A 57,671-nucleotide genomic window follows, 5' to 3' on the forward strand; every position below is an offset into this window, starting at 1 on the left:
TTCGCGCGGAAAGGTCCCCGTCACCTTTCCGTACTCCGCGCTCGTCCCCACTGCCGAGAGAAGCGCGCTCTCGCACCTCCCCCCCATTCGCAGCGACGGCAGTGATGCTGCGCCGCATCAATTTCTGTATCAGTGCCCGCCGCTGGGTTGTCGCTCGCGTCAACGAGCCCTTGGCGCGGCTCCTCCTTTTTCCGTCCCCAAATTTCCATGCGCTAGGAATAACCCTAGATGCGCTCTTTTTGCCGCTCGGTTGCTTGTACCTTTAGTGAACAAAGTGATATTGTAAAAAACAAATGTGCACTGAACGTCGCGGCGATCCAGGTTGCAGACGCGGGTTAAGGGCACATGCCTGCGCAAGCGCGCGTCACTACCCAGGAGACATCGTCGATGCTCAACATCATTCCCAGCGGCCTGGCGGCCGACCTCAAAGCCCGCGCCCAATCGGGCAGACCTATCCGAATCGGCTTGATCGGCTCCGGCGAAATGGGCACGGACATCGTGACCCAGGTCCGGCAAATGGAAGGTCTCGAGATCGGCGCGATCGCGGACCTCCGTGTCGACGCCGCATGCGAAGCGGTTCGAGTCGCCAATCAGGCGGACGACGGCTATCGCGTCGTCGAGACTGGCTCGGGGATTTCGCAGGCGATCGAGGCCGGATCGATCGCCATCACGCAAGACTCGAATGCGATCTGTACCAACGATCAAATCGACGTGGTTATCGATGCGACCGGCAAACCGGCGGTGGGCGCGCAGATCGGGCTGCTTGCCATGGAGCATGGCAAGCATCTCGTGATGATGAACGTCGAAGCCGATGTGACCATCGGCGCATACCTGCGTCGTGAAGCGGAGCGGCTGGGCGTGGTGTACACGCTCGGCGCCGGCGACGAGCCGAGCTCGACGATCGAGTTGATCGATTTCGTCAGCGCGCTCGGTTATCCGATCGTCGCCGCGGGTAAGGGCAAGAACAACCCGCTGAATATCGACGCGACACCGGACGACTACATGGCGGAAGCCAAGGCGCGCAACATGAATCCGCGCATGCTGGTGGAGTTTGTCGACGGTTCGAAGACCGCGGTCGAAATGGCGGCGATCGGAAATGCGACCGGGCTGATTCCGGATGTGGCAGGCATGCACGGTCCCGCGGCCACGCTCGACCAACTGCATGAGGTGCTTTGTCCGGTGGCGGACGGCGGGATCCTCACCCAAAAGGGCGTAGTCGATTACACCATCGGAAAGGGCGTCGCGCCCGGGGTGTTCGTCGTTGCCGAACTTGCACATCCTCGCCTGCGCGAGCGCATGGCAGACCTCAAGCTCGGCAAGGGGCCGTATTACACGTTCTATCGCCCGTATCACCTGACGAGCCTCGAAGTACCGCTCAGCTGCGCGCGCGCTGTCCTGTACGGCAAAGCCGACATGCGGCCGCTCCCCGTTCCGGTGGTCGAGGTTTGCGCGGTGGCGAAGCGAGACCTGAAAGTCGGTGACCGCCTCGACGCGATCGGCGAATTCACGTACCGCGCGTGGGCCATCGCGGCGGACGACGCGCTTGCGGAGCGCGCGGTTCCATGCGGCTTGCTGGAAGGCGGCATCGTCACCCAAGCAATCCGAAAGGGCGAATTGCTGACGTACCAGAACGCCGCGGTCGACGCGAACGCACCGATTGTCAAACTGCGCCAGCGTCAGGACGAGATGGTCCGTGGCGCGCGTGCCGCCGCTTGAGGAGAGGATGATGGGATTCGTTGCAGAGAAGATCGAAGGAATGCCCGAAGTCTATCGGCACGTCTCCGCGCAAGCGTTGCGTGACGCGCTGAAAAAGATGCAACTCGTGCGTCGATTCGAGGAGAGTGCGGAACAGGCGTACATGCGCGGCCTGATTCACGGCACGATGCACCTGTCCATCGGGCAGGAAGCCTCCGCGATCGCGATGACGATGCTCCTCACCGATGAGGACTACATCACGTCGACGCATCGGGGACACGGCCACTGTATCGGCAAAGGTGCGGATCCGAAACGCATGTTCGCCGAATTCTTCGGTAAGGAGACGGGGTATTGCCGGGGGCGGGGCGGTTCGATGCACATCGCGGATGTGAGCCGCGGAAATCTCGGCGCCAACGGTATCGTGGGCGGGGGCTTGCCTATCGCGGTCGGCGCGGCGCTGTCGATCAAGAAGCGGCGCAAGGACTCGGTTGTCGTGTGTTTTTTCGGCGATGGAGCGAACAATGAAGGTGCGTTCCATGAATCGCTGAATTTCGCCGCGATCTGGAAGCTGCCGGTGATTTTCGTCTGTGAAAATAACCGGTACGGCATGTCGATGTCGGTCGAACGTTCGACGGCCGTCAGTCGGATCTCGCAGCGCGCGGCTGCGTATGACATGCCCGGCGTAACTGTCGACGGCAACAGCTTCGGCGACGTGCTGACGGCGGCTGAAGGCGCGATCGAGCGTGCGCGAAAAGGCGAGGGGCCGACACTCATCGAGTGCGAGACATACCGCATTCGCGGCCACTCCAAGAGCGACCGGAACCGCTATCGCACCCGCGAAGAGATCGAGTCCTGGGGCGCAAGGGATCCCATTGCGAAATTCGAGCGGCAGTTGGTGGAGCTTGGACTGATCGACGCCGCAGCGGTGCAAGCAATCCACGCGGAAGTCGAGGAAGAAATCAAGGCGGGGCTGGACTACGCGCAGAACAGCCCGGCACCGGACATCGCCGAGTTGACGCGCTATGTATATACGGAGAACGGGGGGAATGACCATGAGTGACCAGCGCGAACTGACTTATGCTCAGGCGATTCATGAGGCAATGGGCATCGCAATGGAGCGAGACGAGCGCGTGTTCCTGATGGGCGAGGATATCGGAGTCTACGGCGGTGCGTTCCAGGTGACCGGTGACCTGTTTCAGCGCTTTGGTGCGGAACGTGTCATGGACACGCCCATCGCGGAGCTGGCAGGCGCCGGCATTGCGGTCGGCGCGGCCATGACCGGCTGCCGGCCGATCTACGAATTCCAGTTTTCGGACTTCGCAACGCTTGCGATGGAACAAATCGTGAACCAGGCCGCGAAGATGCGTTACATGCTGGGCGGAGAAGTCTCGGTGCCGGTTGTTATGCGCTTTCCGGCCGGTTCGGGGACAGGTGCTGCAGCCCAGCACAGCCAGAGCCTCGAGGCTTGGTTCGCGCACGTTCCTGGGTTGAAGGTGGTGCAACCCAGTACGCCCCATGACGCGAAGGGATTACTGCTTGCTGCGCTCGAGGATCCCGATCCGGTGATGATCTTCGAACACAAGCTCCTGTACAAGAGCAAGGGCATCGTGCCGGAGGGATACTATGTCGAGCCGATCGGCAAGGCCGTCGTTCGCCGCGAGGGGCGGGATGTCACGATCGTCGCGACTTCGATCATGACCGTGCGTTCGCTGGAAGCGGCAGACGCGCTGCAGCAGGAAGGCATCGACGTGGAAGTGATCGATCTGCGCAGCATCCGGCCAATCGACCGCGAGGCGATCATCGCCAGCGTACGCAAGACTTCGCGTCTGGTATGTGTGTACGAAGGTGTTCAGCAACTGGGCATAGGCGCCGAGATCGCGTCGATCGTATGCGAAAGCGACGCCTTCGATTATCTGGACGCACCGATCGTCCGGCTGGGCGGCTCGGATTGTCCGCTGCCTTACAACCCGCAGCTCGAGAAGGCTGCCGTGCCGCAGGTGCCCGACATCGTCGAGGCGGTTCGGCATATTGTCGGTCGGAGGGGCTGAGATGGCGACCGAAGTGATCCTTCCCCGCGTCGACATGGACATGACCGAGGGCACGATTACCGCCTGGTATGTCAAGGATGGCGACACGATCAGGCAGGGCGAGCCGATCTTCGACATCGAGACCAGCAAGGCCACGATGGAAGTGGAGGCCCCGGCGAGTGGCACGGTCCGGCAGATTACCGCCAGCGTCGGCGATACGGTCCCCGTCGGAACCGTGATCGCATGGATCTATGCCAATGGCGAGACCGTCATCGAGCAGGACGCCGGCACAACCGCATCAGGCGTTGCCGAGCTTGACGCCGAGGCTGCACCCTCGGTCCATCGTCGCGCGGACGTCGCAGCCGCGGCATCGTCGGGCCATATCGGCGATAGCCGGATTCGTGCAACGCCCGCCGCTCGTCGGGCTGCTCGCGAAAGCGAAATCGACCTGGGCAGCCTGCAAGGATCCGGTCCGCATGGCCGGATCGTCGAGAATGACGTGCGCGCCGTCGCCGTCGGCAACGGTGGTTCACGTGAAGTGCCGGCCGGCGCGAGCCGGCAAGGCGCGCTCAATCGGGTCTGGCTGCAGCGCGGCGGTCCGGCGACGCTGGTGCTTCTGCATGGATTCGGGGCCGAGGCGAACAGCTGGCGCCCGTTCTTCAATGCATTGCGCGACGCCGGCCTTGCCAAGAATCTCGGTGTCCTGTCGATCGATTTGCCCGGACATGGAAAATCGCCGGCTGACGCTGCCGCATCACTGGAGAAAATCGTCGACGCGATCGGCGCTACGCTGGCGGCCGAAGATGTCGCAAACTGCCATCTCGTCGGGCATTCTTTCGGCGCGGCTGTCGCGATCGCATTGAGCGCGTCGCGCCAGGTGCGTGTGTCGTCGTTGACGCTGGCCGCACCGGCCGGGCTGGGTACCGAATGCAACGGTGCGTTCTTGCGCGGGCTGACGCAAGCTGCTGATCGAACCAGTCTTACGCCATGGCTGCGGGAATTGGTCGCGCGTCCCGGTGTGATCGACGAAGCGTTCATCGCGACGGCGGAGCAGCAATTGTCGAGTGAGGCAAAACGTGTGACGCTTGCGTCAATCGCGGAGACGTTCTTTCCGGGCGGCCGGCAGAAGATCGATCTGCGAGAAGCCATCGCGTCGCTGACGATGCCTGTTCGCGTCGTCTGGGGGGCGTCGGATAAGATCATTCCGATTACGCACGCGAACGGCCTGCCTGGCCGGATTGCGCAGCACCGCTTCGCAGACGTCGGTCATTTGCCGCACGTCGAAGCGCTGGCTGATGTGGTCGGTATCGTCGGCGAGCAACTGTCACGGTAGGCGGAGCCATTCATGAACCTGGAGCTTGACGGCAAGATCGCGCTGGTTACGGGGCTATCGTCCCCCGTCGGCGACGAGGTGGTCCGTGCGTTGCGTACCGCCGGCGCAACGGTGCTTACGCAGCGGGCACGCGTTCTCGAACTGGTGGGTGAAACGGGAGACGGTCAAGCCAATGTCGACAGTACGCCGGCGGAAATCTTCACGGCGCGACGTGCGGTTGAACTGGTTGAACGGACCGTGCTTGAATTCGGGAGACTCGATATCGTCGTCCATAACGGCTGCGCGCGCCTGGATGCGGGAAACGATCTCGAGATTCACGAACGAGAGATCGATCACGCGTACGCCGAGTGCGTCAAGGCTGCGTTTTACATCGCCCATGCCGCAGCTTTGCAGTATCGGCGAGTCAAGCGAGGCGTGATCGTCAATATCGCGCCAACTGCCGAAGCGGATTCCTGGTGCGTGCCGTGGCAGAGCGCCTGTGCCGCGGCGCTCTGTCAGCTGTCCCAAGCAATGGGGCAACGATTGAAAGGTGACGGGATCCGTGTCAATGCCGTCTGTCCAACGGTACCCTCATATGACGAGTTTCGCCGCGCCTCACATGGTGTGACGCTGCAGCCGACCCCGCTGCCGTCGATCCCGAGGCGAGATGACGGCATGTCCGCCGCAGTGCGTGCCGCTCTATTCCTGGCTTCGGAGGCGTCACACTACATTTCGGGTCTCGTGTTCCCGATTGAGGTCAATTCGGGTTTTTGTTAGAAGAATCGTTGCTGCGGGCTTCGTGTCGCGTTTTCCCGTATTTACCTGAAAATGAACAATTGTATTATTGCGATAAACATTTGTTCAAAATGGCGGCGCGAAATAACCGCCGGATTCGTCTCGTTTGTTAAAGCAGTTCGTGCGAGGCAGGAGACATGCAATGGAACTCGTTCGGTTCGGTTTACTGGCATTGGCTGTTACGTGGGCGCTGCAGCTCATCGCCGGGTGGGCCCATATGCGCTACTACCGGGACACGCTCAGAAAGACTGCGCGAACGTGGGGCGACGGCTTTCTCGGCGTGGGGACGTTCAAGCCGCGGATCGGGCGCGGCGCAGTTGCGATCGTCGTCATCGGTGACGATTGCATTGTCAGACAAGTATTGGCCATGTCTGGACTGACGGTGTTCGCTCGTTTCGAGGCGCTTTCCGGATTCAATGGCGGGTCGATCGGCGAGTTTCAACACAATTTGGAGTCCTTGGCGCTTGCACCTCGTCTTAGGCACGCGCTTCACAACGCACTCGACATGGCTTGCAGAACCGCGAACGCTAACCGTCCTATCGGTGTCGTGATTGAGTAGACGAACACCGTACGGCACGCAGGTCGCAGCACTGTTTTGATTGACGCATCTGTCGCACATCACAACTTCATCAGGAGACAACCATGAATCCGCTGGATTTTCTTACTCATGCCGCCGAGGCATTTATCGGTGTATTCAACGCAGGCGGAAAGACGTTCGTCGGCTTTGTTACAGGTATTTTGCCGACACTGATCGTGCTGCTCACCGCGGTCTACACGATCATCGCGCTGGTGGGCGAGCAGCGGATTCAGGGATTGGCTCGTTTCCTTTCGAAGAACATCGTGACGCGATATTCGCTGTTGCCGTTGCTCGCGATGTTCTTTCTGACCAATCCGATGGCCTACACGTTCGGCGTCTTCCTTGAAGAGCGTCACAAACCCGCGTTCTACGATTCCGCAGTGTCCTTGTGTCACCCGATTACGGGCTTGTTTCCGCACTGCAATCCGGGCGAGCTTTTCGTCTGGCTTGGTGTGGCAGCAGGTATCACGAAGCTCGCTGAAACCCATGCCGCACCGTTTTCATTGCCGAAACTCGCGCTCTTCTACCTGGGCGTCGGCCTTTTCGTCAATCTCCTGAAAGGGGTGCTGACCGAAGCGATCACCCGCATGATCGCGAAGCGCGAAGGTCTGACGCTCTGAACTCGACACGATAAAACACGAGAAATCATCTGGAGGAGAAGGAAATGGATGCGCGTACGTACAAGGCGGTTGAGGTTCGAAAGGGGGCCAACGGCTGGGGCGGTCCACTCGTCATCGCACCGACGGTGGAGCGCAACAAGATCGTAGCCGTGACCGGGGGAGATATTCCGAAGGTGGCACAGCGGTTGGCCGATCTGACCGGAGCAACGGTTGTGGACGGCTTTCGCAATCCGCCGCTCGAATCGGAAATCGCGGCTGTCGTCATCGATTGTGGGGGAACCGCACGGTGCGGCGTATATCCGCGAAAGCGCATCCCGACCATCAATCTGAGTCCGGTCGGGCAGTCGGGCCCGCTTGCGCAGTTCATTACCGAGGATATCTACGTGTCCGGCGTCGAATTGAACAGCTTGCGGTCCGTCGACGACGACGCGTCGAACGTCGACGCGCATCGCGCCGCCTTGACGAACGGCGACACATCACCCGCCGCAACGCCGTCGCCGGCGCAACCGCGAACCGGGGCAAGCCACGGCGGCTTCGTTGGGATGATCACGTCGGTTGGCCGCGGCATGGGCGGCGTCGTGAATGTGCTGTTCACGAGTGGGCGCAAGTCGATCGATACTGTCATTCGCAACGTGCTGCCTTTCATGGCGTTCGTGACGATGCTGATCGGCGTGATCAATTCGACCGGGGTGGGGACCGGGCTCGCTCATCTGCTTTCGCCGCTGGCCGGTAATATTGTCGGGCTCGTGATCCTGTCGGCGATCTGCGGTCTTCCGTTCCTGTCGCCCGTACTCGGACCGGGTGCCGTGATCGCGCAGGTCATCGGCGCGGCAATCATCGGGCCGGCCATCGGCAATGGCACGATTCCGCCGCATATGGCGCTGCCGGCGCTGTTCGCGTATGACACCCAGGTCGGTTGTGATTTCGTGCCAGTCGGGATGGCACTCGGCGAAGCGAAACCGGAGACGATTCGCGTCGGCGTGCCGGCCGTACTGATCAGTCGACAGATCATGGGGCCGATCTCGGTGTTGATCGCCTGGGTGGTCAGTTTTGCTCTATAAAAACATCTTGAGGTCACGCATGCATTACTACAAGACAATCATTTCCAGTATCGGCGAAGAGGTGGAGTCCCTTCTCGAAGGTGGCGTGCTGATTTTGTATTCGGATGGAGCGCCTCCCGAACTGGCAGAGGTATCGGTCCTTCACCGCGTAGAGCAGGCGCACAGCCACGCGCCGCGTATCGGTTCCGTGCTGCGCATCGGCGAAATTTCCGCGGTCGTGACCGCCGTGGGACCGACGGCCTGGAACAAGGTGAGCGAACTGGGCCATGTCGTCATCACGTTCAATGGAGCCCATTCGGCAGAGCGCCCCGGCGAGATCTGCGCATCGACGGTCGATTGTGAACGGCTCTTCAAGAGCATGCAGAAAGGGACCGTCATCGAGATCGTTGACGCCTGAATCGCGCCGACGTCAATCGTCGTCACCCACGGAATACGAAAAGGCATCGTCATGTTGGAAACTCAGGTTGTTGTCAAGGTACACGAGGGTCTGCACGCACGCCCCGCGACTCAATTCGCCAAGCTTGCGAAGGAGTTCAATAGCGCGCTGAAAATCGGGAGAGGTGATGCATGGGCGGACGCGAAGAGCGCTGTGAAGCTCATGTTGCTAGGTGTGAAGCAGGACGAGCAGATACTTCTCCGAGCGGACGGCGAAGATGAATGCGAGGCGCTCGACAGGTTGACGCAATTTCTGTCGAATGTCAGCGCAATCGTGCAGGGCGCCACCGCGCCGGACGGCCATCAAGGGTCCGACGGCTCAGCGACGGCTCCGCGAGCGTTCGAGCACACGGGCGCGGCGCGATCCGCTGACGATGCCGATTCTTCGGGCGCATTGATAGGTGTTCCGGCGAGTGAAGGCCTGGCGTTCGGCAGTGCGCTCGCGTATGTTCGTGACGAGCTCGTGGTCGATCGCCAGTTCGTGTCGGAACACGAGGTAACAGACGAGGCCGCGCGATTCACCGCGACGCTCGAGTCCACTTTGGCTGCGATGCTCGAGCCGGGCGACGGGACGATGGGAAACGAGATCATCGAGGCGATCGCCGATGTCGCAAGGAGCGACGACTATGCGGGCACGATTCGCGAGCTCATCGCAACGCGGTGGAGCGCGGCGGCGGCTACGCTGAAATGCGGGCAGGATCTGGCGTTCGCGTTCGAATCGATGACGGACGAGTATCTTCGCAGCCGCGCCGACGACATTCGCGGCCTGACACGCGAGATCGTGGCCGTGCTTCTTGGCAAGCAGCAGAAGTCGCTGCGGGAACTGGACGTACCGAGCATTATCCTTGCCGAAGAACTGTCCGCGCCGGATCTCGCGCGCGCGAACCTCGCCAATATCCTCGGAATCGTCTGCACATCCGGCAGCGCGACGTCTCATGTTGCGATCATCGCACGCTCGCATGGCATTCCGGCAGTTCTGGGTCTGCCGATCGACAAGGACAGACTGCGATCGGTCGCACGTGTATCGATTGACGGTACGACCGGGGAGGTCTGGCTCGACTATTCCGACGCGCATGAAAAGGAACTGTCGCGCCGTATCGACGCGCAGCGCGAACAGCAATCGGCGCTCCTTGCTTACCGGGACGTCGAGCCCTCCACGCGCGACGGACGCAAGATACTGATCGCCGCGAACATGGGTTCTCTGTCGGAACTCGACTCGGCCCTGCAAGCCGGCGCGATGGGCGTGGGACTATTCCGTACCGAGCTTTTGTTCATGGACCATCAGCGCGTGCCTACGGAGGACGAGCAATACGAAGTTTATGCCACGCTCGCACAGCGCTTTCACCCGTGGCCTGTCATCATTCGGACGCTCGATGCTGGCGGCGACAAGCCGCTGCCGGGCATTCGCTTCCCGAAGGAGGAGAATCCATTTCTGGGGTGGCGAGGCATCCGGATGTGTCTCGACTGCCCCGAAGTGTTCGAGCCGCAACTGCGGGCGCTACTGCGTGCCGCTGCCCACGGAAACATCTGCGTGATGCTGCCAATGGTCGACGATGTCGACGAGGTTCGCCGCACGAAGGCGATCATCGAGCGCATCGCTGTGGAACTGACCGAAGCGGGGGTGCCGTTTGCGGTTCCGAAGCTCGGCATCATGATCGAGACGCCGGCTGCGGTTCTCACTGCCGATTTACTGGCGCAGGAGGTCGAGTTCTTCTCGATCGGTACCAACGACCTTACGCAATACATCATGGCCGTCGATCGCATGAATCCCAGCCTTGCCTCGCTCTACAAGACCGAGCACCCGGCTGTCATTCAGGCGATCAAGATGGTATGCGACGCGGCGAAGCGGGCGCACATCAGTGTCGGCGTGTGTGGGGAAGCTGCGTCTCGGCCAAACATGATTCCGGTGCTCGTGAACCTCGGAGTCGACGAACTCAGTATGAGTCCCAACTCGGTACTGCGCGCAAAGAAACTCGTGACGGAAATCTGATTTCCGATCGGGAAACGACAGGGGCGTGGCATCGACGATCCACAAGATTCGTATTTGCCACTGCTTCGCGGGGCCGGCTTGATACACGGAGGGGCGGGCGACCTGTCTCGCCGCGCAGGTATCCGGTCTTGTCGGGCTATTTCACTATGCCTCCCGAGCTGCTTACCGGCCGACGCGGCGCGATTCGAGGAGGCGATTTTGCCGGATGGAACTGCCGTCCGGTCTTCTCGAACACGCGCAGCCTTCACACCCGAAAGCCGTTCGAGCTTTCCCCAAAATTGCCTGGTTTCCTTCCACGGCTCGTCCAGTCGGGCGTCTGCATCAAGAACGCGTGATGAACCGCGAGGTGAAACGTCAGGCCGCACCCACCTGCAGCGAGGCTGCTCGTCGCGCTGAATCGGTTTTCCAGCGTCCGGCGCGTGCGGTCTCACCCCAGCTGCGTTTCACCCAGGCATACCGGGCGATGTCCGCGTGATCCCTGATCATCATTTGCCTTGTATTACCTGCCGGACGGTTGCCATCGCTACAGCCCTGTCTGACAGCGGGTGACGGCATGCGCAACAGATTCGCGGCGATTGCGACGAACGGCGTGGCCAAGTTTCGGACGCAGGGCAGGCCTACTGTCGCACTGATAAATTTTGGCGATCAGTGCAAATCGCGAATCGCAATTGGACCGCTTCAATTTGGAGGTGGACGATCGTTTCACTTGTCGTGAACAAAAAGCTTCTTGAAGCGAAATCGTGAGACAAATGTAGCGAAATAAACCGACAAATACCAGTCGTTGCTGCATTTCCAGGTGTTTTCGTACGGCGAAGATTCACATAATGACGGAGGTGGGACGGAGATGGAGATGAACATGCAAGAGATTCGCATAAGCGAATCTGCACCCAAAAAGTTGTCCGGAAACATGGGGCCGATCGGCCTGGCGCTGATGGTGCTCGCGTTCTCGGCACCTTTGACAACGGTATCCGGTTACATCCCGTTCGCGCTGATGTTCGGAGGCGTCAGCAGTCCGATCCTGTTCGTCGTCGTCACGATCGTTCTGCTGTTCTTTTCCGTCGGCTACGTGACGCTCAACAACATCGTCAAGCGCCCGGGCGACTTCTACGCATTCGTCAGTTTCGGCATCGGGAAGTCGACAGGCCTCGGCTCGGGCATCCTCGCGGCGGTGTCGTATTTTCTGCTGCTCGCCGGGGTGACGTCGTTCTTCGGCGTGTCCTGTTCCGATCTCCTTCATGAAACGACCGGCGCCGTGCTCCCGTGGTACATCCCGACGATCGCATGCTGGATGGCGTGCGGGATCCTCAGCTACCTGCATGTCGAGTTGTCGGCGAAGGTGCTGACGTGGATCATGCTGCTCGAGATCGCGGTATGTCTCATCTTCTCGTTCTTCGTGCTGGCGAAGGGCGGGGCGGCAGACATCTCGGCAACCGCGCCGTTTGCGCCGAGCCAGTTGTCGAAGAGCGCGAGCGTGCCGTTCTCGGTACTGTTCATCGTCGGTTTCTTCATGGGATTCGAGGCGACCGCGCTGTTCCGGGATGAAGTCCGGATGCCCGACCGGACGATTCCGGTAGCCACGTATGGTGCGGTCATCTTCATCGGCGTCGTCTATACCATTTGTGCGTATGCGCTGATCATGGCCTATGGGTCGCATGTCCAGGACATCGCTACCAAGACCCCTGCCGCAATGTTTCCCGACGCATTCTCGAAGTTCGTCAGCGGCCGTCTCCATGTCGTGATCTCGCTGCTGGTGCTGACGTCGGCGTTCGCATCGGCGCTGTCCACGCAGAACGTGCTGGCCCGCTACATGCACAACCTCGGCACCGACGGCGCGCTGCCGCGATTCCTCGGCAAGGTTCATCCGAAGCACGAGTCGCCCTATCTCGCGTCGATCACGGTGTCGGTGATGGTGCTCTGTGTGCTGATCCCCTTCATCGCGATGGGCGCCAAGCCCGATCTGCTGTACGGGCAACTCTCCGGAGTTGGTACGTCGGGGATCGTCGTTCTGATGGCCATCGTCAGCATCTCGTCGCTGGTATGGTACGGCCGGAGCGGCAGACACCAGGGCGTCAGCTTCTTCAAGTCGGCGGTCGCGCCCGCCATTTCCTCGGTGTTCTTCATCGCGCTCGTCGTGCTGATCGCGCAGCACTTCGATGTTCTGGCAGGTGGCGATCCGGGGCAGTACGTGTGGATGTTCTACTGCCTGATTGGTGTGCTGCTCGTCGGCATCGCACTGGCACAATACTTCAAGTACCTGCGCCCGGAAATTTTCGAAAGACTCGGCCGCAGCCACAAGGACTGAATCGTTGAGCGACCGGGGCGGACACGTTCAGCCTCATCCCGGGTCGTTTCTCCTTTGATCCCGAGCACTTTCGGGATCTTTTTTTATTTTCCGGCTCGTTGCATCAGATGCGCCCGGCTGCCAGTCACGGCCGGTGCGGACACGTCACGACCGGATCATCCGTTCATCCAGAAGATGTCCGAGTTGTCGGACACATCCCAAACCATGGTCGTCGAGACTGCAAGCGAAAGCAACAAGCGGGCTGCAACACGCGCATCATTCTTTCTCGCCGGAATCAGCGTCGCGACGTGGGCGCCGCTGGTGCCGTATGCGAAGGCGCGGCTTGACGTCGACGAAGCGAAATTCGGCTTCCTGCTGCTGTTCCTGGGAATCGGCGCCGTCGGATGCATGCCGCTCTGTCAGCGCGCGGTTGAGCGATTCGGTTGCCGCAAGGTCATCGGCGCGGGCGCCGCGATGATCTGCGCATCGCTTCCGCTCCTGGCGACGCTGTCCGGCATGCCCGCGATGGCGATCACGCTGTTGATCTTCGGCGCCGGCCTGGGATTCGTCGACGTCGCGATGAACATCCAGGCCACGCTCATCGAGCGGCAAAGCGGCGAGCAACTCATGTCCGGCTTCCACGGCCTGTTCAGCGTCGGCGGAATCGCGGGCTCGCTGGTCGGCGGATCGCTGCTGTCGGCCGGCGCGAATCCGCTTGGGGTAGCGGGTGCGATGGTCGCCGTCATCGCCGTGCTCATGTTTCGTTACGCGCGATACCTGGAGTCGGCGGGGCCCGGCGAGCGCACGGCGTCGGCGTTGATCTTGCCGCAGGGGATCGTGGTCATGATGGGCGCCATTGCGATCGGATGCTTTCTCGTCGAAGGCGCGATGCTCGACTGGAGCGCGCTGTTCCTGACATCGGTGAAGAATTATGCGCAGGACCGCGCGGGCTTCGGATACACCGCGTTCGCGATGACGATGGCGATCGGTCGACTCTTCGGCGACATGTTGATTACCCGATTCGGTTCGCGCGCAATGATTGTATCGGGCGGGAGCCTCGGCGCGGTCGGGATGTGCATCGCGATCGTTTCGCCATCGGGCACGGGCGCGATCGTCGGGTTTGCTGTATGCGGGGCCGGGTGCGCGAACATCGTACCCATCCTGTTTGCCGCTGCCGGGCGGCAAACGGCCATGGATCCATCCGCCGCGATTTCATCGATCACGACATTGGGCTATGGCGGCAATCTGGTCGGACCGGCGATTGTCGGCTTCTTCGCGCATGCGATCGGTCTGCATCTAGCATTTGCGTTGCTCGCCGGGTTGCTGCTGCTCGCCGCGTTCGGCGGCCGGAAGATCGAGTCGTGACGTATGCGCGCCGCGAATGAGTCGCGGCACGCGATCGAACGTCAGGCATGCGTTGTCGATTGATTACGAATTTCGATCAGCGAGCATTTTTGTTCTTCATTGGATTGAATCGGTCCAGGTTGATGTAATGCGCTGACGTCTTTCATCGTGAGCGAATGCCATGACCGATCTCTCATCCGGCGATTTCTCGGTCGCCGACATCGAAGCCGCCTCCGTGCGCATCCTGCCGTTCGTCGTGCGAACGCCTCTGCTCGAGAGCGAGGCGCTCAACCGTGCGGCGGGCGCCCGTGTACTCGTCAAGGCGGAAAGCCTTCAGAAGACGGGGTCCTTCAAGTTCCGGGGCGCATGCAATCGCGTGCTGCAAATTCCGGCAGCCCTGCGGCCGCGCGGCGTTGTCGCCTTCTCGTCGGGAAATCACGCGCTGGCGATCTCGGCGGTTTGCGCGCGGTTCGGCATGCCGGTCACGATCATCATGCCGGCGGACGCACCAAAGGCAAAAATCGAAGGCGCGCGGGCCTACGGTGCGACCGTGCGTCTCTATGACCGACAAACGGACGACCGGGAAGCAATCGGCCGGGATATCGCGGAGCGCACCGGCGCGGTGACCGTTCCCCCCTACGACGATCGTCAGGTGATGGCCGGCCAGGGCACCGTCGGTCTCGAGATCGTGCAGCAGACGCAAGCCATCTCCGTGGTCCCGGATGTGGTGCTTGCGGCAGCCAGCGGCGGCGGGCTGGTCGCCGGGGTCGCGACAGCGATCAACGCGTACTGCCGGCAAGCGCGCATCTACGCTGTCGAGCCGAAGGGGTTCGACGATCACGCACGATCGCTGGCGAAGGGCGAGCAGGTCGCCAATGCCGCGGGCACCAGATCCATCTGTGATTCGCTGCAGGTGGCGTCTCCCGGCAAGCTGACGTTTCCGGTCAACAAGCGGCTGCTGGCCGGGAGTCTCGTCGTCGACGATGACGAGGTGCGTCGGGCGATGCGAGCGGCGTTCGAGACGCTGAAGCTCGTCGTGGAACCCGGTGGCGCGGTGCCGCTCGCGGCGGTCCTTGCCGGCAAGCTCGACGTAGCCGGAAAGACCGTCGTGCTGGTGCTGAGCGGCGGTAACGTGGACCACGACGTGTTCGTCAGTGCGCTGGTTTGATCATCCCGCACGTCTACCCAGAGCGCATTCCTGCCAGGAGGCAATTGCCATGCTGCAGCCAGACAGCAAACAGTATCAACGCGTCGCGCACACGATCGACGCATTCATGACGCTCGACTACACGGGCGTCGGACTGATCGGCAACATCTACGCGGCGCTGCAGAAGCGGCAACCCGGCTTCGCATGCATGGGCGCGGCCGAACGAATCGTCGAGGCGGTAAGGCGACAAGGGGGGCCGGTGCTCATCGCCACGGGATTCCCGGAGGGCGGTGGTGCGCCTGAAACCGATGGACCGGTGGGCGCCGCGCTGATGGCACGCGCATTCTTCCTGGGCCTGGGGGTGCCGACCGTCATCGTGATCGACGAGGACTGGGAGGAGATGATGGTGCAGACCTGCCGAGGCGCGGGGCTGGCGCCGATGCCGTTCCCGGACAATGGCGTGGTCAAAGGAATCGAGTACCTGCGGCCCGTCTACATCCGGACCGTCCCCAAGGACAAGGAAGACAGTCATCGCGTGTCGGACGACCTGCTCGAGCGCACCCGGCCCAGCGTGATGATTTCGATTGAGCGCCCCGGTTGCAATGCGCTGGGGCTCTACCACGGCTTGGGCGGTCGTCCGCTCGACGGGCTCGTCGCCGATCTCGACTACCTGTTTTATCAGGGCAAGGCACGCGGCATCCTGCATATCGGCGTGGGCGACGGCGGGAACGAACTCGGCATGGGTGTCATTGCGGCCGATCTGCCCGCGTTTTCGCCGAAGGCTGCGTCGACCGGCGTTGCGGGGCGTGGCGGCGTGGCGGCGGTCAATGCGGCCGATCACCTGGTCGTCGCGAACGTATCGAACTGGGGCGCGACGGGCATCATCGCGGCGCTTTCGGCGCTGCTGGAGAACCCTGTCGTGTTTCACGATCCCGAACTCGAGATCCGCTGCATCGAATGCTGTGTCAATTCGGGAGGCGTGGACGGCATGTTCATGGCGCCCGAGCCTGCCGTGGACGGCATCAGTGCGCTCGAATGGGAGGGATTGCTTCGTACACTTCGCGCAAGTGTTCGACGCACGCTTGGGGACTCGATCAACTGGCAGGGCGAACGCGGCGACTGGAGGCAACTGAAATGACGGAGAAAACCACGATCGATGCGCGCCTCGCCGAACTGGGCCTCGAACTGCCGCCGGCGAGCGTGCCGCGCGGCAGTTATCTGCCCGCAGTGCGGTCGGGGAACTACCTTCAGATAGCCGGGCAGGGCCCGCGTCTGGGCGGTGAGCTGCTGTATGCGGGAAAGGTCGGCACCGACCTCAGCGTGGAAGACGGGCAGCGTGCCGCTCGGCTCTGTGCACTGAATATCCTGAGCCACATCGGGCGCATGCTGGGCGGCGATTTTTCACGCGTCGTCCGCATCGTTCGCGTGGCCGGCGTCGTGCAGTGCGATGCCGACTTTACCGAGCATGCGCAGGTGCTGAATGGCGCTTCCGATCTGTTCTACGCCGTGCTGGGCGAAGCGGGGCGGCATGCCCGCATCGCGACCGGCGCCAATTCCCTGCCGTCCGGCATGGCGGTGGAGGTGGAGGCGACCGTCGAAGTCGCTTGATGCCCGCATGCGCGGATTGCCGGGCGCGACGGAATCACCGCGGCACGAAACCTGAAGGAATCGATGATCAATCTGAGAAGCCTGGAAACCTTCTACTGGGTCGCAACGCTCAACAGCTTTCACAAGGCGGCGACCAAGCTGCACACGACGCAGTCCGCGGTGTCGCACCGGATTTCCGGCCTGGAGGACGATCTGGGCGTGCTGCTGTTCGAGCGCGCGGCGCGTACCATCCGATTGACGCCGCGTGGCCGGACGCTGCTGGAGTACGCAGAACGGTTCCTCGCGCTCGAGTCCGAACTGATCGCGGCGATCGCGAGCCCTCGGACGCTGTGCGGCGTGGTTCGGCTGGGTGTCGCCGAAACGATCGTCCATATGTGGCTCACCGAGTTCATCGAGCGTGCGCATCGCGAACATCCGGGGATCGTCATCGACATCGTGGTCGACATCACGCCGGCGCTTCGCGACGCGCTCAAGTCCGGCGAGATCGACATGGCGTTTCTGCTGGCCGGGCCTGTGGCGGATCCCGATTTCGTCGAAGTGCCGCTGTGCCGATATCCGGTCGACTTCCTCGTTTCCCCCTCTCTCGATGTCGGCGACAGCCCGTTGACGCCGGACACCCTGGCGCGCTTCCCGATCATCACGCTGCCGAAGCGGACCCATCCGTACGTCACGCTGAGGGACGCCGTTGCGACGCGGGACAAGCCTTCTCCGCGCATCTTCTCGAACGGGTCGCTGTCGACGGTCGTGAAGATGGCGATCGACAGGATCGGCATCGCCGTGATGCCGGGTGCGGTCGCGCGGCGCGAAATCGAGACGGGGGTACTCGTCGTCAAGGAATCGACGCTCGCGCTGGACGATTTCGTATTCAGCGCGGCGTACGCACGCGGGCTCGACGTACGCATCCACGAAATCCTGACCGGATTGGCCCACGACGCGGCCGCGTCGACGCGTCGCTAGACGCATGTTCCGACGTGCGACAGCGCGTCGCGATTAATGGGGTTGTATCAACGCGCAACCCGTTGCCTGACGAGGTTTGGAGATTTTTATCATCCTTTGGGTGGACGAGGGATGCACGCGTCATTTCTAGAATGAAATCAATTGCCGGCACACGCGATATCACCGTCCGGCTTGACGCGATGCGCACGTTGTGCGCCTTTCGACAGGGCTTCAGGGAAGCGCGGCATGGCGATCATATCGACCGACAAACAGGCTGTTGACCACCGGTTTTCGCAAGAGCGCCGGACAGGAGGGCGCAAATGACCGATGCGAGCGAGAAGCGGGTGGCCTCGACAAACCCGGCGGTGCGCTACGACGCATCGGAAAAGCAGAAGGCGTACGCGAAGACGGCGCGCATTCCGATCAAGATCGTCCCGATCGAGCCGCTTAGCAAGCCACGATGGATCCGCGCCAAAGTCGCGACGCCCAACACGCGCTTTTTCGAGATCGAGACGATCCTGCGCGAGCACAACCTTCACACGGTGTGCGAGGAAGCGAGCTGCCCGAACATCGGCGAATGCTTCGGCAAGGGCACCGCGACGTTTATGATCATGGGCGACAAGTGCACGCGCCGCTGCCCGTTCTGCGACGTGGGCCACGGCCGTCCCGATCCGCTCGACGCGAACGAACCGAAGAACCTCGCGCGCACGATTGCCGCGCTCAAGCTCAAGTACGTGGTGATCACGAGCGTGGACCGCGACGACCTGCGCGACGGCGGCGCGGCCCACTTCGTCGAGTGCATCCGCGAAGTGCGCGAGCAGTCGCCGGAAACGCGCATCGAGATCCTGACGCCGGACTTCCGCGGCCGTCTCGACCGCGCGATCTCGATCCTGAACGCGGTACCGCCCGACGTGATGAACCACAACCTCGAAACGGTGCCGCGCCTGTACAAGGAAGCGCGCCCGGGTTCGGACTACGCGCACTCGCTGAAGCTGCTGAAGGACTTCAAGGCGCAGCATCCGGACGTCGCGACGAAGTCGGGCCTGATGGTCGGCCTCGGCGAAACCGAAGAGGAAATCCTGCAGGTGATGCGCGACCTGCGCGCGCACGACGTCGACATGCTGACGATCGGCCAGTACCTGCAGCCGTCGGAGCACCACCTGCCGGTGCGAGCGTACGTGCATCCGGATACGTTCAAGATGTACGAGGAAGAGGCGTACAAGATGGGCTTCACGCACGCGGCCGTCGGCGCGATGGTGCGGTCGAGCTATCACGCCGATTTGCAGGCGCATGGGGCCGGCGTTGCGTGAGGGGCGAAGCCGGTGCGCGTGATAAAGCGCGGTTATCGAAAAACATCGCCAACGGCAATTGGACCCGATCAATTTGGCGGCCGACGATGACCACGATACGAACCGGACTGAGTACCGTACCGGCCCGAAACCGATGAAGGGTGCCCGGACACATGAACGATCGCGGCGCGATGCAGCGATCGTTCGATCATGCTGACGATATGTTGGAGGCGTAAGGAGATGGAGATGGATATGAAACTGAATGTGGAAGACGTGCAGATAGAAACGTCTCCGCAGAAGAGGCTGTCGGGCAGCATGGGCGCCGTCGGCCTGGCGCTCACCGTGCTGGCGTTCTCGGCGCCGTTGACGACCGTGTCGGGTTATATCCCGTTCGCGCTGATGTTCGGCGGAGTCGGCAGCCCCGTGATATTCGTACTGACGACGCTGGTATTGCTGCTGTTTTCCGTCGGCTATGTGACGCTCAACAATATCGTGAAGCGCCCGGGCGACTTCTATGCGTTCATCAGCTATGGCATCGGAAAGTCGACCGGCCTCGGCTCCGGCATACTCGCGGCGGTTTCGTACTTCCTACTCCTCGCCGGAGTCACGTCGTTCTTCGGCGTCTCGTGCTCGGATCTCGTGCACGACATGACCGGCATGGCGATTCCGTGGTACTGGCCGACGCTCGCGTGCTGGCTGGTGGTCTCGATGCTGGGATATCTTCATGTCGAGCTGTCCGCGAAGGTGCTGACGTGGGTGATGATTCTCGAGATCGTCGTCTGTCTGGTATTTTCGTTCGGTGTGCTGGCAAAAGGCGGCGTGCCGGGTGTTTCCGCATCCGCTCCGTTCATGCCGAGCCAACTGGCGAACAGTACCAACGTGCCGTTCTGCATGCTGTTCACCGTATCGTTCTTCATGGGATTCGAGGCAACTGCGTTGTTCCGCGACGAAGTGAAAATGCCGGACCGGACGATTCCGCGTGCGACGTATGGTGCGGTCATCTTTATTGGCGTGATTTACACGCTGTGTGCGTACGCAATGATCATGGCCTACGGACCGGAGGTTCAATCGATTGCGGCCAAGACGCCTGCGGCGATGTTCCCTGACGCCTTCGCGAAATTTGTGAGCCCCAGCCTGCACCTGATCGTTTCGGTGCTGGTGATGACGTCGGCGTTTGCGGCGAGTTTGTCCACGCAGAACGTGCTCTCGCGCTATATGCACAATCTGGGCACGGACGGTGCGCTGCCCCGTTTCCTCGGGAAGGTGCACGCGAAGCACGAGTCTCCGTATCTCGCTTCGATGACGGTCTCGGTCATGGTCCTGTGCGTGCTGTTGCCGTTCATTCTGATGGGCGCCAAGCCTGATCTGCTTTACGGGCAACTCTCCGGAGTCGGAACGTCGGGCATCATCATTCTGATGACCATTGTCAACGTCTCGTCGCTGGTCTGGTACGTTCGTCGAGGCAGGCAACAGGGCGTGAGCTTCGCCAAGTCGTTTCTGGCACCGGCGATTTCGTCAGTATTCTTCATCGCGCTGGTTTATCTCGTGGCCGCACACTTCGACGTGCTTGCGGGCGGTGACCCCGGTCAGTACGTGTGGATGTTCTACTGCCTGATCGGCGTGCAGGTCGCGGGCATGGCACTTGCCCAATACTTCAAGCACCGGCGCCCCGAGGTCTTCGAATGCCTGGGACGCAGCCAGAACGGTTGACGATGACGACAAGCCAGGACTCGCCGAGTCCTGGCTTTTTTTGCGCTTGCGCCAAGCAAGCGCGGCGTGGCGCCTAGCGCCCTTCGTAATGCGCGGCGACGTTTTGCGCGAGCCCGGCAACGATCGCACTCAGCGGCATGTCGACGCGGCGGACAAAACTGGCGGTGAACGGCATCACCGGCATCTCGTGGCCGGTGTCGATTCGGCGCAGCCGGCCGCTCGCCAGATGTTCGGCCACGACGTGGTGTGGAATCGCCGCGATGCCGATGCCGTCGAGCGTCATCCGGACGATCGACGACAGCGACGAGTTGCCGAAGATTCTCACGTGATGCAGATGCGACCGATCGAACATCTCCTTTAGCTGCATGTACGGACGTGTCGATCTCGAGAACGTGATGATCGGATGCCGCGCAAGATCGCTCAGCGTGAGGTGGGCCGTGTCGCATTCAAAATCCGACGAGACGATCCAGCTGATCGGATAGCTGCACAACGGCAGATTCTCCGCGTTGCTCGCGTTCACGGGGCCCATCAGGAGCGCGACGTCGATCGTGCCGTCGGCGAGCCCAGCGGTCAGGTTCGGCGTGGCGTCGACATTGACCTCGAGCGTGATCTCCGGGTATTCGATGCTGAGCCGCTTGAGCAGCGCGGACAGCCATGTGTGCACGATCGTGTCGGACGCGCCGAGCTGAACCGTCCCTCCCAGGGCCGTCCGGCCAGCAACTGCCTCGACCATTTCGGCGCTCAGCGAAATCATTTGTTCCGCGTAGACGAGCAGTTGCCTGCCCTTGATGGTCAGGAAGCAACCCCGCTTGTCTCGCTCGAACAGGCGTCCCTTCAGTTGCTGTTCGAGTTGCGCGATGCGCGCGGATACAGCGGGCTGTGTCGTGTGCAACCTTTCCGCGGCACGGTGAAATCCCCCTAGTTGGGCGACGGCGTAAAAGGTCTCCAGGTTTCGAAGATCGATCATGTGGCGAACTCCACCCGCGTGGGGAAAAGCGATTCGATCGCGCATATCCGAATGTCGACCGGCGATCGGACGAGGCGACGCATATCCCCGGTGCGGGGAAGGTTCGATCGATCATAGCGACGAAGGGTGGGGTGCTCAACATAGAACACCCGATTCCCGGGGAGAGCGGACGCGCTGCGATTTCTTTCTCCACCTTTAGGTGGACGAACCTCATCAGGCGCATCACTAGAATTTCAACAACGCTGAAACGAAAAGTGCAATCGTGGCGGTTGAAGCGAGCAGTCGATGATCGATCGCGATCGCACGGTTCGAGTGTCGACGTGAATTCATGATCGGGGTGCGGACTGGCGCTCACGCACTGATAAGAATCGGTGATCGCGCGAAATCGCCAATCACAATTGGACCGGACGAAATTGAACGGTGACGATTGAAATGGCATGTCGGCACTGCTGTCGCGATATTCGTGGGGCGAGCCGGATTTGCAACACGGTCGAGTGTGTCGCGTCGAAGCGCACAGCCACGCACACCATTTAAATTAAGGAGATTGGAATGTCCGCCTTGAAGTTTCCCAGTGAGCGGCTCGTGGACGCTTATCGCGCCATGCGAACGATTCGCCGCTTCGAGGAGCGCGTGATGGACGAGATGGCGACCGGCGACATTCCGGGCAACACCCATCTTTGTGCCGGGCAGGAGGCGAGCGCCGTCGGCGTGTGCCTGCACCTGACGGACAAGGACTACATTTCGTCGACCCATCGCGGGCATGGTCACAGCATTGCCAAGGGATGCGATATCGGCGCAATGATGGCCGAGCTGTTTGGGCGTGCGACGGGAACGTGCGGCGGCAAAGGCGGCTCGCAGCACATCGCCGATCTGCGCAAGGGGATGCTGGGCGCGAACGGCATCGTGGCCGGCGGCGCGCCGATCACGTGCGGCGCCGCGCTCACGGCGAAGTTGCTCGGCACCGGTGGCGTGGCGGTTGCGTTCGCGGGTGACGGTGCGATGAACGAAGGCGTGATGTCGGAGAGCTTCAACCTCGCGAAGATCTGGATGCTTCCGATCGTCTTCGTGATCGAGGACAACGGCTTCGGCGAAGCGACGGCAAATTCGTTCGTCTCGGCCGGCAGCTTCACCCGGCGCGCGCAGAGCTACGACATTCCCGCTGCGGAAGTCGACGGCACCGACTTGTTCGCGGTCTACGAGGCCGCCGGCCAGGCGATCGATCGTGCCCGCAATGGCGGCGGCCCGAGCCTGCTGCAGATTCACGTGCCGCGCTACTACGGTCACTACAGCGGAGACCCCGACAACTATCGCACGCCGGAAGAAAAGAAGGCCATGCGCCAGGAGCGCGATTGCGTCGCCAATTTCCGCAGGCAGGTGCAGGAAGGATCGCAAGTGGCCAGCGGCGAGCTGGACGCGGTCGATGCGCAGATCGAGACCGAGATCGACGCCGCCGTGAGTGCTGCGCGCGCAGCCCCGTTCCCGCCGCTTTCGGCACTGACCGCCGACGTTTACGTGAAGTATCTGTAAGGACCCACAGCAATGGCAAAGAAATCGTTCCGTCAAGCGCTGAATGACGCGCTGCACTCGGAGATGGCGCGTGATCCGCGCGTGATCATGATGGGTGAGGATCTGACCGGCGGCGCGGGCGCCAACGGCGTCAAGGATGCGTGGGGCGGTGCTTTCGGCGTGACGCGCGGGCTGCTCGACGCCTACGGCCCCGAGCGCATTCGCGATACGCCGATCAGCGAGGCCGCATTCGTTGGCGCGGCCGCCGGGGCGGCCCTCACGGGTTTGCGTCCGATCGCCGAACTGATGTTCGTCGACTTCGCCGGCGTATGTCTCGACCAGATCATGAATCAGATCGCGAAGTTCCGGTACATGTTCGGCGGCCGTGCCAAGACGCCGCTCGTGATTCGCGCGACGTACGGGGCCGGCACGCGCTCGGCCGCGCAGCACACGCAGGCGTTCTATCCGATCTTCACGCACATTCCCGGCCTCAAGGTCGTGATCCCGTCGAATCCGTACGACGCGAAAGGCCTGCTGCTCCAGGCGATCCGCGACGACGATCCGGTGATCTTCCTCGAAAACAAGATGCTGTACGACACCGTGGGCGAAGTGCCCGACGGCGCATACACGATTCCGTTCGGCGAGGCGCGGGTGGTGCGGGACGGGAAAGACGTGCTGATCGTTGCGCTCGGCCGCATGGTCGGCGTGGCGGAGACGGCCGCTCGCCTTCTCGCGGCGGACGGCGTGTCGGCATGCATCATCGATCCGCGCACGACGTCGCCGCTCGACGAGGACACGCTGCTCGAGTACACCGAGGACATCGGACGGGTCGTGATCGTCGATGAGGCGAATCCACGCTGCAGCGTCGCGACGGATATCTCCGCGCTGCTGGCCGACAAGTGCTTCGACTCGCTGAAGGGGCCGATCCGGCTCGTGACGGCGCCGCACACGCCGGTGCCGTATGCACCGAACCTGGAAGACGCGTACGTGCCGTCGCCGGAAGCCGTCGTGAATGCCGTCAAGTCGATTCTGAAGGGGTAATCAATCATGTCGTTCATTGAAGCCGTCACCATCCCCAAGTGGGGGATGACGATGACCGAAGGCACCGTGCTCGAATGGCACGCGAAGGAGGGAGACAAGGTCGAACGCGGCCAGGAACTCCTCGAGGTCGAGTCCACGAAGGTCAACAACGTGGTGGAGGCGACCGTGTCCGGGATCCTGCGGCGCATCGTCATCGACGAGGGCGAAATCGCGCCGGTCGGCGCGCTGATCGGCGTCATCGCCGATGAAGCGGCGACCGAGGAGGAAATCGACGCGCTCGTCGCAAGCTACGCGCATCGCCTGAATGCGGACGACGGCGAGGCGGGTGGTGTGGTCGCACCGAAGGCGGTCGCCGTGTCCGGCGGCAGCGTGAACGTGCTGGAGCTCGGCCCCGAAAGCAACGAAACCGTGTTGTTCATTCACGGCTTCGGCGGTGACCTGTCGACCTGGCTGTTCAACCAGGGCACGCTCGCCGAGCAGTTCCGGACGATCGCGGTGGACCTTCCCGGGCACGGCGCGTCGACGCCGATTACCGGTGGTGGCGTGATCAAAAAGATCACTATGGCGGTCGAGGAAGCGGCGAGCGCGATCACGTCCGGGAAACTGCACCTGGTCGGTCACTCGTTCGGCGGCGCGATCGCCGCGGCCTTCGCGGCCGCCAACCCGTCGCGTGTCGCATCGGTGACGCTCATCGCGCCAATCGGTCTGGGCAAGGAGATCAACCGCTCGTTCGTGACCGAATTCGTCGCCGCGGAGCGCCGCCGTCCGCTTCAGGCCGCGCTGGAGAAGCTGTTTGCCGATCCGTCGAAGATCACGAGCGAAATGGTCGAGGGCACGCTTCAGTTCAAGCGGCTGGAAGGCGTCCAGGAGGCGCTGTCCGCGATCGCCGACACCATTGCCGACGAAAACGGCCAGGTTCAGACGATCGGTGCGATGCTGGCTGGACTCACCTGCCCCGTGATGCTGCTCTGGGGCGAGCGCGACGCCATCATTCCGGTCGCGCAGGCCAACGACCTGCCGTCCACGGTGCAGTTGCGCGTGATTCCGGACGTCGGCCATATGCCGCAAATGGAGGCAGCGTCTGTTGTGAACGATGCGCTGCTGGAGAACATCCGTCGCGCCCGATAACCGCTCGTGCCGGGCGGCGGGACGCCGATTCGGCGATGTGAAGCGGTTATCGGCGCAGTGATCTTGAGGAAACAGTCATGTCAGGACGTTTGACAGGCAAGCGGGTACTTCTGACCGGCGGCGTTGCCAATATCGGTCTCGCCATTCTGGAGTCGTTCGTTGCCGAAGGTGCGACCGTATCGGTCGTCGATATCGATGAGGTCAAGGGCCGCGCGCTCGAATCCCGGTTCGGCGATAAGGTGCGTTTTTTTCGAACCGACATCTCGAGCGAAGACGAGATCAAGGCCGTCATCGAGAAGTCGTCGGAATGGATGCGCGGCATCGACACGTTGTGTCTGAATGCCGGCGTCCAGCTCTCCGGGCGGATCGAGCAGTTCAGCACCGAGAGCTGGGACAAGGTCTTCGGGATCAACGTGCGGGCCAACTTCATTTTCGCGCGCGAGTCGCTCCGTCACCTGAGAGCCGCGCAGAAGTCGTCGATCGTGATGATGTCGTCGCTCGCGGGCAAGCGCGGCGGCACCGGCCTCGCATGCTACTCGGCGTCCAAGGCGGCCATCATCGGTCTGACGACCACGCTTGCAATCGAGCTCGCGCCGGACGGCGTGCGTGTCAATGCCGTGTGTCCCGGCTGGATCGATACGCCGTTCAATCAACCGGTGATCGATTTCATGGGTGGCCGCGACAAGCAGGAGTCGGCGGTTCGGACGGCTATCCCCCTTGGCCGACAGGCGACGCCGGACGAGGTCGCGCCGCTGTTTGTCTACCTCGCATCGGACGAGTCGTCTTACGTCACCGCGCAGGCAATCAATGTCGATGGCGGCGCGTACAACTGACTGCCGTGCAGAATCGGGAAGAAACCAATGAGCAAGCAGATCACAAATGAAGCCGCACGGCGGGCGATCGAAGCGGGCGTCGCGAAGGCGAACGAACTGGCGCAGCGCTCGTCGTTGTCGATCGTGGATGCGGGCGGCCACCTTGTTGCGTTCACACGCGTGAACGACGCGGCGTTCGGCACGATCGAAATTGCGCACAACAAGGCGTATACCGCCGCAGCACTGCGGTTCCCTACCGATTACTGGATGAATTTCGTCCAGCCCGGAGCCGAGCTCTACGGGCTCGAGCGCGCGGCGTCCCGCCCGCTGGTCGTGTTCGGCGGCGGCCTGCCGGTGAAGCACGGCGACGAGGTCATCGGTGGGGTAGGCGTGTCGGGTGGTCCGGAGGAAGCGGACGTGGCGATTGCGCGTGCGATGGTTGCTGCGCTCGGCGAGAACTGAACATCTTCCTGCAAGGGTACTTTCAATGGAATCGACTGCAGGTACGCGGACGATGTCGGCCGACCAGGTTCGGCTGCTGATTCGCGACGGCAAGCTGCGTGCGCCGACGACGGGATACGCCGATGGCTTCATGCAGGCAAATCTGGCAATTCTGCCGAAGATGTACTCAGATGATTTTCGCGAGTTTTGCCGAATCAACCCCAAGAGCTGTCCGCTGGTGGGAGTCGGGCAGCCCGGCAACCCGGGGCTGGACGGACTGGGCGTGATCGACATTCGGACCGACGTGCCCCGCTACCGCGTGTACCGGAACGGGGTTCACACCGATACGGTCGACGATCTGGTCGATCTGTGGCGTGACGATCTCGTGACGTTTGCGCTCGGTTGCTCGTTCTCGTTCGAGAGCGCGATTCTGCAGGCGGGGATCGACATTCGCCACATCAGTGCGAACCGGAACGTACCGATGTACGTGACGAACATCCAGACGGCGGCCGCGGGGCCGTTTCATGGCCCGATGGTCGTGTCGATGCGCGCGTTCAAGCCCGCAGATGCAATCCAGGCAATCGTGCTGTCGGAACGGTTTCCGCTCGCGCACGGTGCACCGGTTCATATCGGTGACCCGGCGGTCATCGGGATTCGCGACGTAACCCGGCCGGAGTTCGGCGATCCGCCGGTGATCGAGGACGGTGACATCCTCGGTTTCTGGGCTTGTGGGGTCACGCCGCAGATGGCTCTTCAGGCGGCGAAGCCGGATTTTGCGATCACGCATGAACCGGGATACATGCTCGTCACCGATTTGCCGGCGCACACCGCGGCCGTATGAGCCAGGAGTCGTTGCAATGTTCGATGCAGAAATCGCCGCGAAGCTGCTCAATCGCGGAACGTCGCAGGCGTCGGACGAATGTGGCATGCAACACCTTGACGTGTTGCGCGAAGGGTTGCTCGATTTTTCTCACCGGATCGAGCGTCTGGCCGTGCAGGACGCCGGTTCCGAGGTTCCTCGCGAGATCGAATGGCTGATATTCCGCGACGGCTCCCGTGCGTTGCGCATTCGTGCCGATGATGCACATACGTGCTGGAGCGAATGGGTTTCGATTGCGAAATCCGGTACCGTCAAATCGATAAAGAGTACGAACAAATATATTGTGACGGAATGAAGCGGCAAGGCCGTCGAAGCTTGTCCGCAATGGAAATGACTGATTGGCGAGGAAGCTCGCCGGGAGAAGCCGATGTCCGAGCATGGAGTCCGACTGGAATGGACTGTCGATAAGCACCACGAGCGAGAAGGGACCTATAGCCGGGACCACCGCGCGATCATCAGCCCGACGGTGACGATCCCTGTCTCTGCGGCTCCCGATTATCTCGGGAACGAAAGCCTGGCCGACCCGGAGCAGTTGCTCGTCAACGCGCTCGCGAGCTGCCACATGCTGTACTTCCTTGCGCTCTGCGAGGGAAGCGGGTACGCGGTCGAATCGTACTCCGACAACGCAGTGGGGAAAGTCGAGAAAAGTGCTGACGGATTTCACTGGGTATCCGAGATCGTGCTTCGACCGCGCGTGACGTTCCGGTCCGAAAAGCAGCCGAACCTTGCGCAACTGGAGCGACTGCATCACCGCGCCCACAAGGGGTGCTTCATCGCCAATTCGATCAAGTCGAAAGTGGACATTGAACTCGGCTGAGTTCTGACAGGGAAGTGCCAGCAGCAAATCAACAACCGCAAACAGGAGAGTGAGATGAAGAAGGATGGTCTGGTCGTGGTCGCAACCGTCGTGGCTCGAGCCGGTAACGAAGACGTGCTGCGCGAAGCATTGAAGGAGCTGGTGCCGTATGCGAAGACGGAGCCGGGGTTCATTCAATACGATCTCCACGAATCGACCGAGACGCCGGGGCAGTTCGTTTTCTATGAAGTCTGGGAAGACGAAGCCGCCCTCGAAACCCATTCGAATACCGAGTTCGCGAAGGCGTTCGGCGCACGGGCGGGACAATGGATCGAATCCGTCTCGCTCAGCAAGTTCCGGAAAATCGCGTGAATCCCGCGCGAACACCCGAGCAGCATCGCGTGTTCGCGCACTGAAGGAATCCTGTAGGCAGCGTCATGTTAAGCATTGATTTGAACTGCGATCTCGGTGAGAGCTTCGGCGCGTGGAGCATGGGCGACGATGCGGCGATGCTCGACATCGTGACGAGCGCAAATGTTGCCTGCGGTTTTCACGCCGGCGATCCGGTGGGCATCTATACCGTGCTGCGTGAAGCGGCGCGGCGTGGTGTTGCCGTCGGTGCACACGTCGGCTATCGCGACCTGGTGGGCTTCGGGCGTCGCAACATGCAGCCGTCACGCGAAGAGTTGATGGGCGACGTGATCTACCAGATCGGCGCGCTTCAAGGGCTCGCGAAGGCGGCGGGCACGTCAATTCGCTACGTGAAGCCACACGGCGCGCTGTACAACACGATCGCGCGCGACACCTACCAGGCGGCGGCCGTCATCGACGCGATTCTCGCGATCGATTCCACGCTCGTGTTGATGACGCTGGCCGGTGCGCCGATTGCGGATCAGGCGCGCGAAGCAGGCATCACCGTAGTCAGCGAGGCGTTTGCGGACCGTGCGTACAACGGGGATGGAAGTCTTGTGAGTCGCCGCTTGGAAGGTGCGGTCATTCACGATCCGACTGCCGTTGCGCGTCGCATGTTGCGGTTCGTGCAAGAGGGTGTCTTGACTGCAATCGACGGAACGGACATTACGGTTGATGCGCAGTCGATCTGCATTCACGGAGACAACCCGTCGGCCGTTGCGACCGCTCGTGTGCTGCAGACGCAACTCACCGCGCGCGGCGTTGCGCTTCGGCCATTTGCCAGTGCGTGCGGGGGAGGGAACCGTGCCTGAGCAGATGCGCATCCTTTCGGCTGGTTCTACCGGCGTCCTGGTCGAGCTTGGAAGTCTCGAGACGACGCTGGCGCTCCTCGACAGGCTTCTCGCAAGCGAAGTGGACGGTGTCGACGAGGTCGTCCCGGGCGCGCGTACCGTACTGGTTCGCCTCGATCCGGCTGTCGTCGATCGCGCGGCGCTGATCGAGCGGCTCGGGCGGCTGGACGTGTCCGTTCGCCGGGAGCGCGGCGGGAGCATGTTCGATATCCCGGTTTCCTACGGCGGAGAAGATCTGGGCGAGGTCGCCGAACTGTTGGGATGGTCCGTGGCGGAGCTTGTCCAGCGACATCTGGATGCAGTCCACTCGGTCGCGTTCACCGGATTCGCACCGGGGTTTGCGTATATGACCACCGACGATCCGGGATTCGATGTCCCCAGACGTAGAACCCCCCGTGTGCGTATCCCGGCGGGTTCGGTCGCGATCGCGGGGAAATTCAGCGGGATTTATCCGTCCGACAGCCCTGGAGGCTGGCAGCTTCTCGGCACGACGCAAGTGCCCATGTGGGACGCGACGCGCCCGCGTGCGGCATTGCTCGCGCCCGGTGATCGGGTCCGCTTCCGCGATGCGAGTAAAGGTGCGGTCGTTCCGGTATCGGCACGACTGGAGCCGACGCGGGTGCGCCGGGTTTCGGGCAGCGGCATCGCGGTGACGCGTGCGGATCGCCCAGTGCTGTATCAAGATCTCGGCCGACCCCGTCAGGCTGACCAGGGTGTCTCCGTGTGTGGTGCCGTCGACCGCGCCGCGCTACGACTCGCGAACGCCTGTGTTGGCAATCCCGAGCGTAGCACCGTGCTCGAAGTGACGTTCGGCGGTCTTTCGCTGGTGCCTGATCGTCCGGTGACCCTGGCTGTAACGGGGGCGCCGTGTCCGATTTCGATTCGCGACGCAAATGGCCGCGTGACGGTTGTCCCCCATTCGCGTCCGTTTGCCGTCGATGCGGGCGAGGAAGTCTCGCTCGACATTCCCGGCCGCGGCATGCGGAGCTACGTCGCACTGCGTGGCGGGTTTGTCGTGGAGCGCACGTTGGGGTCCGCGTCGACCGATACGCTTTCGAGGATCGGCCCGTTGCCGATCGCCCGCGGCGATGTTTTGGTTCCGGCCAACGAGGCGGCGACGTTCGTCGAGCCGGAACCTCTGGTCGGACGGATGCTCCCGCGTGCTGGCGACGTCATCGATGTCGACGTCGTCCCGGGGCCTCGCACCGACTGGTTTACCGACGATAGCGTCGCACGTTTTTTCTCGCAGGAATGGCGCGTCACACCCGAGTCGAGCCGGGTCGGCATGCGACTGTCGGGCGACCTGGCGCTGGCGCGGCGCGACGACGCGGAGCTACCGTCGGAAGGCACGTTGTTCGGATCGATTCAGGTGCCGCACAGCGGCCAGCCGGTGGTGTTCCTGACCGATCACCCCGTCACCGGCGGGTACCCGGTGATTGCCGTCGTCGCGGCCCATCATCTCGGCATGCTCGGGCAGATTCCGATCGGCGCCCGTATCCGCTTCAACCCGATATCCGCATTCGATCCGCAAGTGAAGGAACTCGTTCGATGAAGAAGCTGCTCATCGCCAATCGCGGCGAAATCGCCATTCGCGTCATTCGCGCCGCGCGCGACTACAACGTGACATCGGTCGCAATCTACTCGGACGCGGATGCCGGTTCGCTGCATGCCGAATTGGCCGACGAAGCATACGGGCTGGGTGCGGGCCGCCCGGCGGAGACCTATCTCGACATCTCGAAGATTCTGGCGATCGCCCGTCGCGCCGGTGCCGATGCGGTCCACCCGGGCTACGGCTTCCTGTCCGAACGCGCGGAGTTCGCCCAAGCGGTAATCGATGCCGGACTGATCTGGGTCGGCCCGTCGCCGGCGGTCATCACCGCGCTCGGCGACAAGGTGCAGGCCCGGCGTATCGCATCGAAGGTCGGCGCGCCGCTGGTCAGGGGATCCGACGGGCCGTTGAACAGTGCGTCCGACGCGGTCGCCTTTGCGCGGGAAGTTGGCCTGCCGCTGGCGATCAAGGCGGCGTTCGGGGGCGGCGGCCGCGGCATGAAGATCGTCCGACGCATCGAAGACGTCGCGGAGATGTTCGATTCGGCCGTCCGCGAGGCGACGGAGGCGTTCGGCCGGGGCGACTGCTACGCCGAACAGTTTCTCGACCGTCCGCGCCATATCGAGGCGCAGATCATGGCCGACCATCACGGCAACACCGTCGTGCTCGGCACGCGCGACTGTTCGCTGCAGCGCCGAAACCAGAAGCTCGTGGAAGAGGCTCCCGCGCCTTTCATCACCGTCGAGCAGCGCGCGCGCATTCATGACGCGGCGCGAAGGATATGTGCCGAGGCCGGCTATACGGGGGCGGGCACGGTCGAGTTTCTGCTTTCTCAAGACGGGGTCATCTCGTTTCTCGAGGTGAACACGCGGTTGCAGGTCGAGCATCCGGTGACGGAGGAAACCACCGGTGTCGACATCGTGATCGAACAACTGCGCATCGCGGATGGCCTTCCTGTGTCGATTACGGCGACGCCGGAGCCCCGCGGTCATGCGATCGAATTCCGTATTAATGCGGAAGATCCGGGTCGTGGTTTCTTGCCGACACCTGGCGCGATCACGCGCTTTCGTCCGCCCGCAGGTCCCGGTGTGCGGCTCGACTCCGGTGTCGAATCCGGCTCGCAGATTCCGGGACTGTACGACTCGCTGATGGCCAAGCTGATCATTACCGGCGATACGCGCCAACAAGCGCTCGCTCGCGCCCGTCGTGCGCTTGCCGAATTCGATATCGAGGGAGTGGGTTCGGTGCTGCCATTCCATCGGGCGGTACTCGAGGAAAAGAGCTTCAGCGGCGAAGATGGATTCAAGGTTCATACCAACTGGATCGAAACGGAGTTTGGCGGGGTCGAACCTTCCGGACGCGTCACGCCGGCTGAGGGCGGGCTGCTGAAAAGCTTCATCGAGATCGATGGAAAGCGTCACACGATCGGTCTGCCTGCGTCGCTGTTTGCGAATGTCGGCGTCCCGCGAGCATTCGACGATTCGGCGAAGGCGGAAGCGGGCGCCGACATCGTGACGGCGCCGGTTCCTGGAACGCTGCAGAAGTGGCTGGTGGGGGAGGGTGCGACGGTGGCCGAGGGCGATGCCGTCGCCATCATGGAAGCGATGAAGATGGAAATGCGTGTCGTCGCACCGAAAGGTGGTCGAATCCGCATCCATGGGGAAGCCGGACGTCCGGTCACGGCGGGCGAAAAGATCGCGGTTATCGAGTAAGGAGCGAAAGCGACATTGAATCGAGCGTGAATTGTCGAGATGTAAAAGATGCATGCCACATCATTCGGAATCCTGAGTGACTGGCGAGAAACCCAATTGATGCCGGAAGCGTCAAGGAATCGGCTGAGTGCGTCACGAGTACGACAGCCTTATTGGAGGAAAACCGTGAAAAAACTGAATGTCGCTCTGGTGGGCACTGGCTTCATGGGCAAGGCCCACTCCATCGCAACTGCCGTGGTGCCGATCCTGTTCGGCTCGCCGGTGGAAATCGAACGCAAGGTCGTGGTCGACATCGACGACGAACTCGCACGCAATGCAGCTGCGCAATATGGGTTCGCCGAGCACGCGACGGACTGGCGCGAAGTGGTGTCGCGCCCGGATATCGACATCGTCGACATCTGCACGCCGAACGACACGCACGCGGCGATCGCGATCGCCGCCGCGAAGGCGGGCAAGCACGTGATGTGCGAGAAGCCGATGGCCATGACGGTAGCCGATGCGGAAGCCATGCATGCGGCCGCGAAGGAAACGGGCGTGGTCACGATGATTTCGTACAACTATCGCCACACGCCGGCGCTGCAGATGGCCAAGCGGTTGATCGACGAAGGGCGTATTGGCGAGATCCTGACGTTCCGCGGCTACTACCTGCAGGACTGGGGCGCGGATCCCAGCACGCCGCTGTCGTGGCGCTTCAACAAGGAGAAGGCCGGCTCGGGCACGCTTGGCGATATCGGCACGCACGTCATCGATGCGGCGCGCCTGCTCGTCGGCGAGTTCGAATCGGTGAACTCGATCGTCAAGACCTTCATCGCCGAGCGGCCGCTGCCGGCGGGCCGTTTCTTCGGCCCGGCAGGTCAGGCATCGTCGGAGAAGGGCAAGGTCGACGTCGACGACATGGCCATGACGATGATCAAGTTCAGCAATGGCGTGTGCGGAACGATCGAAGTGACGCGCAATGCGTGGGGCCACCACAACCAGCTCGGCTTCGAAATCCACGGTACCCGTGGCTCGATTGCGTTCGACTATCAGCGCCTGAACGAACTGCGTGTGGCGTTCGCGGACGATCCGTCGGACGCGTTCGGCTTCCGCACGATCTACTCGGGCCCGCATCAACCGTTCGGCGACAAGCTGTGGCCGGTTGCCGGGATGGGCCAGGGCTACATCGATATCAAGTCGATCGAGTGGTACAACTTCCTGCAGGCCATCGCCGGGAACCAGCCTGCCGCGCCGAACTTCGAGGACGGCGTCCAGATCGAGCGCATCGCCGACGCGATCCTCGTGTCGGGGCAAAGCGGCGTGTGGGAACACATCCAGCAGCCGGCTCGCGGATAACACGGCCGCCGCCTGAAGTCGTGCGGAGGCGGTGAGCTCCTCGGTGAGTGGCGAATCGGTAACGCGGCTCGTCGGTAATGGATCCGGCGAGCGCCTCCTCATCTGCGGCCAACGTCGAAGCATCACCGTCCCGGCGGCGAACTGCGATAGATCCGGATGCGGCCTCCACTACGGCCGCGTTCGAACGATAGCGTGTCAATAGATCGGAGGCAGGGGATGACCTTGGCAATTGGGGTGATCGGTGTCGGCGTAATGGGATCGGAGCACGCGCGCATTCTGCGTGAGGAGACGTCGGGTGCGGAGTTGGTCGCGGTCTGCGATGCCGATGAAGGGCGCGCGCGGACCGTGGCGGGCGGCGCGAGAGTCTATACGGACCCGCGGCAGCTGATTCGCTCCGAGCATGTCGACGCCGTTCTCGTTGCCGCACCGGACACGCTGCACGGCGACCTCGTACTGCAGTGCATCGAGGCCGACAAGCCGGTTCTGTGCGAGAAGCCGCTGGCCGGTACGGCGGCCGAGGCACTCAAGGTCGTCGACGCGGAAATTGCGAAGAGCCGACGGCTGGTCCAGGTCGGTTATATGCGTCGTTTCGACCAACCGTACATCGAGATGAAGCGTGCTGTCCGGGAGGGCGACATTGGCGCACCGGTTGTCGTGCACAACGTCCACCGAAATCCCATCGCGCCGGACTGGTTCAACGGCCCGATGTCCATCACCAATGCGTTCGTTCACGAAATCGATGCAAGCCGCTGGTTGCTCGATTCCGAACCTGTTGGCGCACGTGTCTACAGTGCTGGAAACGGCGATCCGCTGGTCGTCGTGATGGAAATGGCCGGCGGCGTAATCGTGTCGTCGGAGGTGTTCATGAATTGCCAGTATGGCTATCACGTGCACGTACAGGTCGTCGGGCGAAACGGAACGATCGAGACTGCTCCGCCCGGATGTGTCGGCAGGAATGCCGGCGGCTACGGCATGACGGCCCATGCCGGAAACTGGATCGACCGATTCAGGTCGGCCTATGTGAAGCAGCTCAACGAGTGGGTCCGATCGATCGGCGCCGGCACGTCAAGCGGTGGTGCAAATGCCTGGGATGGCTATGTCACGACGGCAGTCGCAGAGCAGATCGTCGCTGCGATGGGGCGCGGAACATCATTGACGTTCGCGGCCGGGCGTTACCGTCCGACGATGTACGCGTAGTCATGCCAATCCGCGGAAATGCAGAGGTTTGCGCCACTCAGGAGGAAAAATGATCAGAATTGGAATTCTCGGATGTGGGCGCATTGGTCAAGTTCATGCACTCGGTATCAAGCAGATTCCATCGGCAACGCTAGTCGCGGTAGCTGACGTCAACGAGAGCGCCGCAGCGGCCTGTGCTGACCGATTTGGGGTTGACGCACGCGATGCATCGGACATTCTCGAAGGGAATGACATCGATGCGGTGGTGATTGCGACACCGTCATCGACGCATTTCGATCTCGTTCACGCGGCGGTGGTTGCGCGAAAGGCCATCTTTTGCGAGAAGCCCATCGATCTGTCGTCGGAGCGGGTAAGGGCATGCATGGATGCCGTCGAGAATGTGGGCGTGCCCTTCATGACGGCGTTCAACCAGCGGTTCGACCCGCGCTTTGGTGAGTTGGCGCGTCGCGTGCACGAGGGTGAGATCGGAAATGTCGAGACCATCACGATCACATCTCGTGATCCGGCGCCGCCGCCGCTGTCGTATCTGAAGACGTCCGGTGGTCTCTTTCGCGACATGATGATTCACGATTTCGACCTCGCGCGATTCCTGTTGCAGGAAGATCCGGTGCGAGTGTTCGCCACCGGATCGGTGCTGGTTGATCTGTCCATTGCGGAGGTCGGCGACGTGGATACGGCGGCAGTCATCCTGACGACGAAGTCGGGGCAGATCTGCCAGATCTCGAATTCGCGCCGCTCGATCTACGGCTATGACCAGCGACTCGAGGTTCACGGATCGCGCGGCATGCTACGTGTCAAGAACGTTCTCGAGTCTCAGGTGGAGCATGCCACGGAAGTCGGGTTCGCCATGCCGGTCGCGCAACCGTTCTTTCTCGAGCGCTTCGGCGCCTCCTATCTGGCCGAAATGCGCTACTTCGTCGACACCGTGTCGGCAGGAAAAATGCCGCAACCGGATGCCGGCGATGGCCTGAAGGCCCAGTTGATCGCCGATGCGGCCACGCTTTCGTGGCAGCGCGGGCAGCCGGTGGACATCGCTGGCTGATCGACATGACCGGCATGGGCAGGCCAGCCGGTGGGCATTTCACACATATCGGGTGCTCTCATGAAGATCGGTATCATCGGCCTCGGCAACGTAGCAGAGTTGCACGGAACGGCTCTCGCCGAAATGGATCCGCAGTTGTTTTGCGGCGGCTGGAGTCGCACTTACAGGAAGGCGCGGGAATTCGTCGACAGGTTCGGGGGGCGCGCATACGAAACCGTTGACGAACTGCTGGGCGACAACGCGGTCGATGCGGTTGTCGTGTGCACGAATACCGCGTCGCACTTCGACATGGCCAGGCGTGCGCTACTGGCAGGCAAACACGTATTGCTTGAGAAGCCGTTGTGCGCGCACGCGACGCAGATTCGCGAGCTTGCGGAGATTGCACGTTCGCAATCGAGGATCTGCATGCCTTCCCACAATTACGTCTATGCAGACAGCATGCGGCGACTGCGTGCCCATGTTGCTTCCGGGAAACTGGGAAGGATCGTCAGTTTCTGGGCGATCTACAACAAGCGACATGACGCTTCGATCGGCGCGCCGGATCTGACGATGCGCGAACTAATGGTGCATCACGCGTACTGCATGCTGTATTTCGTCCGTCGCCCGTCGTCGGTATTCGCGACCGGTTCCAATGTGCACTTTGACGATCCGAACGCCGACGATCAACTGATGATCACCGCGGAATATCCTAATGGAACGATTGCGAATCTGTGGGGAAGCTTTTCAGCCGACGATCGCAGTCGGGAGCCCTGGTCCGTCTATTTCAAGATCATCGGCTCCGACGGAAGCGGCGTGATCCCGTGGGATGTCACGAAGTTTGGCGACGCGAGACTTCCGTTCTGGGATGACGCGACCTACTGGGACAGCTTTCTTCAGGTCGAAAGCTTCTTCGTGAACGAATGCGTCGCGAAAGGTACGACCCCGTTGTCGACGCTCGACGACGCATATGACGCAGCCGTCGTGCTGGATGCGGCGCGTCGGTCTCTGCGCGAGCGGAGCGCCGTGCCGGTCGTCTACGGTTCCTGAGCAACGCATAGAGGCAAACATGATCAGATATGCTGTTGTAGGTGCTGGATGGATATCGCAAGAGGCGTTCATGCCGGCTGTTGCCCAGACGGGAAATTCGGCGATCGGCGCGTTGGTTTCCGGAAATCCTGACGGCGCGCGGAAGCTCGCGAGATTCCACGGCGTCGATACGATCGTCGGGTACGACGACTACGACCGGATGTTGAACAGCAATGTCGTCGACGCGGTCTATATCGCCGTCCCCAACCCGCTCCACGCCGACTATGCGATTCGCGCAGCGCGAGCCGGAAAGCACGTATTGGTCGAGAAACCGATGGCGACCAACGTCGCGGATGCCGAGGCGATGATTGGGGCGGCAGCCGAGGCCGGCGTGTTGTTGAGCACCTGTTACCGCTTGCATCACGAGGCAGGGACGATCGCGGCACTGGAAGCGATCCGGGAAGGCCGCATCGGTGATCCGAAGTACTTCTGCGGGATGTTCGGATTTCAGTCCGCGACGGGCAACCACCGGCTGGACAGCAAGAACTGGGGCGGCCCGCTTCAAGACATCGGGATTTACTGCGTCAACGCGGCGCGGCATGTCTTCTCCGACGAACCCGTCGATGCGTCGGCGATCACGACGCGCCGGCCCGGAGATTCCCGCTTCTCGGACATCGACGACGCCATTGCTGTCACGTTGCGTTTCCCTCGCGATCGAATCGCGCAGTTCTATTGCAGTTTTGGCACGGCGTCAATCGATATGTACAGGGTGCTGGGAACCGAAGGGGACCTGACCATGGAGCCCGGTTTCAGGTTCGAAACGCCGACGCGAATGGTACTGAACGCGAAGGATGCTTCGGAGACGATGCATTTCCGGCACTGCGATCACTTCGGCGGGTTGATTCAGCAGTTTTCCGAATGCATTCAGAAACGCAGCAAGCCTGCGTCGAGTGTCGAAGAGGGCCTGGCTGACCTGAGGGCCTTGCTGGCGATCGAGGCGTCTGCTCGCACGGGAACGGTGGTGTCCATCGAACCGACGCGTTTCGTCCGCCGAAACCTGACGCTCGATGATGTGCGCGCCGTACCGAGAACGGAAAAGCGGCTGCTGTTGTAGGCGTTCAAGTCGAGAGAACTTGCGCGACACACTATCCGAGGCTCGCTCGGCGTGCCTCGAATTCCTGTCGCGGATGCAGATCCGTGGCGCGAGACTTAGTTGTAGCCGAGGATCGATACCGACCGGAGATCGGGCCGATCGGGAACATTCGCCGCGATGGAAGACATCGGTTCACGCAGAAGGGCGGTGTACGGAGAGACGTTTCGCTGGTCCGTGGCGGGTACGTTTCGATGGTTCGTGCGGGTGACCGAGGCAGCGTTGTGAAGGGCGGTGCCGAGAACTTTCCGTAGCGTCATGGGGCGAGGGTCCAGATATATCCGTCGTTTCGAGATTCGCGGTTTGCCGAATGGCTTTCGCACTCTACGTCATAAAGAAGGAATGCGAATAAATAATAGGATCGGAAATGATCTTGAGCCAACGAGAAATTCCGCACACGGCTGTCAACATTTTCCTGACAAGCAGAGACGAACGTAGCGATGTTCGACGCCAATGTGCTGTCTTCGCCGTGTTGATTCGAGAAGATCGACGGACGCAGGCAGGTGTTCTGTGGCGTATGACGGGACGGAAACCTGCATCCTCGACGGTGAGGCAATGAATACACGCTTTCTGGAGACGTTCGTGACGCTCGCGCAACAAGGCAGCTTCCGGGCTACGGCGCGTCTTCTTCATACTTCGCCCGCGACGATATCGACACGTATCAAGGCGTTGGAAGACGAATTGAGGACCGAGCTCGTCGATCGAACGGCGGCGGATTTTCGTCTCACCCTGTCTGGGCAGAGCTTGTTGACGCTGGCGATGAACGTGGTAGACGCGACTCGTGCGCTCAAGAAGGCAGCCGGTCTCGATCTCGCGTTACGCGGACCGATACGTTTCGGCGTGATAGACACGATCGTTCACAGCTGGCTTTCCTTGTATGTGACGCAGTTGAGGGAGCGCGTCCCGGGCTTGGTGGTCGAGCTGACCGTAGATTCGAGCCCGGCACTGAACAAGAAAATCCTGCAGGGCGAGCTCGACATGGCTGTCTGCGCAGAGGTTGTTGGGAGCGATAAGGTCACGTCGAGCAGGATTGCAAGCTATCCGGTTCGATGGATTGTCAGCCGGGAGCTGCTTTCCGGTTCGGACATGGATCCGGTTCGCCTCGCCCTGGCGCGGCCGATACTGACATTCGGAAGGGGCACCACGTCGCACCTGGCGGTGGAACGCATCGTCCGAACACTGGCCGGTGGAGCCGGCATCCCGGACGAGGCGATACGCATAACCTGTGCCTCTTCGGTCGCTGCGATCGTGCAATTGGTGCGTGATGGATACGGTGTCGGGGCAGTCCCGCACTTGTTCGTGCATGACGAACTGGAGAACGGGCGAATCGCCGAGCTCGCGCTGGAGCCGCAGCCGCCGTCGATCGACGTGTCGTTGTGCATGCCGGTCAATGCATCGCCGGCCGTCGTAGCGGCAGCCGACGCGGCCCGGGATGTGTGCGCTACATACTGCCGAGGAAAACCGGAGACGCTGATTCGGGCCGCGTGACCGATCATCCCGATTGAGGTCGTTCGGGCAGTGGGGGTGTACCGATTGACTTTCGGATTATGGTCGCCGGCGGGTATATGACTTCCCTAGTATGATTCGGCGGCGCGTTGCGGTACCCTGTCCCATTAGGTATCAGATGTTAGTCTGGTGCGAATTTCATGCTCTCCGCTCGTGAGGCTTTCGGTTTCGGTGCTGGCGCACTTGTCGGGCCGCTGATTTCGGGCGATCGGCGCTCGCGCTCATCCCTACCGGCAAAGAGAATTGGCGATGTTAGTCGAAGTCAGCAAATTCAGGGAATCGCAGGAGTTCGCTCTTCAGACCGTTAACTTTGCACGGTCGATGCTCAATTGTTCGGCCGCCGTGTTCACATGGCTCGATTCGCACGACCAGCTATTGCCGCACACCCAGATGGGATGGCCCGAAGAGACCATCAAGGACTATTACACGGTATTCGCCTCGGCCGATCCGCTGAACGTCTATCGTCTGATCAAACAGCGTGCGACCGTAGTGACCCTCAAAGGGGCAAAGCGCGACGACCAGCACTCCAGTTGGTCGGATTACCAGCGGAAGTACGGGCTCGTGGACGAAGTCGGGTTCCTGTTTTGGGCGGGAGATACGCCACTAGCATGCCTCTCCGTCATCAAGAAGCAAGGCGATAGCCCGTTCTCGACTCCCGAACCCTTCGGACAGATGTACGACTATATGCAGCACAGCTTCTCGATGCTTGCGTCCGTCAAGAAGGTCCAGGCAGACCACGCGCTGCGAAACGAGTATTTCCTGACGGAGCGGGAGCTCGCAGTCGCGTCTCTGATGACCGCCGGCCTGTCCAACAAGGATATCGCCGAGACGCTGGGCATCGAGCTTGCCACCGTCAAGTCGCACGTCATTCGAATCCTGGGCAAGCTGGGCATCGAGAGCCGAACCCAGCTTGCGGCATTCTCCGCCGACCTGGGCACACCGACCACGAAATAGCCTGGGTGCACCGGGGCGGTGCGTTCGTCCTCGTCACCGGTTGCATCAATGGAAATTTTTCTCATCCTTTGGATGGACGAGCGGCGTCTTGGCCATACATACAATGGTTTCAAGGCCGCCGGACATCATTCAGACGGTCGTAACGCTCGCATTGGTTCATGCCTGTTGCGTGGCCTGACAGCTCACTTCATCGATCACGATCTTCAACCTTGAGGATGGTGCGCGTTACACATGGCTTGAGCGGCGTCCGGCTGTCAATTCGCATAACGAATTAACTTTCGATGCGTGACGGGTGTTTGCCGAGTGCCGGTTGATGGTGGACCGTCTTCGGTCCAGCTCGCCGAACTGATAGAAATTCGTGATCTGCATGCATCGAGAATCACAATTGGACCTCGTCTAATTGGCGCAAGACGATGCATGCACGCGAATCCTGGAAACAGAAAGCGCACGATTCGCCGGCTCAGTGAGCAGCGCACGTGCTGGTCAAAGTGAAGTCAAGGAGACGTTTCAGTGAATGATTATTCCGGGCGCGTGGTTGTCGTAACCGGTGCTGGTTCCGGCATGGGGCGAGCAATGGTTCGCGAGTTCGTTTCGAGAGGGGCGAACGTAGCCGCACTCGACATCAATCTCAAGAATGCCGTTGCCACCGCCGAAGCGTTGGCGAATCCGTCGATGGCGTACGCACATCAAGTGGACGTCAGCGACCCGCGTAGCGTCGAGGCCGCTGTCAAGGCGGTGATCGAGCGTTGGGGGCACATCGATCTTCTGTGCAATAACGCCGGCATTCTGGATGGACACGCGACGGCTCACGAGGTGAGCGTCGAAGAGTGGGACCGCGTCATTGCCGTTAACCTCACGGGACCGTTCCTGATGGCCCGAGCGGTCATTCCGCAGATGCTGAAGCAAGGCAAAGGGGCGATCGTGAACACGTCGTCCACCTCGGGCTTCAGTGCTGCGGGTGGCGGGACCGCCTACACGGCGTCCAAACACGGTGTGATCGGTCTGACTCGACAACTCACGTTCGAATACGGCGCGCGCGGCATTCGCGTCAATACGATTTGCCCGGGCGCAACCGCAACCCCGCTGGCGATGTCGGAGCACACGACGGCGAATTCGCCCGATATGGAGGCGGCCCTTCAGAAATTCCCGGCCCGCCGCTGGTGTCAGCCGGAAGAAATTGCCAAGCTCGCTGCGTATCTGGGCGGCGACGATGCCGACTTCGTGCATGGCAGCGAGTACGTGATGGACGGCGGCTGGCTTGCTGCTGCCCGGGATCCCTTCTGAGCGGGCGTTTGGCTACACGCGTGGCGCGGCGCAGGTGCCCGCGCCTGCACATGTCGGTGGAACAACAGGAGCTTGTGAATGTTTTCGAATCGTGAATGGCCGGAGACCGGCATCGAAGGTTTCAAGCGGGGCTTTCAGACGGTTGATGGCGTGCGGATGCATTATGTGAGCGGCGGCAAGGCGGACGGCGACGTGCTGGTTCTGATTTGCGGTTTCCCCCAAAGCTGGTATGCGTGGCGCAAGGTTTTGCCGCTGCTTGGGGATCGGTACCGTGTTATTGCTCCGGATCTTCCCGGGCAAGGTGACTCGGACCGTCCCGCGGGTACGCTCGACACGGTCAAGGCCGCCAGGCTCCTTCGTGGCCTGGTCGAGAAACTCGGTGTCGATCGACATGCACTTGTCGTACACGACATCGGTGGATGGGTCGGTTATCCCTATGCGGCGATGAATGGCGACAAGGTCACGGCCCTCGCGATCCTCGACACGGGTATCCCGGGCATCAGTCTTCCGGATACGCTGCCGTGGGCTTCCGACGTTGCGTGGCGGACGTGGCACGTCGCATTCCACAACATCCCGGATCTTCCCGAAGCGCTCTTGGCCGGCCGCGAGCACATCTATCTCGAGTGGTATTTGCAACGGAAGGCGGCAAACCCGCAGGTGTTCTCCCAAGCGGACTTCGAGGAATACCATCGCGTGTTCCTGACGAATGGCCTGAAAGGTGGCCTCGCTTACTACCGTGCTATCTCGGTGTCGGCCGAGCAGAATCGCGAATTGAGCGCGAAGGGCAAGCTCAAGATGCCGGTTCTTGCGGTCCGTGCAGATCAGGGATCAATGCCCGATCTGGTTCCGCAGCTGCAGCAGGTCGCGGCGGACGTTCGCGGCACGATGGTCGCTTCCGGACACTACATCCCGGAAGAGGCGCCCGAGGCGCTTGCAAAGGAACTCGAGAGTTTCTTCGGCTAGTACGAGCGGATAAGCAGGCGCCGCATGCTGCCGAGCGATGTCAGTGCGTCGTGGGCGCTGCACTCCGTTCGACGAGAGATTGTTGATCTTGAGACGGAAACGGCTGGTATCGAAGCAATTCGATAGTTTGTTTGATCAGTATTCCTAGTGAAATTAACTTTGGTGATTTGGGGGGGGAATGAACAAAAAAGTCATTGCAGTCGCCGCACTGAGCATCGTAGCTTACTCGCAAGCAAAGGCTCAAAGTTCCGTGACGCTCTATGGGATCGTCGACACGGGTGTGGGCTATGTGCACAACAGCGGCGGACAGAGTTCGCAAGTAAGGATGTTGCCCAGCAATCTTTCGGCTTCCCTGTGGGGATTGAAGGGAACGGAGGATCTGGGTGGCGGGCTCTCGGCCATCTTTACAGTAGAGAGCGGCTTTGACGGCACGAACGGCGCGCTTGCGACACCGGGCAAGTTGTTCAGCCGACAAGCGTTCGTGGGCATTTCGAGCCAGTACGGCACCCTGACGTTCGGTCGTCAGTACGATCCGCTGACCGACCTCGAACAGCAGTTGACCGCCGATGTCTACAGCGGCTGGTTCGCTACGCCGGGTGACGTCGACAATTACGACTCGAGTGCTCGATTCAATAACGCCGTGAAATGGGTGAGTCCGTCGTGGGGCGGCGTTTCGGCCGAGGTCATGTATGCGCTCGGCGGCGTCGCTGGATCCACGGGGTCGGGGCAGACGTGGAGCGCAGCAGTTGGCTATCAAAGCACGTCGTTCAGCGTCGGCGGCGGCGTTCTCCACATCGACAACGGCAACGCGACGTTGGGCAATCGCGGCACTTCCTCGTCCGACTCGCTGTTTAATTCGCCGGTGAATGCGGCTTATGCGTCAGCCCGGTCGATCAATATCGCCCGGATCGGTGCCAATTACGTTGCGGGCCCGTTCACGGTGGGCGCGGCGTATGGCTATGCCCAGTATTCGGCCGATTCGGCATCGACGTTCACGGGGTCGGAGAAGTATCACAACGGTTCGGTCTTTGCCCAGTATCAGGTGACGCCTGCGTTCCTGCTCATCGCCGGCTACAACTACACGCGCGCACTGGGGGATTCGTCTGCCAAGTACCACCAGGTGAATATCGGGGCCGACTACAGCTTGAGCAAGCGCACCGACGTCTATGCGCTCGCAGGGTATCAGCATGCAAGCGGGCAGAACGGGCAAGGCGCCGCCGAGGCTTCCATCGGGTCGTACGGAATTGCGGCGGGCAAAGGTACTCAGGAAGTTGTAGCCGTCGGCCTGCGGCACAAGTTCTGAAGCAATCTGTATGAGGTGCCGCGGACCGATACGAGGGTGATTCCTTCGTGAGTTCCGCGGCGCCGTGTTGCTCATTTTCCTGACACGAAGGTATTGGGATTTCTGTATGCCGGCATCAACTCACTCCGATGATGATTACGCGTCCAGTCCGGTTCCTGAAGATGCAAGGACCGGTTGGCAGGGCATATTCTTCGCTACGTTAGGTATTGCGACCGCGCTTTTCTTTGCTCAGATTGCGTCGATCATTACCGTGAGGTTTGGCGTAGCAGCCGCGCTGATCGGACTGGCCTACGGATACTGCGTTTCGACATTCGTCGGTGTGCTGCTCGTTCGTCGATCCATTCAGACAGGGTTTGGCATCAATATCTGGGCCAGAACCGTGCTCGGATATCGTGGAGCGGGATTATTCAGCCTGGCCTACGGAGTGGCCTGCCTCACTTACTTCGTCGCAGAAGCCAACATCATGGGGGCTTCGCTGCAGGCTCTCTTTCCGCAAGCTCCTCATGCGTTGATATACATCTGCCTTGTCTTCGTCATGTTGCCGCTCGTGTGGTCGGGCATGAAGGTTCTTGCAAGATTCCAGACGATGAGTCTGGTGCTGTTCGTTGTGTTTGTTGTGTGGGCGATAAGAAACGCGCTTGATGTTCCCGTGGCTGGCGCTCCGCTCCCGGAGATTCGGCTTGCGGCAGCCCCCTTCACCAGCCTGCTTGAAGTATTGGGCATCGTTAACGGTCTCGCCTTCATCATTGGTCTTGTGACGGCCGACTATGCAAGATTTGTGCGCAAACGGGAACTCCGAGCAGGGACGGTGTTTGTTGGCGCGTTGTTTCCAGCGTTCTGTTACGGGATCACCGGGATCTTGGGGATCTGGTTCGCTGTCCAGATGCGGGAAAGCAATCCTGGCGTCTATTTCGTTTCGTTGCTGGGTGCGGGGGGGATCATTTTCGCGTGTACGACGCAGCTCAGAATCAATCTCGGGAACATCTACTCAGGCACCGTTGCTTTCGTCAACGCACTCGAGCATCTATTTGGCGTTTCCGTCAGCAGAAGAGTCGTCATCGTTGCTTTCTGCGCGGTTGCGGCCGCTGTGCTGATTTCAGATGGTACGCACTTGCTCGCGAGTGCCCTGAACTATATCGGTATGTCCATGGCTTGCTTCGTCACGTTGCTTCTCGTCGATCAGTTCTGGGTTGGACGATCCCGAGATGTGCCCGATGTCATGCCTCAAGTGATCAAGAACTGGCGATGGACGGGATTGAGCTCATGCCTGATCGCAACCCTATGTGGAGTGTGCATCGGTAACGCATCGCTCTTCCCATCGTTGTACCAGTGGGCGACACCGGTGTCGGTGCTTGTCCAGGCGATCCTCTTTGTTGGTATCGAATCGTACTGCAATCGACGAAGGGAACTGTCGTCACATGCTGCCTCGAGTTAGAGGGACCACTTGAGAAACGGACCTGTTTTCTGGAGCGCGAGGCTACCTGACGCCAGCAAAGGTCACTTTCGAGGAAGGTTTGAGAATGCGGAAGCGCTTTACGGACGAGCAAATCATCGGCTTCTTGAGAGAGGCCGAAGCTGGCGAGGCGGTCCAGTATCTGTGCAGGACGTACGGTTTCAGCGATACCTCCTTCTACTCCTGGCGGGCGAAGTTTGGTGGCAACGACGGCGTTGAATCGCAAAGGTTGAAGTACCTTGAGGGCGAGAATGATCGACTAAGGGAGCTATTGGCGGAGGCCTTGGCCAAGCAAGGGGCATCGGGTATCGCTAGAGACGATGTATAGATCGTCCACGTCGCCTGGGTCGTCGTCGTTCCGATGTCGTTGTGATTGGCGTCGAGCGATCCGGCGTGGACTTGAACAGATCATGATGCTTCACGCTTTGTCGATTGTAACCACCTCTGCGCTTCAATGTCGGGTTGGCGCGCAGACCTCAGTAGTGGACCCAACAGGGAACCGAGGCATGCGAAAGATATTCCTGCGATCGCTGCATAGCCGTCATCCGATTGACTTAGCAGAGGTCTCTGCTTGTCAGACGGATTCCGATGCTGGAATCCGTAACATTGAGTCAGACCGAAGCAGCTTCGTTACGTACTACAGCCTCGGACAAGTGGTTGCGCACCTGCGTTTCGACGCGCGGCATGGAGAGCAGAGTCCGGCCGAGCGTAGCCGAAAGTAAAAAAACCGGTCCAACGTCAGATCACGGCATGGAAGCGGCCACCGCGAGAGTACGCGGTGGAAACGCCACTGAACGTGCCAATTCGGCCCCGATCTTTCCTCTGTACCTTTGACGAAGCTGTCGAAACCATGGCGTGTCAAGCTGATGGTATTGCGAAAGCTTGCAGGCTCAGCGGGCCGCGTGCGTTCGTATGGTGCCTGGAGCGGGGCGCACGTCGTTTCGACGGCCTGGTTGAGGGCGGCGTCGGTTCGCCCCGCCTGCAACTGAACTGCAATGGACCGCACGCATCACACTTCGCTTCCACGAGGCGGGACTGCAACGGTCAATCCGCGGTTATCGAGTGCAGAAATGACGCGACTTGTGACCGCGTATTCAATCCGAGCTTTGCCAGAACCCTTCCCACGTGCGTTTTGACCGTCACCAGCTCGATCTGGCATTCGTGGCAAATTTCCTTGTTGGAAAGTCCACTCGCAATCAAGTTGGCGATCGCTAGCTCGCGGGCTGTCAATAGATGTTGCTCGGTGAGTTTCCGATTGCGTCGATGGGTTTTTATTGAATCCAATCCGAGAAGGTTGTACTGGATATAGCTATGCATTTCCTGGAGTACGGATTCATTGTCGAGCGTTTTGTCGTGTCTGCCTTTTAGAACATTGAGAAAAGCGATGGCTCGGTTGTCCTGCCAAAAGACAAAGGCGGCCTCGTCCACGAACCCGTACCGCGCCATAAACTGTGCGTATGGGATGTGGCAATCTCTAAATCTATTGTCTGCAATCTTTCTTAGAGTAACGACCGAAGATCTGTTTGATAAAAGGAAGTCGGGGGAGATCGGATCGAACTCTCTGAAGTCTCGGTAATAGTCGCGAATCATCACGTCGCCGAGGCCGTGTTCCGTGCACGGTGGAATCTTCTGGGTAGCGTCAAACCAGGTAAAGATTGCGGCAGACGATTCCAGAAGGGTTTGGGAAAACGCAATGGTCCGCTTGGCGAAGTCCTTGCAATCGTCGTTCAGATGATATCGCATGGTTTATCCAAGTGGAATAGACAAAGGATCCTTTTCCGAACCTGTCTGACGGAGGCTGGAACGCTGGCGGCCTACGCGAAAAGGCTGCTAGCGCGATGTTCAACGATTGGATGCAAGAACCGAGCCAAGGTGACTGGCGGGTCACACGCTCCCGTATATGGCGACGGTGGCGACGAATCCGGCCAAGTGCCAGGGTGCCGTAGAGGTAGACGCACGATCTGGAAGCGCGTCATTGCACGTTGGTCGTGCATGGCGCACCACGCGCGATCGGCGCTCCATCTTGAAGCGACGCATAGATACTTTCGGAGGATGTTGGCCAGAAATTCGCTGAATATAGTTCGACTACCAAGTCAACGGGTTCTGCGGTACACGCATCACAGTGCGATACCGAGAGAACCGCGTACAGAAAAGAGGTGGCTCGAATGAAGACAAGCGGTTACATGGCGATTGCAGAGAAGGGAAATAAACTTACCGGGAACATGGGCGCCTTTGGGCTTGCGCTGAGCGTTCTGGCTTTTTCGGCCCCTCTCACGACCGTATCGGGATATGTGCCGGTCGCGTTGATGTATGGCGGTGCAGCCAGCCCTACCATCTTCATCGCGACGATGGTTCTGCTGATGCTGTTCTCGCTGGGGTATCTGACACTCAACCATGCTGCGAAGCGACCAGGCGACTTCTACGCATTCATCACGCATGGATTGGGCAGGAGTGCCGGGCTTGGAGCCGGAATGCTCGCCACGATTACGTACTTCATCATCCTTGCCGGTGTTCCGGCGTATTTTGGCGTTGCGTCCGCTGATCTGCAGCGGACGCTCACGGGATGGGCATTCCCCTGGTACTACTTTACGCTCGCATGCTGGCTTGCCATCGCGATTTTCGGATATCTGCACATCGAAGTATCCGCGAAGTTCCTGACTTGGGTAATGGTCGCCGAAGTCATCGTTTGCATCGCGTTCTGCACTGGAGTTATTGGCAGCAATCCCCCGAGCGACTTGCCGCCGAACGCCATTTTTTCCCCATCCGGATTGTTGAACGCGAACAGCCCGTTTGCCATGCTGTTTGCCGTCTCTTTCTTTATGGGGTTCGAGGCGACAGCATTGTTCCGTGATGAGGTGCGCGACCCGGATAGAACCATTCCGCGAGCAACTTATGGTGCGGTTATCTTCATCGGTCTGTTGTATACGTTCTGCGCATATGCACTGATTCGCGTGTATGGACACGACGTGATCTCCGTCGCAACGCAATCGCCCGCCACCATGTTTCAGAATGCCTTCGACAAGTTCGTCAGTGCGCGGATGCGCACGCCGGTCGCGATCCTGGTTTTGACCTCGGCGTTTGCGTCCAGCTTGTCCATTCATAACGTGCTGACGCGTTATCTTCACAACCTCGGCATCGACGGCGCATTTCCGCAGTACCTGAGTGCGATCCATCCGAAGCATTTGTCACCGCACCGCTCGTCCGTTACGGTTTCGACGCTGACGCTGCTTGTTCTTCTGCCGTTCATCGTGACCGGGGCCCAACCGGAATTGCTTTACGGTCGACTGTCTGGCGTCGGTACCGCAGGAGGACTGATCCTTATGACCGTCGTGAATGTTTCATGTCTCGTCTGGTATTTCCGCGAGGGGCGGTTCATCGGTGCAGGCGTTTTCAAAGCGTGTGTTGCGCCCGGCATCTCCGCAGTCCTGTTTGTTGCGCTCGTCGTCCTCGTTGGCAAGCACTTCGAGCTTCTCGTTGGCGGCGAACCGGGCCAAAGCACGTGGATGCTCTATAGCCTGTGCGCAGTGCAGATTTTCGGGATGGCATTGGCCGTTTATTTCAGGAAGGCCAAGCCGGAAGTGTTCCGGCGGTTGGGGCGCAATCGTGACGTCGAGCCGCGAGATGGTGGCACGGACGACGAGGCCGTTCTCGCCGTCACGCAATGACATATCCATGCTTCGGATGTGAATCTCGATAGCTTCGGCTTCAGTCGCGAAGCAACTCGGCATCCGATTCATCTCCGTTTCAAGAGACCAGTCCAGGTACGTTCATGCGCATCATTAATCCATCCATTGCCGTTGTGGGAAGCGGACCGTCCGGGTGCTACCTGGCGCAATCGTTGATAAAGGTTTGGCCGGATTCTGCAGTGTCGGTGTTTGAATCGGAGCCGGTACCATTCGGTCTGTTGCGTTACGGCATCGCGGCCGATCATCAGGGTTCGAAATCCGTGGCGATGCAGTTCGATCGTCTGTTTAGACGCGATGGGGTCAATTTTTTCGGGAATGTAACTATCGGAAAAGACCTGTCGTTTGAGCGATTGACAGAGAGTTTCGACATTGTGGCGCTCGCGACTGGTTTGGCAACGGATTCGGTACTTCCGGTTCCACAACACCCGAAAGCAAACGTCGTTGGGGCAGGCGAAATACTGCGGGCGCTGAACGGCTATCCCGAGCCTCGGTTGCCCCATGACAGAGGGCGATTTTGCTCCTTGGGTGAATCGTTGGCGATTGTCGGGCACGGGAACGTCGCCATAGACGTTGCCCGGTTGCTGGCCAAACGCATCGAGCAATTCGATAACTCCGATATCGACGACGAGCGGCTATCGATGCTTCGCTCGAATCATCTCGAGCGGATTCATCTTGTCGGAAGATCCAGCGCAGGCGACGCGAAATTTGACCTTGCCATGCTGCGTGAACTTTGTGATCTGGGACATGTAAAGGTATCTGCATCGGGTCTTTCGGACGACGATCAGAGCGAAAAGGCACAAGTGCTGCGGAATGCCGCGAGGCGCATCGTATATGCCAAACCGCTGGTGGAAATTGTTTTCCACTTCGAATGTACGCCGGTGCAGGTCGACGCACTGCTGACGAAAAGCGTTTTGCGCGGACACTCGAAAGCGGAAGGTATCGTGAGTTTTCACGTCGACACGATCGTTACTGCGATTGGTTTTACGAACGAGGTCGGCGATATCGGCGCGCGATGCGGGCCGTGGCGTTCGTTCAATGTATTCGAGGTCGGTTGGGCGAAGAACGGCGGAAAGGGCGGGGTTGCCGCGAATCGCAGAGACGCACAAGCCGTGGCCGCGCAGATCGTTGCGATGGTGCAAGACGGAGCGCTGCCGATCGGCCGGCCTGGACTGGCCGCGCTCGGAGACCAGTTTCCAGCCGATTTCGTGAATTACGCCGGCTGGCTGGAGGTGGACCGGTATGAACGGGATGCGGCGGGGCCGAACAGGCTCCGCAAGAAAATTGCAGATCGCAGGCGCCTGCTGGAAGTGGCAAGGCAGATCGTGAGCGTGGGGTAATCGTCTAAATATGAGCAAAAAGAAATGAATGCATCGATTCTGATTCTGTTTGGCACGGAGAGCGGTAACGCAGAGATGGTTGCCGATGATATTGCGATGTGCTTCGCCGAGAAAGATATGCCGAGCGTCGTCAAATCGATGGCGGATCAAGCCGTGGACGAACTGGAGGCTGTCAGTTTCGCGATCGTTGTTACTTCTACGTACGGCGAGGGCGATATGCCGGAGACGACCGAGCCGTTCTATCGCGCGCTCATCGCGAAGCGTCCCGATCTGGCTTCGATGAGATTTGCCGCGTTTGGGCTCGGGGATTCCAGCTACGAGAATTACAACCGTGCAATCGATCTATTGACTGAGATGCTCGCTTCGTGCGGCGCCACGCAAATTGGCGAAACGGGACGACACAATGCATCGAAAGGCATGCCTGCAAACCAGATGGCGGTGGCATGGTCCCAGGGCATCCTTTCGATTTTGGGCAAATAAGGGGGTTTCGATGAAAAATCAAACGGGCGATTTCATGAACGATCCTTACCTTCCGTGGGCGGACCTCGCGTTTCGCGACAACCCGTATCCGTGGTATGAGCGATTGCAACGCGAGGCACCGGTGTATCGGATTAGCGAACGTGAGTTCGTCGTCTCGAAGTATTCCGACTATGTGGAGTTTGCCAAGCATCCAGCGATGAGCATGGAGGAGCCGAACTGGGTGAAACCCCATCCGTGGCACGTGTTCAAGGAAAGTGTGCTGTTCTACGACCCGCCACGGCAGACGCTATTGCGGCGGCACTTCAACAAGTGGTTCACGCCGAAGATGGTCGCGGAGTGGGCGAAGCATACAAAGGCGCTTGTGAGCGACGCGCTGGACAATATCGCGCAAGATGGCATTGTCGAGGCCCATCACACTATTTGTGTCGTACCCACGCACGTCACGATGTGCCGCATCTTCGACATACCGGAAGACGACATCGAAGGTGTGATAGAGAACGGATTGCGTATTGTCATGGCTCAGTCTCCGGCTTCAACGAAGGCGCAGCTGGACGATGCGGTAGAGGGCTTCAAGTATCTGTTCGACCGGTGCAACGCGTTTGTTGCCGAGAAGCGCCGAAATCCTGGCAACGGTCTTGCGGACGCACTAATCGAGGCACAAGCGCGAGGCGAACTATCCGAGGCTGAAGTCGTCCAGGCCATGGTCAATTTTTTCTTCTCCGGTGCACCTAATCCGGCTTACGTACTCGCGTCGACGTTGGAGCATTTCACGCGCGAGCCTGAACTCTTCGACCTCTACAAAGCCGATCGAGAAAGCCGCCAGGCGATGATCAACGAATTCCTGCGCCTGTATCCGCCAGAGATGTCCTTCACTCGGTACAACAAGGCTGCGGTTACGATCAGAGGCACGGTGATCCCGGAAAATAGCGTCATTCGCTTCATGACGGCGGCAGTCAATCGGGATCCTGATGTGTTCGAGGATCCGAACACATTCGACCATACTCGTTCGATGCGTGAAAGCCAGATGCTGTCGTTCGGCATCGGAACACACAGCTGCGCGGGGCAATTGATCAGCCGCGTCGAGATCGAGGTGATCTTGTCAGCCATAGCGGAACGCTATTCACGCGTGGAGCTCGCCGGCTCTCCCGCGGTTCAGCACGACGATCGCATTCGCAACTATTTGACTTTGCCGTTGCGCTTTTCCTGAAGCGACCAAGGGCGCGAATCGGGGGATGCTTGCTGATCGGGGTATTCCGGATTGGCGCTCAAGGAGCGTCTCGCGAGCAACAACTGCTCGGGGCGCTCCCTTCATTCCGCTATCGGCGACCCGCCCGGTGTCGTCATGCGCACGCTGTCGACCGTATCGTCCGTTGCTTCCATCATTCCACATCCGCGCTCCGATAGCATGCCTTCCAAAAGCCGCTCGTCCGGTAAGTTTCCCGGCGATGTCCCAACCTCACGACATCAATGGTTCGCCGTATTTGCCGTCGCGGTCAGCGCATTTGCGTTCGTCACTTGCGAATTTCTACCGGTCGGCCTTCTGGCGCACATCGCTCTGGATCTGCATGTCACGTCCGGGACGGCAGGCTTGATGATGACTTTGCCCGGCGTGATGGCTGCCTTGGCCGCGCCGACCTCGGTGGTTGTTGCTGGAAAATGGGATCGCAGGTACATACTTTTAATATTAACCGGATTGCTGACGTGCTCAAGCTTCGTCAGTGCGTACTCGACGAACTTCACGACGATGCTTGCCGGCAGGGCACTGTTGGGGATCGCATTGGGAGGGTTCTGGACGCTCGCGACCGCGGCGGCGGGGCGCATGGTGCAAGCCCGGGATACGGCGCGTGCGATCGCATGCATCCTGGGCGGGGTTGCATCGGCTACTGTCATTGGTGTGCCGCTCGGGACCCTGATCGCTACGCTCGCGTCCTGGCGGGAATCGTTCGTTGCGACCGGTGTCCTCGCAACGGTAGCGCTCTTTGCGCAGGTCGCCTTCGTGCCGAAGCTGACAGCTGAAACCACCGTGGGCGTTCAGGACTTCATTTCGCTGCTGCGCCGGCCGCACGTGCGTCTGAGTCTGATGATGGTGGCGTTCGTATTCGGCGCGCATTTTTCCGCCTATACGTACCTGGAACCTCGTCTCGGAGAGGACTTTTCGGTATCGGAGATTTCAAGCCTGCTGATGGTGTTTGGTATTGTCGGCTTCATGTCGAACGTGACGCTTTCGGCGGTGATGGATGGCCACGTGAAAGTCGCCACCGCGATCGCGACGGCTCTGCTGTTCTTCGCATTGTTGCTGATGGTGGTACTGGATCATGCGCGAATCGGCGAGGCCGCAGCATTGTCGCTCTGGGGCGTAGCGTTCGGTGCAATCCCGTTGTGCTTCAGCATCTGGACTCAGCACGATGCCGCTGACTGCCCCGAAGTCGGTTCGGCGCTCTTCATTTGCGTTGTTCAAGTCGCCATCGCGATTGGGTCCGCCGTGGGAGGGCTGATCGTCGATCATATGGGCATACGAGCAGATTTCTCTATCGGGTGTATTTCCTCCGTGCTCGGGTTGGTGACCCTATGCACACTGAAGGCCCCATCGTGCGGGCAGCGGGCGTTTTTGCCTGCTACGGGTAGAACCGTAGTCGGCCAACATCCTGGCTCGTCACGCCGAGATAGCCCGCCAGTCTCTGAATAATCGCCATCCAATCCAACGATTCGCCTAACCATTTCCCGCTTCAGATCGCGGTCTGGAGTTGATGGGGTCGTGCGACATGGTGTCCCCACCGCAACCGCGAGGACGTACTTGCCGCGATCGGGGAATACGAACTCGCCGCCATCGTGACCGTTATGAAAGTGCAGCGTTGAAAGACCATCACGGTTCGAAGCGAAGCCTCGCTTCTCGGCCTTCGTCCCCCGGATGCTGATCGCTGACCCTTTGCAACTTCATTTACGTGCCACGTAGCGACCGCCGCAGCGTGTGGAGTAGCTGCAGCTTCGACATCGGCGTGCGTCTTCATGCTGCAGCGCACTCACGCGTAAACACGGAGTTTTGCGTCTTGCAAAGCCGTGTAGAGTGTGCGCAAAGAATATAAATATGCACAAAAAATCATCTTAGGCATTTCTTGTGCACATTGGCGACTTCGTAAACGGTATGGAGGAGACGACGGTGAAAAGGTGGGTCATTACGTCAATTGCCTGCGCGACCGCGGGTCTGGGCCCGGTATCGTGTGCCTATGGGCAAAGCAGCGTGACGCTCTGGGGCTTGCTCGATGCAGGTGTGTCATACATCAGCAATACCTCGGGCCACCCTGCATGGCGGCTCGACGACGGCATCGCGTTGCCCAACCTGCTGGGATTTCGCGGGACCGAGGATCTCGGTGGCGGCACCCGCGCGGTGTTCCAACTGGTGACGCAGTTCACGCTGCAGGGCAATCTCGTCGCTCAGAAGAGCAACGGGAGCGGTACCGGAACCGGGCTTTTCGCGCGCAATGCATGGGTCGGCCTCGATAACGCGCGCTTCGGCAAGCTCACGCTCGGACGCCAGTACGACTTCATGGTCGACACGCTGTTCGCCGATGTCGGGGCCGATATGGCGATGTACGGCGGCGGATTCTACGGCTTCCGGGATGGTCCGTTTGCGAAGCTCGGCATTCCCGATTCTCCACCGAACGAGGCGTTCGACTTCGACCGCATGAACGGCGACACGCCTCTTGGCAACGCGGTCAAGTACACGAGTCCTTTGCTGGGAGGATTCCGGTTCGGCGGAATGTACGCATTCGGCGGCGTGGCCGGGGATTTCCGCCAAAACAGCGCGGAAAGCTTCGGTGCCAGCTACAGTGCCGGCGCGTTTGCATTCGGCGCGGCCTATACGGACGTGCGTTATGCGTCATTGCTCGGTGACAGCATCAGGAACTACGGGCTCGGCGCGAAATATCGCGGCGACAAACTGCTGCTGACGGCGCTGTTCACTGACACGCGCAATACGCACAACGGCGCGGTTGTCAACGCGGCGGAGGTCGGCGCACTGTATCAGTTCACGCCGGTGTTCTCGACGAGCCTCGCCTATACCTACATGTGGGGGAATGAGGTTGTCGACCGCAATCACGCCCATCAATGGGGGGCCGTTGCGAAGTACCATCTGTCGAAGCGGACGGCCGTCTATCTGCAATCGATGTATCAGCTGACGAACGGGGGGGCGAATGCGTCGATCAACGGGACGTTCGGCCCGTCGAGCAATCGCTCGCAGTTCATCGGCCGGATCGGCATGCAAACGATGTTCTGATTGGTTCTTGCGACGGCGGCGCGCGTCGTCGTCGCAATGGAATTCATCCGCGCGCGGCAGTATCGGATACTGCGCTCGACTTACTGTACCGATGCCAATTGCCGTTCCAGTGCGGCGGCAACACGCGTCAACGTCCCTTCGATATGCTTGCGCAGCAATTTCGCTGCCTTGTCCTTTTCCCGCCCGATCGCCGCTTTCATCAGCGCCTCGTGTTCCGCGCCCTTGTGGCGTTCCTCCGTCCGATGGAGCGCCGAGTAGCGCCGATAGCGTTCGGCGCGGTCGAACAGCGATCCGACCATGTTCAGCAGCAGCGGGCTCGGCGTCGCGGACAGCAGCGCCATATGGTAGGCGCGATGGCGCTCCGACCAGTCGTCGTCGAGGGCCACCGGGCCGGTACCCATCCGCTTTTCGGCGAGGCTCAGCCGATGGAACGCCGTCAGCACGGCAACTTCCCAGTCGTCGTCGCCATGCTCGATGGAATCCATTAGCGCTTCGTGTTCAAGCAGGATGCGCAGGCGCGTGATGTCCTTGAAGTCGTCGATACTGATCGGTGCAACCCAAAAGCCGCGATTCTCGGTCGCCTGCACGATTCCGTCCTGCGCGAGGCGGTTCAGTGCTTCGCGAATCGGTGAACTGCTGAGACCGTAGATCTTCGACAGACTTTCGACTTTCAGGCGCGTGCCTGGCTCCAGTTCACACCGGATGATCGAGGTTTTCATCCGTGCGAAAGCAACATCGATGAGCGGGGCACCATTGGAGGCAGGTGTCGAATCCATGGCGTGGCATTCCGGATTGTCAATGCGGTAATTTTATGCGCAAAGCGCGCTTCTATGCAAGATTGACTCGAAAGGCTCGTCGAACAAAAAAAGCGCTCGGGCAAAGCACCGAGCGCTGAAGGCTGTTACATGATGCGCGTTCCGGATCAAGGGCTCGTTGCCGGCGCCTCAAGTGCTTGCGAGCCGTTGGTCGCTAGCGCGGCCACGAGCTCGTCGAGCAGCGCAAGCGCTTCCTGCAGCTCACGGCAACCACCGTACACATAGTGATCGGGGCGGGCGAGAACCACACGGCAATCGTGTTGAGCCATCCAGCCGGTCAGCACGCCACTGACGTCCTGATACGTATCCGGCGAGGCATCGGGCGCGAGCGCGTCGGGCCCGATCGAGACGAACCGGATCGCCGGATACTGCAGGCGATCGCATGCCTGCCGAAGTTGCGCGACGGTCGCGACATCAGTACGTGCGTCCACCGCGAGCCGGAAGGTCGCGCCGGTCACGTCGTCGAGCAGGCGCTCGTCGCCGGTGGACGTCCGCACGCGTGGTTGCGGAAACAGCAGCCCGCGTGGCCCGTCGCTCGAAGCGGACAGAAAGCCGTCGCTCAATCCCGGGATCAACGATTGCCGGACCATTCCCTGCGGATTGGCGGCCATCTCCGCATGCAAGCGCTCGTCGCGCGCGCTGGCCGCGACCGGATCGCGTTCACAGATCAGCTTGCCCAGTTCCTTCGTTACGAGTGTCGTGCGCTTGACGTGCGGCAACCGTTCAGCCTGGTAACTGTCGAGCAGTGCCGTACCGGCCTTGCCACGCGTAACCATCGCGAGCTTCCAGACGAGATTGGACGCATCCCGGATGCCTTGACACATTCCCTGCGCGAGGAATGGCGGTGTCATGTGCGCCGCGTCGCCGAGGAAGAATATCCGCCCGGCCCGCCAGCGGCGCAGCACGAGCGCGTGAAACCGGTAGGCGGATGCACGCCAGATCTCGTATTCGTCGTCTGCGAGCCAGCGCG

General features: G+C 60.8%; 53 protein-coding genes and 1 pseudogene (1 of these 54 cut by a window edge). 50 read left to right on the forward strand and 4 right to left on the reverse strand.

Annotated elements, in window-relative coordinates; translation table 11 throughout:
* Positions 1–387: 387 nt before the first annotated feature.
* The 19 genes from DIE06_RS02620 (at position 388) to DIE06_RS02710 (ending at position 20,827) form a co-directional block, all read left to right on the forward strand.
* A complete protein-coding gene (locus DIE06_RS02620) occupies positions 388–1,716 on the forward strand; it encodes an NAD(P)H-dependent oxidoreductase (RefSeq protein ID WP_050011230.1) in 1,329 nt (442 codons plus the stop codon).
* 10 nt (positions 1,717–1,726) lie between these two features.
* Positions 1,727–2,755: a thiamine pyrophosphate-dependent dehydrogenase E1 component subunit alpha gene (locus DIE06_RS02625; protein WP_235356132.1), complete on the forward strand. Its 1,029-nt coding sequence runs from the start codon at positions 1,727–1,729 to the stop codon at positions 2,753–2,755.
* A complete protein-coding gene (locus DIE06_RS02630; protein WP_269465695.1) occupies positions 2,742–3,743 on the forward strand; it encodes an alpha-ketoacid dehydrogenase subunit beta in 1,002 nt (333 codons plus the stop codon). Before DIE06_RS02625 ends, DIE06_RS02630 begins: the two co-directional genes overlap by 14 nt.
* A 1-nt stretch (position 3,744) precedes the next feature.
* Positions 3,745–5,055, forward strand: a complete 1,311-nt coding sequence (locus DIE06_RS02635) for an acetoin dehydrogenase dihydrolipoyllysine-residue acetyltransferase subunit (protein WP_089489193.1) — start codon at positions 3,745–3,747, stop codon at positions 5,053–5,055.
* 12 nt (positions 5,056–5,067) lie between these two features.
* Entirely contained in the window at positions 5,068–5,811 is a 744-nt protein-coding gene (locus DIE06_RS02640; RefSeq protein ID WP_062885853.1) for an SDR family NAD(P)-dependent oxidoreductase, read from the forward strand.
* Between the two features lie 160 nt (positions 5,812–5,971).
* Positions 5,972–6,388, forward strand: coding sequence for a transcriptional regulator GutM (locus tag DIE06_RS02645; protein WP_124594516.1), 417 nt, complete (start codon positions 5,972–5,974; stop codon positions 6,386–6,388).
* 83 nt (positions 6,389–6,471) lie between these two features.
* Positions 6,472–7,026 carry a PTS glucitol/sorbitol transporter subunit IIC gene (locus tag DIE06_RS02650; RefSeq protein WP_062885851.1) on the forward strand — a complete coding sequence of 185 codons (555 nt, stop codon included), beginning with the start codon at positions 6,472–6,474 and terminating at the stop codon, positions 7,024–7,026.
* 44 nt (positions 7,027–7,070) lie between these two features.
* On the forward strand, positions 7,071–8,087 hold the full coding sequence (locus DIE06_RS02655) for a PTS glucitol/sorbitol transporter subunit IIB (RefSeq protein ID WP_124660015.1): 1,017 nt from the start codon (positions 7,071–7,073) through the stop codon (positions 8,085–8,087).
* Between the two features lie 19 nt (positions 8,088–8,106).
* Positions 8,107–8,484 (forward strand): PTS glucitol/sorbitol transporter subunit IIA, encoded by a 378-nt coding sequence (locus DIE06_RS02660; protein WP_124474553.1) that lies wholly within the window; start codon positions 8,107–8,109, stop codon positions 8,482–8,484.
* Between the two features lie 51 nt (positions 8,485–8,535).
* Positions 8,536–10,512 (forward strand): phosphoenolpyruvate--protein phosphotransferase, encoded by a 1,977-nt coding sequence (gene ptsP, locus DIE06_RS02665; RefSeq protein ID WP_124660016.1) that lies wholly within the window; start codon positions 8,536–8,538, stop codon positions 10,510–10,512.
* A gap of 205 nt (positions 10,513–10,717) precedes the next feature.
* Positions 10,718–10,987 carry a hypothetical protein gene (locus tag DIE06_RS02670; protein WP_124660017.1) on the forward strand — a complete coding sequence of 90 codons (270 nt, stop codon included), beginning with the start codon at positions 10,718–10,720 and terminating at the stop codon, positions 10,985–10,987.
* A gap of 432 nt (positions 10,988–11,419) precedes the next feature.
* Positions 11,420–12,814: an APC family permease gene (locus DIE06_RS02675; protein ID WP_176015409.1), complete on the forward strand. Its 1,395-nt coding sequence runs from the start codon at positions 11,420–11,422 to the stop codon at positions 12,812–12,814.
* Between the two features lie 204 nt (positions 12,815–13,018).
* Positions 13,019–14,158: an MFS transporter gene (locus tag DIE06_RS02680; protein WP_050011223.1), complete on the forward strand. Its 1,140-nt coding sequence runs from the start codon at positions 13,019–13,021 to the stop codon at positions 14,156–14,158.
* A 160-nt stretch (positions 14,159–14,318) separates the two neighbouring features.
* A complete protein-coding gene (locus DIE06_RS02685) occupies positions 14,319–15,305 on the forward strand; it encodes a threonine/serine dehydratase (protein WP_124660018.1) in 987 nt (328 codons plus the stop codon).
* Positions 15,306–15,354: 49 nt separating this feature from the next.
* Complete coding sequence (locus tag DIE06_RS02690) at positions 15,355–16,422, forward strand: DUF4392 domain-containing protein (RefSeq protein ID WP_124660019.1); 1,068 nt, start codon at positions 15,355–15,357, stop codon at positions 16,420–16,422.
* Positions 16,419–16,892, forward strand: a complete 474-nt coding sequence (locus DIE06_RS02695; protein WP_124660020.1) for a RidA family protein — start codon at positions 16,419–16,421, stop codon at positions 16,890–16,892. The genes DIE06_RS02690 and DIE06_RS02695 overlap by 4 nt, the downstream gene beginning before the upstream one ends.
* 63 nt (positions 16,893–16,955) lie before the next feature.
* The gene (locus tag DIE06_RS02700) at positions 16,956–17,849 is read left to right on the forward strand and encodes a LysR family transcriptional regulator (protein ID WP_124660021.1); all 894 of its coding nucleotides are present in this window, start codon (positions 16,956–16,958) and stop codon (positions 17,847–17,849) included.
* A 299-nt stretch (positions 17,850–18,148) separates the two neighbouring features.
* Positions 18,149–19,138 carry a lipoyl synthase gene (lipA, locus tag DIE06_RS02705; RefSeq protein ID WP_124660022.1) on the forward strand — a complete coding sequence of 330 codons (990 nt, stop codon included), beginning with the start codon at positions 18,149–18,151 and terminating at the stop codon, positions 19,136–19,138.
* A 225-nt stretch (positions 19,139–19,363) separates the two neighbouring features.
* Positions 19,364–20,827 (forward strand): APC family permease, encoded by a 1,464-nt coding sequence (locus DIE06_RS02710; RefSeq protein WP_185733325.1) that lies wholly within the window; start codon positions 19,364–19,366, stop codon positions 20,825–20,827.
* Positions 20,828–20,900: 73 nt separating this feature from the next.
* Here the strand turns inward: DIE06_RS02710 and DIE06_RS02715 are convergent, their stop codons facing one another.
* The gene (locus DIE06_RS02715) at positions 20,901–21,839 is read right to left on the reverse strand and encodes a LysR family transcriptional regulator (protein ID WP_200891607.1); all 939 of its coding nucleotides are present in this window, start codon (positions 21,837–21,839) and stop codon (positions 20,901–20,903) included.
* A gap of 504 nt (positions 21,840–22,343) precedes the next feature.
* Here DIE06_RS02715 and DIE06_RS02720 point away from each other — a divergent pair.
* The 25 genes and pseudogenes from DIE06_RS02720 to DIE06_RS02835 form a co-directional block, all read left to right on the forward strand.
* The gene (locus DIE06_RS02720) at positions 22,344–23,321 is read left to right on the forward strand and encodes a thiamine pyrophosphate-dependent dehydrogenase E1 component subunit alpha (protein ID WP_050011217.1); all 978 of its coding nucleotides are present in this window, start codon (positions 22,344–22,346) and stop codon (positions 23,319–23,321) included.
* 12 nt (positions 23,322–23,333) lie between these two features.
* On the forward strand, positions 23,334–24,341 hold the full coding sequence (locus tag DIE06_RS02725) for an alpha-ketoacid dehydrogenase subunit beta (protein ID WP_048985726.1): 1,008 nt from the start codon (positions 23,334–23,336) through the stop codon (positions 24,339–24,341).
* Between the two features lie 6 nt (positions 24,342–24,347).
* Positions 24,348–25,469, forward strand: a complete 1,122-nt coding sequence (locus DIE06_RS02730; protein ID WP_124630508.1) for an acetoin dehydrogenase dihydrolipoyllysine-residue acetyltransferase subunit — start codon at positions 24,348–24,350, stop codon at positions 25,467–25,469.
* 77 nt (positions 25,470–25,546) lie between these two features.
* Positions 25,547–26,302 carry an SDR family NAD(P)-dependent oxidoreductase gene (locus DIE06_RS02735; protein ID WP_050011215.1) on the forward strand — a complete coding sequence of 252 codons (756 nt, stop codon included), beginning with the start codon at positions 25,547–25,549 and terminating at the stop codon, positions 26,300–26,302.
* A 27-nt stretch (positions 26,303–26,329) separates the two neighbouring features.
* A complete protein-coding gene (locus tag DIE06_RS02740; RefSeq protein ID WP_050011214.1) occupies positions 26,330–26,743 on the forward strand; it encodes a heme-binding protein in 414 nt (137 codons plus the stop codon).
* A complete protein-coding gene (locus DIE06_RS02745; RefSeq protein WP_409364483.1) occupies positions 26,724–27,563 on the forward strand; it encodes a putative hydro-lyase in 840 nt (279 codons plus the stop codon). The genes DIE06_RS02740 and DIE06_RS02745 overlap by 20 nt, the downstream gene beginning before the upstream one ends.
* Before the next feature lie 16 nt (positions 27,564–27,579).
* Positions 27,580–27,897: a hypothetical protein gene (locus DIE06_RS02750; protein ID WP_050011212.1), complete on the forward strand. Its 318-nt coding sequence runs from the start codon at positions 27,580–27,582 to the stop codon at positions 27,895–27,897.
* Between the two features lie 72 nt (positions 27,898–27,969).
* Complete coding sequence (locus DIE06_RS02755) at positions 27,970–28,419, forward strand: OsmC family protein (protein WP_050011211.1); 450 nt, start codon at positions 27,970–27,972, stop codon at positions 28,417–28,419.
* A gap of 54 nt (positions 28,420–28,473) precedes the next feature.
* Positions 28,474–28,770: a putative quinol monooxygenase gene (locus DIE06_RS02760; RefSeq protein ID WP_050011210.1), complete on the forward strand. Its 297-nt coding sequence runs from the start codon at positions 28,474–28,476 to the stop codon at positions 28,768–28,770.
* Between the two features lie 65 nt (positions 28,771–28,835).
* Positions 28,836–29,621: a LamB/YcsF family protein gene (locus tag DIE06_RS02765; protein ID WP_050011209.1), complete on the forward strand. Its 786-nt coding sequence runs from the start codon at positions 28,836–28,838 to the stop codon at positions 29,619–29,621.
* Positions 29,614–31,212: an urea amidolyase family protein gene (locus DIE06_RS02770; RefSeq protein ID WP_124660024.1), complete on the forward strand. Its 1,599-nt coding sequence runs from the start codon at positions 29,614–29,616 to the stop codon at positions 31,210–31,212. Before DIE06_RS02765 ends, DIE06_RS02770 begins: the two co-directional genes overlap by 8 nt.
* Complete coding sequence (locus tag DIE06_RS02775; RefSeq protein WP_050011208.1) at positions 31,209–32,921, forward strand: biotin carboxylase N-terminal domain-containing protein; 1,713 nt, start codon at positions 31,209–31,211, stop codon at positions 32,919–32,921. The genes DIE06_RS02770 and DIE06_RS02775 overlap by 4 nt, the downstream gene beginning before the upstream one ends.
* A gap of 165 nt (positions 32,922–33,086) precedes the next feature.
* Positions 33,087–34,253 carry a Gfo/Idh/MocA family protein gene (locus DIE06_RS02780; protein WP_048985716.1) on the forward strand — a complete coding sequence of 389 codons (1,167 nt, stop codon included), beginning with the start codon at positions 33,087–33,089 and terminating at the stop codon, positions 34,251–34,253.
* A 216-nt stretch (positions 34,254–34,469) separates the two neighbouring features.
* Entirely contained in the window at positions 34,470–35,450 is a 981-nt protein-coding gene (locus DIE06_RS02785) for a Gfo/Idh/MocA family protein (RefSeq protein ID WP_050011207.1), read from the forward strand.
* 49 nt (positions 35,451–35,499) lie between these two features.
* Entirely contained in the window at positions 35,500–36,492 is a 993-nt protein-coding gene (iolG, locus tag DIE06_RS02790) for an inositol 2-dehydrogenase (RefSeq protein ID WP_124660025.1), read from the forward strand.
* Between the two features lie 60 nt (positions 36,493–36,552).
* Positions 36,553–37,518 (forward strand): Gfo/Idh/MocA family protein, encoded by a 966-nt coding sequence (locus DIE06_RS02795; RefSeq protein WP_124660026.1) that lies wholly within the window; start codon positions 36,553–36,555, stop codon positions 37,516–37,518.
* A gap of 19 nt (positions 37,519–37,537) precedes the next feature.
* Positions 37,538–38,611, forward strand: a complete 1,074-nt coding sequence (locus tag DIE06_RS02800; protein ID WP_080334126.1) for a Gfo/Idh/MocA family protein — start codon at positions 37,538–37,540, stop codon at positions 38,609–38,611.
* A 591-nt stretch (positions 38,612–39,202) separates the two neighbouring features.
* Positions 39,203–40,135 (forward strand): LysR family transcriptional regulator, encoded by a 933-nt coding sequence (locus DIE06_RS02805; RefSeq protein WP_050011390.1) that lies wholly within the window; start codon positions 39,203–39,205, stop codon positions 40,133–40,135.
* Between the two features lie 267 nt (positions 40,136–40,402).
* Entirely contained in the window at positions 40,403–41,107 is a 705-nt protein-coding gene (locus DIE06_RS02810) for a response regulator transcription factor (protein ID WP_060067741.1), read from the forward strand.
* Between the two features lie 48 nt (positions 41,108–41,155).
* A complete protein-coding gene (locus DIE06_RS38135; RefSeq protein WP_185733326.1) occupies positions 41,156–41,320 on the forward strand; it encodes a hypothetical protein in 165 nt (54 codons plus the stop codon).
* Positions 41,321–41,617: 297 nt separating this feature from the next.
* A complete protein-coding gene (locus tag DIE06_RS02815) occupies positions 41,618–42,391 on the forward strand; it encodes an SDR family NAD(P)-dependent oxidoreductase (RefSeq protein ID WP_124660027.1) in 774 nt (257 codons plus the stop codon).
* Between the two features lie 78 nt (positions 42,392–42,469).
* Positions 42,470–43,354, forward strand: coding sequence for an alpha/beta fold hydrolase (locus DIE06_RS02820; protein WP_089489203.1), 885 nt, complete (start codon positions 42,470–42,472; stop codon positions 43,352–43,354).
* A gap of 178 nt (positions 43,355–43,532) precedes the next feature.
* Positions 43,533–44,657 carry a porin gene (locus DIE06_RS02825; protein ID WP_050011200.1) on the forward strand — a complete coding sequence of 375 codons (1,125 nt, stop codon included), beginning with the start codon at positions 43,533–43,535 and terminating at the stop codon, positions 44,655–44,657.
* A gap of 106 nt (positions 44,658–44,763) precedes the next feature.
* Complete coding sequence (locus DIE06_RS02830; RefSeq protein WP_124660028.1) at positions 44,764–46,092, forward strand: hypothetical protein; 1,329 nt, start codon at positions 44,764–44,766, stop codon at positions 46,090–46,092.
* Positions 46,093–46,177: 85 nt separating this feature from the next.
* Positions 46,178–46,396, forward strand: a pseudogene (locus DIE06_RS02835) (transposase); the annotation flags it as partial.
* 758 nt (positions 46,397–47,154) lie between these two features.
* On the opposite strand, the gene DIE06_RS02840 reads toward DIE06_RS02835, so the two are convergent.
* Positions 47,155–47,853, reverse strand: coding sequence for a response regulator transcription factor (locus DIE06_RS02840; RefSeq protein WP_050011198.1), 699 nt, complete (start codon positions 47,851–47,853; stop codon positions 47,155–47,157).
* 422 nt (positions 47,854–48,275) lie between these two features.
* On the opposite strand from DIE06_RS02840, the gene DIE06_RS02845 reads away from it, so the two are divergent.
* From DIE06_RS02845 to DIE06_RS02870, 6 genes are all read left to right on the forward strand, one after another.
* Positions 48,276–49,775 carry an APC family permease gene (locus DIE06_RS02845; protein WP_124630500.1) on the forward strand — a complete coding sequence of 500 codons (1,500 nt, stop codon included), beginning with the start codon at positions 48,276–48,278 and terminating at the stop codon, positions 49,773–49,775.
* Between the two features lie 104 nt (positions 49,776–49,879).
* A complete protein-coding gene (locus tag DIE06_RS02850) occupies positions 49,880–51,133 on the forward strand; it encodes a hypothetical protein (RefSeq protein ID WP_063772873.1) in 1,254 nt (417 codons plus the stop codon).
* 24 nt (positions 51,134–51,157) lie between these two features.
* The gene (locus DIE06_RS02855; RefSeq protein WP_050011195.1) at positions 51,158–51,613 is read left to right on the forward strand and encodes a flavodoxin domain-containing protein; all 456 of its coding nucleotides are present in this window, start codon (positions 51,158–51,160) and stop codon (positions 51,611–51,613) included.
* Positions 51,614–51,623: 10 nt separating this feature from the next.
* A complete protein-coding gene (locus DIE06_RS02860; RefSeq protein ID WP_176015406.1) occupies positions 51,624–52,820 on the forward strand; it encodes a cytochrome P450 in 1,197 nt (398 codons plus the stop codon).
* Positions 52,821–52,871: 51 nt separating this feature from the next.
* Positions 52,872–54,299: an MFS transporter gene (locus tag DIE06_RS02865; protein ID WP_124660029.1), complete on the forward strand. Its 1,428-nt coding sequence runs from the start codon at positions 52,872–52,874 to the stop codon at positions 54,297–54,299.
* Positions 54,300–54,785: 486 nt separating this feature from the next.
* Positions 54,786–55,886, forward strand: coding sequence for a porin (locus tag DIE06_RS02870; protein WP_050011389.1), 1,101 nt, complete (start codon positions 54,786–54,788; stop codon positions 55,884–55,886).
* Between the two features lie 80 nt (positions 55,887–55,966).
* Here DIE06_RS02870 and DIE06_RS02875 read toward each other — a convergent pair whose 3' ends face one another.
* Together DIE06_RS02875 and DIE06_RS02880 are read right to left on the reverse strand one after the other, a co-directional pair.
* Complete coding sequence (locus DIE06_RS02875; protein ID WP_050011193.1) at positions 55,967–56,662, reverse strand: GntR family transcriptional regulator; 696 nt, start codon at positions 56,660–56,662, stop codon at positions 55,967–55,969.
* Positions 56,663–56,808: 146 nt separating this feature from the next.
* Positions 56,809–57,671: the 3' portion of a bifunctional 3-(3-hydroxy-phenyl)propionate/3-hydroxycinnamic acid hydroxylase gene (locus DIE06_RS02880; RefSeq protein WP_124630496.1), read on the reverse strand. Its footprint extends 751 nt past the window's final position; 863 of the gene's 1,614 nt are visible here — the last part of the coding sequence; the start codon falls outside the window, past its right edge — the gene reads right to left on this strand; it ends in the stop codon at positions 56,809–56,811.

The sequence above is a fragment of the Burkholderia sp. Bp8998 genome, from assembly GCF_003854235.1.
GTDB lineage: Bacteria > Pseudomonadota > Gammaproteobacteria > Burkholderiales > Burkholderiaceae > Burkholderia.

What these genes read in the sequence shown, in the direction of transcription:
- DIE06_RS02620 (WP_050011230.1), top strand. Translation starts at nt 388, where the DNA reads ATGCTCAACATCATTCCCAGCGGCCTGGCGGCCGACCTCAAAGCCCGC.
- DIE06_RS02625 (WP_235356132.1), top strand. Translation starts at nt 1,727, where the DNA reads ATGGGATTCGTTGCAGAGAAGATCGAAGGAATGCCCGAAGTCTATCGG.
- DIE06_RS02630 (WP_269465695.1), top strand. Translation starts at nt 2,742, where the DNA reads ATGACCATGAGTGACCAGCGCGAACTGACTTATGCTCAGGCGATTCAT.
- DIE06_RS02635 (WP_089489193.1), top strand. Translation starts at nt 3,745, where the DNA reads ATGGCGACCGAAGTGATCCTTCCCCGCGTCGACATGGACATGACCGAG.
- DIE06_RS02640 (WP_062885853.1), top strand. Translation starts at nt 5,068, where the DNA reads ATGAACCTGGAGCTTGACGGCAAGATCGCGCTGGTTACGGGGCTATCG.
- DIE06_RS02645 (WP_124594516.1), top strand. Translation starts at nt 5,972, where the DNA reads ATGGAACTCGTTCGGTTCGGTTTACTGGCATTGGCTGTTACGTGGGCG.
- DIE06_RS02650 (WP_062885851.1), top strand. Translation starts at nt 6,472, where the DNA reads ATGAATCCGCTGGATTTTCTTACTCATGCCGCCGAGGCATTTATCGGT.
- DIE06_RS02655 (WP_124660015.1), top strand. Translation starts at nt 7,071, where the DNA reads ATGGATGCGCGTACGTACAAGGCGGTTGAGGTTCGAAAGGGGGCCAAC.
- DIE06_RS02660 (WP_124474553.1), top strand. Translation starts at nt 8,107, where the DNA reads ATGCATTACTACAAGACAATCATTTCCAGTATCGGCGAAGAGGTGGAG.
- ptsP (WP_124660016.1), top strand. Translation starts at nt 8,536, where the DNA reads ATGTTGGAAACTCAGGTTGTTGTCAAGGTACACGAGGGTCTGCACGCA.
- DIE06_RS02670 (WP_124660017.1), top strand. Translation starts at nt 10,718, where the DNA reads ATGGAACTGCCGTCCGGTCTTCTCGAACACGCGCAGCCTTCACACCCG.
- DIE06_RS02675 (WP_176015409.1), top strand. Translation starts at nt 11,420, where the DNA reads ATGGGGCCGATCGGCCTGGCGCTGATGGTGCTCGCGTTCTCGGCACCT.
- DIE06_RS02680 (WP_050011223.1), top strand. Translation starts at nt 13,019, where the DNA reads ATGGTCGTCGAGACTGCAAGCGAAAGCAACAAGCGGGCTGCAACACGC.
- DIE06_RS02685 (WP_124660018.1), top strand. Translation starts at nt 14,319, where the DNA reads ATGACCGATCTCTCATCCGGCGATTTCTCGGTCGCCGACATCGAAGCC.
- DIE06_RS02690 (WP_124660019.1), top strand. Translation starts at nt 15,355, where the DNA reads ATGCTGCAGCCAGACAGCAAACAGTATCAACGCGTCGCGCACACGATC.
- DIE06_RS02695 (WP_124660020.1), top strand. Translation starts at nt 16,419, where the DNA reads ATGACGGAGAAAACCACGATCGATGCGCGCCTCGCCGAACTGGGCCTC.
- DIE06_RS02700 (WP_124660021.1), top strand. Translation starts at nt 16,956, where the DNA reads ATGATCAATCTGAGAAGCCTGGAAACCTTCTACTGGGTCGCAACGCTC.
- lipA (WP_124660022.1), top strand. Translation starts at nt 18,149, where the DNA reads ATGACCGATGCGAGCGAGAAGCGGGTGGCCTCGACAAACCCGGCGGTG.
- DIE06_RS02710 (WP_185733325.1), top strand. Translation starts at nt 19,364, where the DNA reads ATGGATATGAAACTGAATGTGGAAGACGTGCAGATAGAAACGTCTCCG.
- DIE06_RS02715 (WP_200891607.1), bottom strand. Translation starts at nt 21,839, where the DNA reads ATGCGCGATCGAATCGCTTTTCCCCACGCGGGTGGAGTTCGCCACATG.
- DIE06_RS02720 (WP_050011217.1), top strand. Translation starts at nt 22,344, where the DNA reads ATGTCCGCCTTGAAGTTTCCCAGTGAGCGGCTCGTGGACGCTTATCGC.
- DIE06_RS02725 (WP_048985726.1), top strand. Translation starts at nt 23,334, where the DNA reads ATGGCAAAGAAATCGTTCCGTCAAGCGCTGAATGACGCGCTGCACTCG.
- DIE06_RS02730 (WP_124630508.1), top strand. Translation starts at nt 24,348, where the DNA reads ATGTCGTTCATTGAAGCCGTCACCATCCCCAAGTGGGGGATGACGATG.
- DIE06_RS02735 (WP_050011215.1), top strand. Translation starts at nt 25,547, where the DNA reads ATGTCAGGACGTTTGACAGGCAAGCGGGTACTTCTGACCGGCGGCGTT.
- DIE06_RS02740 (WP_050011214.1), top strand. Translation starts at nt 26,330, where the DNA reads ATGAGCAAGCAGATCACAAATGAAGCCGCACGGCGGGCGATCGAAGCG.
- DIE06_RS02750 (WP_050011212.1), top strand. Translation starts at nt 27,580, where the DNA reads ATGTTCGATGCAGAAATCGCCGCGAAGCTGCTCAATCGCGGAACGTCG.
- DIE06_RS02755 (WP_050011211.1), top strand. Translation starts at nt 27,970, where the DNA reads ATGTCCGAGCATGGAGTCCGACTGGAATGGACTGTCGATAAGCACCAC.
- DIE06_RS02760 (WP_050011210.1), top strand. Translation starts at nt 28,474, where the DNA reads ATGAAGAAGGATGGTCTGGTCGTGGTCGCAACCGTCGTGGCTCGAGCC.
- DIE06_RS02765 (WP_050011209.1), top strand. Translation starts at nt 28,836, where the DNA reads ATGTTAAGCATTGATTTGAACTGCGATCTCGGTGAGAGCTTCGGCGCG.
- DIE06_RS02775 (WP_050011208.1), top strand. Translation starts at nt 31,209, where the DNA reads ATGAAGAAGCTGCTCATCGCCAATCGCGGCGAAATCGCCATTCGCGTC.
- DIE06_RS02785 (WP_050011207.1), top strand. Translation starts at nt 34,470, where the DNA reads ATGACCTTGGCAATTGGGGTGATCGGTGTCGGCGTAATGGGATCGGAG.
- iolG (WP_124660025.1), top strand. Translation starts at nt 35,500, where the DNA reads ATGATCAGAATTGGAATTCTCGGATGTGGGCGCATTGGTCAAGTTCAT.
- DIE06_RS02795 (WP_124660026.1), top strand. Translation starts at nt 36,553, where the DNA reads ATGAAGATCGGTATCATCGGCCTCGGCAACGTAGCAGAGTTGCACGGA.
- DIE06_RS02800 (WP_080334126.1), top strand. Translation starts at nt 37,538, where the DNA reads ATGATCAGATATGCTGTTGTAGGTGCTGGATGGATATCGCAAGAGGCG.
- DIE06_RS02805 (WP_050011390.1), top strand. Translation starts at nt 39,203, where the DNA reads ATGAATACACGCTTTCTGGAGACGTTCGTGACGCTCGCGCAACAAGGC.
- DIE06_RS02810 (WP_060067741.1), top strand. Translation starts at nt 40,403, where the DNA reads ATGTTAGTCGAAGTCAGCAAATTCAGGGAATCGCAGGAGTTCGCTCTT.
- DIE06_RS38135 (WP_185733326.1), top strand. Translation starts at nt 41,156, where the DNA reads ATGGAAATTTTTCTCATCCTTTGGATGGACGAGCGGCGTCTTGGCCAT.
- DIE06_RS02820 (WP_089489203.1), top strand. Translation starts at nt 42,470, where the DNA reads ATGTTTTCGAATCGTGAATGGCCGGAGACCGGCATCGAAGGTTTCAAG.
- DIE06_RS02825 (WP_050011200.1), top strand. Translation starts at nt 43,533, where the DNA reads ATGAACAAAAAAGTCATTGCAGTCGCCGCACTGAGCATCGTAGCTTAC.
- DIE06_RS02830 (WP_124660028.1), top strand. Translation starts at nt 44,764, where the DNA reads ATGCCGGCATCAACTCACTCCGATGATGATTACGCGTCCAGTCCGGTT.
- DIE06_RS02840 (WP_050011198.1), bottom strand. Translation starts at nt 47,853, where the DNA reads ATGCGATATCATCTGAACGACGATTGCAAGGACTTCGCCAAGCGGACC.
- DIE06_RS02845 (WP_124630500.1), top strand. Translation starts at nt 48,276, where the DNA reads ATGAAGACAAGCGGTTACATGGCGATTGCAGAGAAGGGAAATAAACTT.
- DIE06_RS02850 (WP_063772873.1), top strand. Translation starts at nt 49,880, where the DNA reads ATGCGCATCATTAATCCATCCATTGCCGTTGTGGGAAGCGGACCGTCC.
- DIE06_RS02855 (WP_050011195.1), top strand. Translation starts at nt 51,158, where the DNA reads ATGAATGCATCGATTCTGATTCTGTTTGGCACGGAGAGCGGTAACGCA.
- DIE06_RS02860 (WP_176015406.1), top strand. Translation starts at nt 51,624, where the DNA reads ATGAAAAATCAAACGGGCGATTTCATGAACGATCCTTACCTTCCGTGG.
- DIE06_RS02875 (WP_050011193.1), bottom strand. Translation starts at nt 56,662, where the DNA reads ATGGATTCGACACCTGCCTCCAATGGTGCCCCGCTCATCGATGTTGCT.